The organism is Paraburkholderia sp. J7, assembly GCF_905220155.1.
Taxonomy (GTDB): Bacteria; Pseudomonadota; Gammaproteobacteria; order Burkholderiales; family Burkholderiaceae; genus Paraburkholderia.
The window spans coordinates 171,102-228,772 of the sequence record NZ_CAJMYZ010000014.1 but is presented as its reverse complement, the minus strand read 5'-3'; the positions used below and the strand labels follow the sequence as shown (position 1 = coordinate 228,772).

The following is a 57,671-nucleotide window of genomic DNA, read 5'->3' as shown; positions in this document are numbered from 1 at the left end:
CCTCTACGGCGATAAATATGGCCGCAAGGCGGGCATGACGCTCGGCATGGGAATCATGGCGCTGGCCGCCGCGATCATGACCTTCGCGCCGACCTACGCGACGGCCGGCCTCGCGGCGCCGCTGCTGATGCTGGTGGCCCGGCTCCTGCAAGGTTTTTCGATAGGCGGTGAATTCGGCACTTCCACGTCGTTCCTGATCGAACTGGCGCCGCCGAATCGCACCGGCTTTTACGGATCGTGGCAGATGAGCGGGCAACTCATGTCGACGATGCTGGGCGCCGCGCTCGGCATGGTGGTCACGCAGGTGTTCACGCCCGAGCAACAGCTCGCGGGCGCCTGGCGCATCCCGTTCGCGGTGGGCCTGCTCATTGCGCCGCTGACCATCTACTTGCGCCGCCATGCAAGCGAAACCTATGCGCGCATCCACGCCACGCCGCGCGCCCCGAGGACGGATGCGGCTGCCGTCAAGCGCGGGCTGCCAGACTATCTGATCGGTATGGGCATGGTGGTGGCGAGCACCGTTACCTTCTACGTCACGTTCGGCTATACCGTCACCTACGCGAAGCAGGTTCTCAAGCTGCCCGTTTCGGAAAGCTTCATGGTGCAAATGATCGCGGCCATCGTCATGCTGATCGTGACGCCGCTCGCGGGGGCGCTATCCGACCGCTACGACCGCAAGACGCTGCTGGTCGGGTCCCTGGGCGCCTACCTGGTTGCGATCTATCCGCTCTATGCGTGGGTCGTGGCGGCGCCGTCCGTGCCCCGGCTCCTCGTCACGCAAATCGTGATCGGCGTGCTCAGCGCGACCTTCCTCGGCGTCTATTGCACGACGCTTGCGGAGATGTTCCCCAAACGCACGCGCGCGACGTCGCTCGCCGTGGTCAATAACGTCGTTGTCCTGATCTTTGGTGGCTTTGCACAGACTTTCGTGACGTGGCTCATTGCGCTCACGGGTTCGCCGCTGGCGCCGGTGCTCTATGTGATGATCGGCATCGCGCTCAGTCTCGTAGCCGTCATGGCGCTGAAGCCGGGCCATTTCAGGCAGCGCAGCGCAAGCGCCGCTCAAACCATGGGATGATGCGGTGGCGACAGGAGCGTGGCGTGACGCGGGTCAGCCCTCACGTCACCTTCCTGTTGCGAGAATTCCGCCGCCATCCGGCTCCGTCTGTGCATTCTGCGTGTTCTCCACGCGTTCGATCTGCACTCGCATCGACCGTGCGTCAGTCAACCCCAGGGTCTTCGCCGCGGCATAAGAGAGATCGATGATTCGGCCTTTCACGTAGGGGCCGCGATCGTTGATGCGCACGACAACCGACTTTCCGGTTGCCATCGACCTCACGCGCACGTAGCTGCCAAGCGGCAATGTACGATGCGCAGCCGTCAATGAGCCGGCATCAAAGCGTTCTCCGTTGGCGGTCTGCCGCCCCTGGAATTTTTCCGCATACCACGACGCCTCGCCGGATTGCACAACCTCGTGCCGCGTGCGACAGGAATCCACGCTGCATGCAGTTTGTCTGGGCGCGATCTGACCACACGCCGTAAAGAAGGCGCAGATCGCACAAACTCCCACATAGCGCAGCGATGGCTTCATAGACCACATATTAGTCAATGAGCGGCGATTAAACGTTTTCAAGTTTCGGAGCATTCCGCGTGCCCGGGTAAGGCGGGCCGGGCCGAAATTCTGGCAACTTTTCAGGTTTCTTGCAATGGGCCTGTCAGTCCGGCCCTCATTTGGCTGCCGGTAACGAACCCAAACAAAGCCCCTCCATTCGGAGGAAGGGCTTCGTCAACGCAATGGTTTACTGACCGAAGTAAATCGGCTTCATGCTGTCGCCGGTTGCGGCAGCGGGCGCACCAGACGCCGACGTCCCGCCAACCATTCCGCCATAGCTGCTCCCGCCGTTCTGCGCGGCCACGCGCGCTTCGGCAGCCTGGATATCGGCTGGATAATTTGTGTTGTCGCCGTCACCTGGGTGGTAGCCAGCCTGTTCCAGTTGCACGAGTTCGGCGCGGACCTGCTCGGGAGTCACGGCGGCGTTCGATTGTGCGAACGAAGCCGCCGGAGCAGACAAAATGGTAAGGATAACGAATGTTTGACCTAGCGATTTCATGATGAGCTACCTCTAAGGATTGCCATGTGGGGTGCAACAGGCCTTTTTGTCTGCACAAAAAAGCCGCTTCACTTCGCTCATTTCCTCCTCTATCGAGGGCCTGCTCGAAGCGGGCACCTTCGCCTCGTTGCAAGACCGGGCCGAACCTACGCGCAGGCGCAATACGCTCTCGCTATGTTTTTCCCGCGCCCCCGATCGCCTCCATCAATCGATGGGGGCCAGAAATGGGTAGCTCATCGTTGATTACCCGTTCAATATTTCCGCCATGTTCCTGCTTGTACTGCCCTGCTCCCGGTACCCGAGCCGCCCGAAGTGCAGGCGGCACCGTGGTTTCGCTGCCACCATTCATGGTGATCGAAGTTGCGCAGAAGATCGGCCCGACGACGCTCACGAAGGTAGTGCGCCGTCACGCCGGCCAGCGCGATCACAATCACGATCGCGCCGGCAGCGGTACATAGCCACGTTTGGTCCACATCAGCCCCCCGCGGTTACACCGCGCGCTTTGTATGCCGCTGGCACTCAGCCGTGGTAGTAGCCGTCGCTAACGGAGTTTTGCAGCACGCCGTCGACATACACGGCGACCGGGTCGCCGTCGGCGGAGGTGAGGATCGAGCCGGGGTGCGAGCCGATGATCTTCATCCGGCCACCTTGAAACCTGGTCATTGCTTCGTGATCGAGCTCTTGCGACTTCTGAAGATCGCGGATGGTCAACGTAGTCATGATGGGTCTCCTTGAACAGGACGGTTGCAGGATGCGTCAAGCGGCCAGCCGCTCGCGCCACATCATGCAGATGTCGTGCCATCGGGCACCATCCGCGCAAAGCCCGACCCAGCGTGCATTGCGACGATGCGAGTTTGGGCGCGGCCATCACCTGGCCGAAAGATGTCGGGGAATCGCCGACAGGCGGGCCGCGCCGTGTGGCGGTCGTCTTGTTTCGGTCGTTCGTGGGCAGCCGAACCTGGGTCTGAACGGCTGAGTGATACGCTAGGCAGTCACAGCGGTGCTGTCTTGTGCAACGCACGATCGCCAATCGATTTCCGCCTGGGTCCGAGGTAACGATGTGGATCTTCCGTGTTCATGAGCCCCGCCTCGGAGGGCTGCGCATTCGGGAATGGCGCCGCGAGGTGCGCCTGACCATTGCGCTTCTCGCCCTGCTGCTCGTTGGCGCGGCCACTGGGTTGGCCCTGCTCGACCAGTCCGGTGCTCCGCTTTCCGGCAAAGTATTTACGGCCCTTTGGGACGGGTTCAATCTCGTCACGACACTCGGCGACTTTACGGAGTTCAATCCGAGTCAGAAGATCTTCATGCTGCTGGCCATGTCGGCGACGATGGTGATTGGCGGATTCGCGGTTTCCAGGCTCACTGGCATGTTATCGAGCGACGACGTGCTGGCTTATCGGGAGAACAGGCTTATGGAACGCAAGCTCGGACATCTAGCGAATCATGTCGTGCTGGTTGGATTCCATTCGCTTGGCGAACTGGTCGCCAACCGCTTGCGCGAAGCAGGAGAGACAGTGCTCGTCGTCGTGGGCGACCAGGAGCAGGCGCACCGGGCGGCGGATCGTGGACTGATGGTGGTTCTGGGTCCCCCGGACGTATTCGACGACGTGCTCAGGCGCGCGCGGCTCGATAGCGCCAAAGCACTGATCGTGACAACGCCCGACAGCAACAACAATCTGGCGATCACCTTGCTGGCGCATACGCTGAACGCTTCGCTTGCGATCGTCGTGCCCGGCGAAAATCCCTTGAGAAAGGGGCTATTCGAAAGCGCCGGAGCGTCCGACGTCGTCATCGGCGAGGAGATCGTGGCGAATGCGCTGGTCGGCAAGCTCACGGACCGTGTGGAGGCAGCGGCAGCGCGACCTCCTCGATCATAGTGGCTGGCGTGCTCACGCCCCCTCTTCGAGCACCAGCAGATTCTCGTGCGAAAAGCCGAGCGCGACAGGCTGACCGCGTTGCGGCAAGGCGTGGTTGGGGTCGTTGAAGATGTCCAGCGAAACGACGGCTTCCTTCACGCGCGCACGGATGCGCACCACCGCACCGAGAAAGTCGATGTCCTCGACCGTCGCGGCAAGCGAGTTGCGGCCCGCCGCCGGCGCTTCCAGACGGATCGCCTCCGGCCGCACTGCGAGCAGGCGCGCGCGGCCCGCGTCGTCGGCGGGCAGCGGCTGCGAGGTGGTGAGCACCTGGCCGTCGACCGCGATGCGCCCCGTCGCCGGATCGACGATCTTGCCCGGCAGCAGGTTCAGCGTGCCGACGAACGACGCCACGAAGCGCGTGCGCGGGAAGTTGTAGATCTCGGCAGGCGTACCCACCTGCTCCACGCGCCCTTCGTTCATTACGACAATGCGATCGGAAATAGACAGCGCTTCCTCCTGGTCGTGCGTGACGAAAATCGACGTGATGCCAAGCTCGCGCTGCAGCGCGCGAATATCCTGGCGCAGCGAGATGCGGATTTTCGCGTCGAGCGCAGATAGTGGCTCGTCGAGCAGCAAGACCTCTGGTTTTCCGGCAATGGCGCGCGCGAGCGCGACACGCTGCTGCTGGCCGCCGGAGAGCTGCCACGGGTAGCGCTCGCCGAAAAGCGGCAGCTTGATGAGCTCGAGCATCTCCTCCACGCGCTTGTTGATTTCGCTTTGCGGGCGGCCCGCGACTTTCAGGCTGAAACCGATGTTCCCGGCAACGGTCATGTTCGGGAACAGCGCGTACGACTGAAACACCATGCCGATCTTGCGCGCCCGCGTGCGCATCCGCGTGACGTCCTTGCCGGCGATACGGATCGCGCCGCGCGTCGGATCTTCGAAGCCGGCGATCATGCGCAGCACCGTCGTCTTGCCGCAGCCCGACGGCCCGAGAAACGTGATGAATTCGCCGCGCTCGATCTGCATGTCGAAGTGATGCAGCGCCGTATGCGCGCCGAACGACTTGTGCAGATTCTCTATCTCAAGGAATGCCATGAATGATGTCCTGGTTCATCAGGATTTGTGAGCCGCCGCCGCGCGCACGGAGCCGAAGACCTGGATCAGGCCCATTGACGCCCATGTGACGACGAACGCGATGATCGCGAGCGCGGACGGTTCGTAGGCGCGGTTCGCGCCGATCAGCTGCAGATAAGGGCCGAACGCCGGGCGGTCGAGCAGGCTCGCCATCGTGAACTCGCCGATCACGACGGCAAAGGTCAGGAACGCACCCGAGAGGATGCCCGAGCGGATATTCGGGAAGATCACCTTGAAGAGGATCGTGGGCCAGCCGGCGCCGAGCACCTCCGCCGCTTCGGTGAGCGTGCGCACGTCGACCGCGCGCAGGCCGGCATCGACCGAGCGGTACATGTAGGGCAGCGCGAGCGTGACGTAGCCGAATGCGAGCAGCAAGTCGGTTGCGCGCTCGTTGCCGGTCATCGGCAGCCACGAACTGCTGTTGTAGAGGCGCAGATAGCCGAACACGATGACGATTGCCGGAATCACGACCGGCAGCAGCGTGATGAACTCGACCACAGGGCGCAGCTTCGGCAGCCGCAGTTGCACCCAGTAGGCCGTCGGCACGACGAGCAGCACGCCAATCACGATCGTCACGAACGCCATCAGCACGGAATAGCCGAACGACGCCTGAAAGCTCGGGTCGCCCAGCACGACCTTGTACGCGTCGAAGCTGTATGTGCCGCGTCGCATGCGCAAGCTGAACTCGAAGGTCGCGAAGAGCGGGATCAGGAAATACAGTGCGCCGACGACAATCGCGATCCAGGCGCCCAGCCGGGATGGCTTTTTCATCGGCGTCCCCTTTCGGCGCGCGCACGCAGCCAGAGATAGCCGCCGTTCGAGAGCCCCGTGATCACCACCATGCCGAGCGCGAGCGCATAGCCGAGGTTCTGGTTGTGCAGCACGTCGCCGCGCACCTGGGCATACAGGAGGATCGTCACGATGTTCAGCGAACTGCCGGTCAACGCGTACGCGGTGGCGACTGCGCCGAACGCGTTGGCGAACAGCAGCAGCGCGCCGCCAAGCACGCTTGGCCACAGCACCGGCAGCGCAATGAGGCGCCAGTAGTGCCACGCGGTGCCGCCCAGGCAGTCGCATGCCTCGCGCCACTCGCGCTTCAGGCCATCCAGCGCGGGTGCAATGATCAGGACCATTAACGGAATTTCAAAGTACAGGTAGGTGATCGTCAGTCCCCAGAAACTGAGAATGCTGAAGCCTGTGGCGTAGAGGTTCACGTGCGCGTAGCGGTGCAGCAGCATCGTGACGAGACCGACGCGCCCGAGCGTGCAGATGAACGCGAACGCGAGCGGCACGCCGGCGAAATTCGACGCGACACCGGAGAAGGTCAATAGCGTTGGACGGATCCAGCCGGGCAAGCGGCCGAGCACCGCGGCCCACGCGAGCAGCAGGCCGATGACCGCCCCACCCGCCGCCGACGCCGTACTCACCTTGATGCTGATCCAGTACGCACTCAGCACCTCCGGCTCGAAGAGCTGCCGGAAGTTCTCGAGCGTGAACCGGCCTTGCGCATTCTGGAACGCACCGGCCATGAGGTACACGGTCGGCGCGATCAGGAACAGCAGCGTGAAAATGAAGAACGGCGCGACGCCTAGCAAGGACAGGTAGCGCGCGGCGCCCGAGGATCGCTTTGCGTGCGGAGCGTTTCCCGGCGGCACGGCGAGATCAGGCACGTTGGGCTCCACGTTGGATACAGTGCTCATAGGGCTTTCAGGAACGAGGAGTGAGCGATGCAATGCCAGCGAAAGTTGCGGCTGGCGCGCGAGCGCGGATCACCGCCTCGCGCATCACCATCCGCAATCGCGCTTACTTGACGTTCGCGCCTACGACGCTATCCCACTGCTTCGTCACAGCCGCTTTGGTCGCGTCCTGCTGCTGCAGCGTCGGGAATACGGCCGATTTGTAGGCCGTGGCGGGCGGCAGCTTCGCCAGCAGTGCGGCGGGCACCTTTTTCTGCGCGGCAAGCTCGTTGTAGCGGATCGGGTGGCAATAACCCGCGAGCCAGCCGAGCTGCCCTTCGTCCGAATAGAGGTACTCCATCCACAGCTTCGCGGCGTTCGGGTGCGGCGCGTAGGCGCTGATGGCCTGCACGTACACGCCCGCAACGACGCCCGTCTTCGGCACGACGACTTCCACCTTCGGATTGCCCTTGAGCGTGTCGCGGTCGGCAAGCGCGTTGTAGTCCCAGCGCACGAGAATCGGCGTCGTGCCCTGCGCAACGGAGGCGGCCTTGCCGATCACCGGCACGAAGTTGCTGTTCTTGTTCAGGTTGGCGAAGAACTGGAGACCGGCCGCTTCGGCCTTGCTCGCATCACCCTTGGCCGACGACAGGCCAGCCGCGTAGACGGCCTGGATCGCCTGGTTCGACGCGCGCGGGTCACCGGCCAGCGCCACCGCGTTCTTGTACTCCGGCTTCTGCAAATCGCTCCAGTCGGTCGGGGCCTTGTCGATCATGTCCGCGTTGACTTCGAAAGAAAGGACGCCGTAATAGTCGCCATACCAGTATCCGTCGGCGTCCTTCGAGTCGTTCGGGATCGACTTCCAGGTCGACACCTTGTACGGCTGCAACAGACCGTCTGCCTTTGCCGACGGACCGAACGAAAGACCGACATCGATCACGTCCGGTGCCTGCGGACCCTTGTTGCCTTTATTTGCCTTGATCGCCTCGATCTCATCGCCCGAGCCCGCATCCGGATTCAGCTCGTTGACCTTGATCCCGTACTTCGCCTTGAAGGCTTCGATCATCGGACCATAGCCGCACCAGTCGTGCGGGAGCGCAATGACCGTCAGCTGCCCTTCCTGCTTCGCGGCGGCGACGAGCGCGTCGGACGGCGCCGCATTCGCGCTGCCCACGCCCATGGAGGCCAGTACAGCGGCGCCTGCCGCCGACAGCAAACCAAAACGGCTTGTACTCATCCGATTCATAGAATTTCCCATCCTTTGCCGAAATTAACGTGTGGTGAAAAACAGCAAGCAAATTGGCGCACGCCTGCAGGCTGCCGCTAATGCCCTTTTCCGGTGCATAAGCCGGGGCGTAAGGCGCGCCAGATCGTAATGGCGCAATGAGTCAGATTCGTGTCAGCGATTCTGCCCGAAGGGAAAACGCATTGAAAATAGAGGCATTTGTCTATATTGTTTTATTGCGAAACCATTTTTGCTCTGCTTTCGATTGTTTATTACATCGAGTAAGAATATTTCGGAAAATGAAATATCTATTAAGTTTATTCGTGAGAAAAATTCTGTAAACGAAACTGCGGATAATAGAATGATTGATAAGAACATCTACTTAATAGATTAATAATCGGGAATTAGCCTGTCGTCGGCATGATCGACTCATGCCAGAAAAGCGCGGCGAAGGGCTCGCTCACGCCAGCCCATCGCCGCCTCTCAGACAACAAGGAAAATATTTCGATGAAGAAGTCCGCAATTTCTGTAGCTATCCTTAGTTTTTCCGGGTTCTCGACCCAGGTGTTCGCGCAAAACTCCGTGACCCTGTATGGCCTCATCGACGCGGGGATTCAGTACACGCACAATTCGGGCGGACAGAGCTCGCAAATCTCGATGACGAGCGGCAACCTCTCGGGTTCGCGCTGGGGCTTGAAGGGCAGCGAAGATCTCGGCGGCGGACTGACGACGGTGTTCACGCTCGAAAGCGGTTTCAACGTGGAGACCGGCAAGTCAGGGCAAGGAACCCGCCTGTTCGGACGTCAAGCGTTTGTCGGCCTGCAGGACAGCCGGTTCGGCACGCTGACCGCCGGGCGTCAGTACGACCCGCTCACCGACCTCGTGCAGCCCATCCAGGGCGATAACTTCCTCGGCGGCATGTTCTCGACGCCGGGCGACATCGACAACGCGGACAATACCGCGCGCTTTAGCAATGCCATCAAATGGGCAAGCCCGACGTTGGCCGGCCTGAAGGCGGAATGGATGTACACGTTCGGCGGCGTTGCCGGCTCGCAGGGATCGGGCCAGACGTGGAGCGGCGCGCTTTCGTACGGTCAGGGACCGCTTGGCCTCGCAGCGGGCTTCATGCATATCGACAACGGCAATGCGGTGCTGTCGACTCGCGGCACGACCACAGCTGACTCGCTTTTCACCACGTCGGTCAACGACGCCTACTCGTCGGCCCGTTCCATCAATATCGCGCGCCTGGGCGGCAACTACGCCATCGGTCCCGTCACGCTCGGCGGCTACTACAGCTTCGCGCAGTACGTGCCGGACGCAAGCTCGTCCTTCACGACGGCGCAAAAGTACAACACCGGCTCAGTGTATGCACTGTGGCAGATCTCCCCCGCGCTCACGACTGAAATCGGCTATACGTATATGAAGTCGAGCGGCGATTCGTCGGCGAAGTACAACCAGTTTGCGCTTGGCGCCGACTATGTGATCAGCAAGCGCACCGACTTCTACGCCGTGGGCGGTTACGGACACGCGAGCGGCGAAAATGGCGAAGGCACCGCGCAGGCCGTGATCGGTTCGACCGAAATCGACTCCGGCAAGAGCTCGCAGGCGATTGTGATGATCGGCATGCGCCACCGGTTCTAAGTGCGCTGGCAGTCCGCCGCTGGCGGACATGTTGGTCGGCACACGCCGGACCATCATGCTGCGTGCCTCGTTGTCGATCGCGCGGCGATTCGAGCATCGATCGCCGTGCGCAACGCTGCCACCACGTCGCCCCACTCGCCGCGGCGCGTTTGACGGAACAGACGCGCATCGGCGTACCACGGGCTGTCGTCGCGATTCAGTTGCCAGCGCCAGTCCGGCGTGAACGGCAGCGCGATCCACACGGGCTTGCCGAGTGCGCCCGCCAGATGCGCGACCGCCGTATCCACGGCGATCACCAGATCGAGCTGCGCGACAAGCGCCGCTGTCGCCGGGAACGTCGTCAAACGTGCGCCGGTGTCGATCAGCCGGCCGCGCTGTGCGAGTTCGTCCACGCATGCGCGGTCGCGCTCACGCGGTTCTTGTTGCAGCGAGATGAAACGCGCATCGGCGTCTAACAGCGGAAGGAGTTCCGCAAGCGGCATCGAGCGATTGCGATCGTTCACGTGCGTCGCGCTGCCTGACCAGACCACGCCCACGCGCAGGCTCCGATCGTCATTCTCGTCGCCGCCGATCACGTCGGACCACGACGCGCACGCTCCATCTTCAGCTTCGGTATCGACGCGCAGATACGCACCCGAGGTCGCGAAGTCCCCTTCGCGCAGCGCGAGCGCATGCGGCAGGCTCAACATCGGTACGTGGTAGTCGAACGCCGGCAGCGCCGACGATTCGCCTGTCACACTCGCCGCACCCGCCACGTTCTGCAGCAACGGCCGCAGCACCTCCTGCACGCGCACGATCACGCGTGCGCCCTTCGCGTGCAGGCGCTCGACGAAGCGAATGAACTGCAACGTGTCGCCGAAACCTTGTTCCGCGTGCACGAGCACGGTCTTGCCAGCGAGTGGCTGGCCCGTCCATTGCGTCGCCGCGGGGAAACCGTGTGCCATCTCGCCGTCGCGCCAGCGCCATTCGTATTCGCGCCAACCGTGCTCGAATTCGCCGAGCAGCAGATTGGTCTGTGCGCGATTCGTGCGTGCGCCGGCGTCGTTCGTGTCGATCGACAACGCTTTCCTGAACTGGCGCAGCGCCTCGTCGAAGCGATGCAGATCGCGTAGTGCGACGCCCAGATTCACATAGGCGGCGACGAAATCCGGCTTGAGTTCGATTGCCCTCCGGTACGCTTCGAGTTCCTCGTCGTAACGGCCTAGCAAACCGAGCAGCGTGCCGCGGTTGTAGTGCGCTTGCGCCGCTTGCGGATAGCGGCGCGTCAGTCGGGCGAGACAGGCGAGCGCGGCTTCGGCCTGAGCCAGTTGCATGAACGACATCGCTGCGCCGTGCAGCGCTTCGGCGTGATCGGGCGCGAGCGCGAGCAGGCGTTCGTAGAGCGCGACGGCGTCGGCGTGGCGTTGTGCGCACTGGCAAATGCGCGCCGCTTGCTCTAACTGCTGCGGAACCGTCGTGGCGGGCTGCGCTGCGCGCCATGCGAGTTCGGCGGCGCGTGTGTAATCCTCGCGCGCGGCGTAGACGAAAGACATCGCTTCCAGCGCGCCAGGGTGATCGGCATGGACTTGCAGGATCGATTGGAGATCGTGCTGCGCGGCGTCGATGCGGCCGGCGATGAAATGCTGCTTCGCCTTGGCGAGCAGCGCAACGATGGTGTCAGTCATGGGAACGCGGGGCGTTCGCGCCCGAATGTATGGAAGCAGTACTCAAGGCGGCGCTTTGCCACAGCCGCGCTCGTGACCGAAAATCATGATAAGGAACGGTGCAGCCAATTCGATTCGTTGAATAACATGCATTTCTTCGCGGTATTCATTCACTGTAATATTCGTGGATGCGGAATCTTCGAATATTTCTCTAAATTACGATAAAAATACGGAAAACCGTGCGTTCTATCCACCATGCTGGATTGCGAAAAACCCTTGATTTGGCTGATATTTTTATCATTTCTGGTGCGGAAGTAATAAGCCGGAACAAGTAAGAAACGGTTAGCCAGTAATCGTGGCATGTATGCCACAAATTCCGAAATGCACTCGCTATATCGCGTTATGCTCCGCGCTCGCTCTCTTTCGAGCGAAATACAAAGCAATGGAGTCACGATGAAAAAGAACACCCTATCCGCTCTCGCAGTCGCTGCAGCCTCTTTCGCCAGCGCGGCGCACGCGCAAAGCTCGGTTACGCTTTACGGCTTGATCGACGCCGGCGTCCTGTACACGAGCAACCAGTCGGGCAGCTCGAACGTGCAACAGACGAGCGGCGCGCTCAACGGCAGCCGTTGGGGCCTGCGCGGCAGCGAAGACCTGGGCGGCGGCCTCAAGACGATCTTCGTGCTCGAGAGCGGCTTCAGCATTTCGACCGGCGCGGCGAAGCAAAATAGCCGCATGTTTGGCCGTCAAGCGTTCGTCGGTCTTTCGAGCGAACAGGCCGGCGCGCTCACGCTGGGTCGTCAGTACGACAGCGTGGTCGACAACCTGGGCGCACTGTCGCTGAACGGCACGCAATACGGCGGCACGCTCGCTGCACACCCGTACGACAACGACAACCTCAACAACTCGTTCCGCGTGAGCAATTCGCTCAAGTACCAGAGCGTGAACTACGGCGGCCTCAAGTTCAACGCGCTGTACGGCTTCTCGAACGACGCAGGCGGCTTTGCGAGCAACCGCGCATACAGCCTCGGCGCCACCTACGCGTTTGGCGGCCTCACGGCAGGCGCGGGCTACCTGCAGCTCAACAACTCGGGTTCGACCATCAACAGCAGCGGCGCGGTCAGCGACGACGCCACCTTCACGGCTTCGCGTCAGCGCACGTACGGCGCGGGCCTGAACTACGCGTTCGGCGCGGCCAACGTGGGCTTCGTGTTCACGCAAACGCAGCTGAACAATCTCACGGCCATCAACTCCGCGAACGCGGGCACGACGACTTCGCTCGCGGGCGACAGCGCGCGCTTCGCCAACTACGAAATCAATGGCCGCTACGCGTTTACGCCTGCGTTCACGGTGTCGGGCGCCTATACGTACACGGACGCGAGCCTGGAAGGCGTGAATCCGAAGTTCCATCAGTTCACGCTGCAAGGCGATTACGCGCTCTCGAAGCGCACCGACCTGTACGCGGAAGCCGCGTATCAACGCGTGGTGGATGGCGAAGGGAAGATTCACGCGGACATCATGGGCGTTTCCGCGTCGGATTCGAACTCGCAAGCCGTGGCGACCGTGGGTATCCGCCATCGCTTCTAACACGGCCATGCGTGATCCGTCGCCTGTAGCGGGACGGCGATCGCGAGACCGGATCGCCGCGTAAGCGGCGAACCGGCATGGGCAGACTAACGCTTCGGCGTTGGCCTGCCCCTATGCTTTCCTGAGATACCGCGCCGCAGCGCCTGCGACGACCGCTTGGCGTTCTAGGCGAGCGTGTCGAGCCAGTGCCTGGCTGCTCGCAGGTCCGCCGTTTCGAACCCCTCTGTGAACGATGCATACACTGGGGCGAGTGTCTCGCGCGCCTCACGCGCGCGTGCCGCTTGCGCATGAAGCGCTGCCAGGCTCAATGCCGCGCGAAGTTCGAGCGATCTGGCGCCCCGGCGGCGAGCGATCGCCATGGCTTCGTTGAAGTTCGCCTGCGCCGCGTCGCGGTCCACGGGTGCGACGCTCGAAAGCCCTGCGCAGAGCAGCGACAACTCGCCTTTGAGCCGATGCAACTCGGGCTCGTGATAGCGTTCGTCCGACGTTTCGCAAACCGCCATTGCCTCGACCAGCGCATGTTTCCCGGCGTCGCACAAGCCCGCGTTTGCATAGGTTTGGGCCAGCAATGCCAGAAAGTACGAGCGGCCAAGGCGAGCACCGGTTGCTTCGTAGTCGGCGAGTCCGCGGCGAACTTGCGCAATCCCCTCCTCTTTTTCTCCGGCCTCCGATAGCGCCCAGCCGTGAAGCATGGTCGCCCACGCGAGAATCATGGGAAAGCCCTGCTCCGTCGCAAGGGCGATGGCGGCTTCGGCGCAGGCATGCGTTTGCGCAGTTTCGCGGCGTAATTGGTGAAGCTCGGCCTTGAAAATGAGCGTTTGGCCGAGACTGACCAGATCGTGCATCGAACGCGCGCGACTGATCGCTTGTTCAGCATGCCTTAGCGCTGCGTCCGGGTAGCCCCTATGCCAAAGGACGAGGCCCAGGCTGCCTTCGCCCACGCTGCGCGGATCCCGCCCGTGCGCAAAAATCTCTTCATCGAGCTGCCCTGAGTCCTGCAGTAACGATGATGTCGCCAGGCCGGCAAGGTGGGTATGCGCGCTGGAGAGCTCACCGAGCCTGAACAAGCTCATGCCGAGCAGATAATGCGCTTCCATGACTTGCGTGGGATTGTTCGCGCGCGCTGCCAGTTCGAGCAGCTGCTCGGCGATCTCTTTGGCCGTTTTATATTCCGCGCTCAACTGATAGAACATCCGCAGACCGGTTTGAACGCGGAACAAATGCGGTGTTCGCCCAGCCTGCCTGCACAAATCCAGCGCACGCGAATACGTCGCTTCCACATCGCGCGAAGCCCATCCTCTCGCGGCCATCAAGACCGGCCCGATAGCAAGCAGCAGCGCGAGTTCACGATCGGCGCGTTCGGGCGTTTCCGGCATGCCCGAGAGCAGATCCAGCGCCATGCCAAGCTGGCGAAGCGCCTCGGCGGTAGCCGAACGTTGCCACGCCTGTTGACCGGCGCTCTGCAAATACTCGACCGCCTTCGGTACGTTGGCGCTGAGGCTATAGTGATGCGCGAGCTCGTTCCAGTAGTCCTTGAGACGGTCATGGAAAAGCGTCTCCATCGCCTGGCCGATGCGTGCATGCAAAAGCCGGCGCCGCTCGGCAAGCAGGGAACTGCCCGCCACTTCCTGCGTCAAGGCATGCTTGAAGCCATATTCCACCTCCGGAAACGCCGGTTGCTCGTAAATGAACTCCCCCGCTTGCAGACGTGACAAGCTCGCATAGAGCTCGTCGTCCGGCAGGTCGACGACATACTGGACAAGATTTGCCGGGAACGTCTTGCCAATCACCGCGAGCGTTTGCAACAACGCTTTGTCTGCGGCCTGCAGGCGATCGATCCGCGCAGCCAGCACGCCCTGCACCGTAGTCGGAATATGTAGCGCGAGCGGCGCCGCTTCCATCCGGTAATGACCCGGTTCGCCCACCAGCACGTGTTCTTCGGCCAGGGTCTGGACGACTTCTTCGATAAAAAACGGATTGCCTTCCGTTTTGTCGAGCACGTGCTGCTTGACCCCGGCAAGCGTTCGATCGTCGCCGACGAGCGCGCTGATGAGCCCTTGTGCATCGGCACGACCCAGCGGCTCCAGCGCCAACTGCGTGTACCCGCTGCGCCCGCCCCACTCATGCTGATACTCCGGGCGATAGTTCAGCAGCAACAAAAGGTGCCCGCTCGATACGTGCTCGACCAGGTAAGCGAGAAAGGCTTGCGTCTCGCTGTCGAGCCATTGCAGGTCCTCGAACACCAGGACGACGGGTTCGTTCGCGCTTTCGCGCACGAAGAGTTGCGTGATGGCTTCGAACGTGCGCTCGCGCCGGATTTGCGAATCCATTTGCGCGAGGGCCGGACTGGTTTCGCCAACCGCCAGCAGATGGAGCAGATAAGGCACCCCGTCCTCCAGCTTGCGTTCGAGGGCAAGCACACGGCCTGTCACCTTTTCGCGGCTTCGCCGTTCGTCGTCTTCCGCTGTGATCTGAAAGTAGTTTTTCAGCAATTCGATGAGCGGCAAGTACGCGAACGACTTGCCGTGCGAAACCGAGAAGGTCTCCACCACGAGGCAGCGTTTTAGCGCCGAGCGTTTGAACTCGTGAAAGAGCCGCGATTTCCCCACACCCGCCTCGCCCACCACGCCGACGATGCGGCATTGCCCGGTTCGGGTCGCATCGAGCACCGCGCGCAATGTCTCGAGTTCGGGCGCGCGTCCGACGAATCGGGCCAGACCGCGCCGCTCCGCCACCTGAAGACGTGTGCGCAGCGCACCGGGCCCCTGCACCTCATACACGGCAAGCGGTTCGGCCACGCCTTTGACCTGTGTCTGCCCTAAGGCCTTGAACTCGAAATAGCCCTCGGTCAGCCGGTAAGTGGATTGACTCACCAATATCGACGCGGGCGTCGCAATGGCCTCCATGCGCGAGGCGATGTGGATCGCGTTGCCAACCGGGTCATAGTCCGCTTGCAAGTCGTTCTTGTGAATGGACCGCATGAGCACTTCGCCGGTGTGGACCCCCACGCGTATCTGCAGGGGAATGCCGCGCTCGAGGCGAATGCGGTCGCTATGACGGCGCATGGCTTGCTGCATTCTGAGCGCCGCATAGAGCGAGCGCTGCGCATGGTCCTCGTGGGCGATCGGCGCGCCAAACAAGGCCAGAATGCCGTCGCCGAGCAATTTCGCCACAAAACCCTCGTAATGGTGGACGGCCTCCATCATCAATTCGAGGACCGGCGCGATCAGCCCGTGAGCCTCTTCCGGGTCCAGCCCGTAGATCAGTGCGGTCGAGCCGGCCATGTCCGCAAACAAGGCGGTAATCGTCTTACGTTCACTGAGCGCTTTGCCACGCGCTTCGAGGGCCGCCTGCGCGGCGTGGATCTGCTCAGCCAGGTGCGAAGGCGTGTAATCGACCGGGAATGGGGGCGACGCAGTGTGAGCGACCTGGGTGCCGCACTGCTCGCAAAATCTCGCGCCCTCGCGGCATTCGAAGCCACAATTTGTGCAGCGCATATAGCCCCTGATCCCGAGAGACGCCCTCCATGGCAAATACCATTAAAGCTCAATCTATCGAGGCATCAAGCTGACTCGCAAGCTCGTTCAAATCGTCCACGACGAAGTCCCACGCTTGCTCCGCTTTCAGGTCCGTTTTCTGACCGGGTCCATGCTCGGTCGGCCGCACGACGAACGCGGTCGAAAGACCGAGCCGGCGCGCCGCGGCAAGGTCGCCGTTGTGCGCCGCGACGAGGCACAGTTCGGCTGGCGCAAGCCCCAGAATGTCCACCGTCTCGCTGTACACCTGCGGTGAAGGCTTGTAGGCGCGGACCACTTCGGCGCCGAGAATCGCGTCCCACGGCAAACCGGCGCGCTTCGCCATATCCACCATGAGCCGGATATTTCCGTTGGACAAAGGCGCGATGATGTAGCGGCGCTTCAGGCGGGTCAGCGCGCCGAGCGCATCCGGCCACGGATCGAGACGATGCCAGGCCAGGTTGAGTGCGTCGATCTCTGCGTTTGTTACTCCGGCGATGCCGCTGCGTTCCAGCACCCTCACGAGGTTCTCGCGGTGCAGAACGTCGAGGCGCACGTATGGCCGACGCCCGCTGCGGATTTCCTCCATCGAGGGCGAATACTCGCGACGCCAGGCATCGGCGAACTCGAAAGCGTCGAGTTGCGGCGCGTGGCGCTGCAGAAAAGCGGCGGCTTCTCTCGCCACACCGCTGCGCCAGTCCACGACGGTGCCGAACACGTCGAATACGAGGGCCTTGATTTCGGTGGGATTCGTCATAGGGGCCAGAATGGGCGGTTGATCGGAGGCCAATCGGCTAAGGCGGCGCAGCGCTCATTGAAGCACTAGCAGCGCAACCTTGCTGCGCGATGTGCCACTGCTCGCGCGTCAAGCCGCTTCGGCCTCCAGCTCGCGCCCCGGAATCGCGGCGAGCAACGTGCGCGTATATGCATGCCTTGGCGCGCGCCAGATGTCCTGATGGTCGCCGCTCTCGACGATCTTGCCCTGCTGCATGACGTGCACACGATCGGCGATATAGCGCACGACCGAAAGATCGTGCGAGATGAAGAGCATGGAAAGCCCCAGCTCGCGCTTGAGTTCGACGAGCAGATTGAGGATTTGCGCCTGGATCGAGACATCCAGCGCCGATACCGGCTCGTCGCAGATCAGCAAGGCGGGTTCGAGCACGAGCGCACGGGCAATGCCGATGCGTTGACGCTGGCCGCCCGAGAATTCATGTGGAAAGCGCGCGAGCGCTGCCGCGGGAAGACCCACGCGCTCAAGCGCCAACCGAACGCGCGCGCGGCGCGCCGCCGCGTCGCCCTCGCCATTCACGGCCAGCACGGTTTCGAGAATGTCGCCCACGGTACGGCGCGGGTTGAGCGATGCATAGGGATCCTGAAAAACCATCTGCACCTGGCGCCGCAGGGGCCGCAACGCACGCTCGCGCAGCGCGACGAGATCGGTGCCGTCGAGCGCGATCGAGCCGCTTGCAACCGGCACGAGGCGCATGATCGCGCGCGAAAGCGTGGACTTGCCGCAGCCCGATTCGCCCACGAGCCCGACCGACTCGCCCCGGCCAATCTCGAACGACACGCCGTCTACGGCGTGAAGCGGCGGCGCGCCACGGCGCTGAGGGTACGCCACGCGCAGATCGCGCACGGCGAGCAGCGGCGCCGCGCGCGCCGCCCGCACGCCCGGCGCTGCGTGCTCGGGCACCTTGCGCGGCACCACCACGAAGCCGCCCTCCTCGCCTTCTGCCGGTGCCGTATGCCGGATTTCCGGCAAAGTCCACGACCGGTAGTGCAGATCGTCGGCCAGATTGAGCGAAGCGCTCAGGAGCCCTTGCGTATACGCGTGACGCGGGTGCGCAAAGAGGTCCTGGGTAGGCGCTTCCTCGACCTTGCGCCCGGCCAGCATCACCGCTACGCGGTCAGCATGATCGGCCACGACGCCGAGGTCGTGCGTGATCAGCAGCAGCGACATCGACAGCTCGCGGCGCAGCGCGTCGAGCAATTCGAGAATGCGCGCCTGGATGGTCACGTCGAGCGCCGTGGTGGGTTCGTCGGCGATCAGCAGACGGGGGCGGCACGCCACGGCCATCGCGATCATCACGCGCTGGCGCTGCCCGCCCGATAGCTCGTGCGGGTAGTCGTCGAAGCGGCGCTGTGGCTCGGGAATGCGCACGAGATCGAGCAATTCGACGGCGCGCGCACGAGCGCTCCGGCGCGACAGTGCTTCGTGCTGGCGCAGCGTCTCCACGACCTGCTCGCCGACCGAAAGCACCGGATTGAGCGACGTCATCGGCTCCTGAAAGATCATAGAGATCTGCTTGCCGCGCAACTCGCGCACCGCCTTGGGCGGCAAGCCCAGCAGCTCGCGCCCTTCGAAGCGCACGCTGCCCGTCACGCGCCCGGGCTCGGGAACGAGCTGCATGAGCGAAAGCGCCGTAGCGGACTTGCCGCTGCCCGACTCGCCCACGAGCGCGAGCGTCTCGCCCGCCGCGATGTCGAAGCTCACGCCGCGCACCGCTTCGTGCGCCCCAAAATTTACGCGCAAATCGCGTACTTCAAGCAGTTGGCTCACGAGACACCTTTACGGTCGTTGCCGTTGCCGCGGATTGAGGGCCTCGGTCAGGCCGTCGCCGAGCAGATTGAGGGCGAGCACGGCGAGGACGATGGCCGCGCCGGGAATCGCCGTGAGATACCACGCCGTGCGCAGCGAATCGCGTCCGGCGCCGATCATCGCCCCCCAGCTCATGACATTCGGGTCGCCCATGCCGAGGAACGACAACGACGACTCGATCAGAATGGCGCTCGCCACCATGACCGAAGCCGTGACGATGACCGGCGGCAACGCATTGGGCAGGATCTCGCCAAAAATGATGCGCGTATTGCTGAACCCCTGGCTGCGCGCCGCGAGCACGAAGTCCGAGCGCCGCAGCGTGCGAAACTCCGCGCGCACGATACGCGCGACCGTGGGCCACGAGGCAATGCCGATGGCGAGCGCGATGACCACCACGTTGGGCCGCCCGATCGCCACGAGCACGATCACCAGCAAAAAGGACGGCACGGTCTGGAAGAGTTCGGTGAGGCGCACCAGCGCGTCATCGATCAGACCTCCGAAATAACCGCCGATCGCCCCCACCAGCGTGCCGATCACAAGCCCGATGCCAGCGGACGCCGCGCCGATCAGCAGCGACACGCGCGCCCCATGCGCGATGCCGGCCGCCACGTCGCGCCCGAGCGAATCGGTGCCGAGCCAGAACTGCGGGTCGCTGCCCGGCCATTCGAACGGCCCGCCCACCATGTCGAGCGGGTCGCCTGGGTAGAGCCGCGGCGCGAGCACGGCAAGCACCACGAATGCGGCGAGCAGCGCGAGGCCTGCGCACGCCGATGGGTTGCGCGCCAGCGCGCGCCAGAAAGCAAGCCCGGCGCGCCGCGCGGGTGCGCCTGCACGATCAGTGCCACGGCGGCCAAGCAGCGCAAACGCCAACTGGCGCCGCCATGGCGAACCCTGGCTTGCGGCGGCGCTTCCGGCTTCAACCGGCAGATCCGGCGATTCGAAACTCATTGCGGTTCCTCCGTTAACTGACGCGCGGATCGAGCCACGCCTGCAGCAGATCGACCACGACGTTCGCGACGATCACGAGCAGCGACGACAGGAGCAGCACGCCCAGCAGCACGCTGAAGTCGCGCGCGAGCACCGCATCGAGTGCGAGGCGGCCGAGCCCCGGCCAACTGAACACGGTTTCCGTCACGGCCGCGCCGCCAAGCAGCGTGCCGAAATGCAGCCCCACGAGCGTGGTGAGCGGCATCAGCGCGTTGCGCAGCACGTGCCGCAACGTTACGCGCCACGGATGCAGACCCTTGGCCTGCGCCGTGCGCACGAAGTCCTGCCGCTGGACTTCGATCATCGCGGCACGCGTAATGCGCGCGTAGATCGCCACGAAGAAGGTGGCGAGCGTGGCGGCGGGCAGCAACACGTGACGCGCGACATCGGCGACATAGGCAAAGCCGTGCAGGTTCGCCCCGATCGTGACGTTGCCGCCGCTCGGCAGCCACCCAAGCCGGACCGCGAACAGAATGATGGCGAGCAGGCCGATCCAGAAGCCCGGCGTGGAATAGAACAGCAGCGCGCACACCGACAACACGCGATCGGGCCACTTGCCAGCCCAATGCGCCATCACCGCGCCGAGCGCCACGCCGACGACGAGTGCGAGCGAAAGCGCCACGCCCATCAGCAGCAAGGTGTTGGGCAGCCGCGAGAGGATCAGCTGCATGACGGGCATGTCGTAGCGCGGCGAATAGCCCAGGCTGAAATGCGCGAGATGCTTCAGATAGGTCCAGAGCTGCACGAGCAAGGGCTGGTCGAGCCCGAACTTCGCGCGCAGCAGGGTCATCGTTTCCGTTGTCGCGGAGCCGGCTTCGCCCGCGATCACGTCGGCGGCGTCGCCCGGCATCAGCTTGAGCAGGAAGAAGTTGAGAATCACGATGCCGAGCACCGTGGGCAGCGCCTGCCAGGCGGTGCGGCGCAGGATCGTTTGCCAGCGAACGCTTCGGCTCATCGTTGGACTCCGTCGGGTGTTGCGGTGCGCAGTCAGGCACTGAGCCAGACATCGGCGAGATTGCCTTCCAGGCCCTGTGCGCTCACCGTGTGATCGTGCACCCGGCGGTTGGCGAGCGTGACCATGCGCGGCGCGACGAGATTGAGAATCGGCAGGTCGCGGTAAACGGTCTGCTGAAACTGCTTGTAGAGGCTCACGCGCCGGCTTTCGTCGATTTCAACCGATGCCGCTTCGAGCAGACGGTCCGCTTCCGGGCTGCTGTAATGCGGCGCATTCGAGAACGGCACACCGGGCCGGATATTTTTCGACCAGTAAAGACGCTGCACGCCCACAGCTGGATCGAACAGCGTGTTCACGCCGATGCTCGTGAAGTCGAACTGGCGGTCGGCGTAGACACGCTTGAGGAACGAAGGAAGATCCTGCGAGCGCACCGTAACATCGATCCCCACGCGTGCGAGCGCCGATTTCACATAGCCGGCCTGGCGCTGGTACATGTCGCCGTATGGCAGGTAATCATGAGTGAGCTTGAAGCGCACGCCATCCGCGCCGCGCGGCTTGCCTGCCGCGTCGAGCAGCGCCTCGGCCGCGTGCGGGTCGAAGGCGTAGGGCGTGATCTGCGCGTCGTGATACGGCGAAGCGGGCGTGATGGGCGTGGGCGAGACATCCGCATAGCCGTAGGCCACGGTTTTTTGCACGACCTGCGGGTTGATCGCGTGCGCGATGGCCTGGCGCACGCGCGGGTCCTTCAACACCGGATGATCGAGATTGAAATCGATCTCGGCCAGCGGCTCGAGAAAGCGATAGCCGCGCGTTTCGGTCACGAGCTGCGGCAATTGCGTGAGGCGCGGCAAGTCGGTGAGCGGCACGGGGTTCTCGCCGCCCAGGTCGAGCGCGCCGGTTTCGAACGCCGCCGAGCGCGCGGCCGGATCGGGAATGACCTTGTACACGAGCGCATCGATATAAGGTTTGCCCGCGTCCCAGTAGTCGGGATTGCGCTCGTAGACGATGCTCGCGCCCCGCGTCCACGACTTGAAGCGAAACGGCCCCGTGCCAATGGGCGCGTTGTTGTGCGGGTTCGTGAGCGGATCGCCCGAGGCGTACAGGTGCTTCGGCACAATGGGCGACTCGCCCGCCGAAAGCGCCTTCAGCAGAAATGGCGCGGGCTTCGACAATTCGATGATGGCCGTGCTGGCGTCGGGCGTCTGCACTTTCGTCACGTTCGCAAAGGTACTGCGCCCGCGCGGGTGAATCGCCTTGAGCAGATCGACCGAGAACGCCACGTCCTCGGATGTAAATGGCTGGCCATCGTGCCAGCGCACGTTTTGCCGCAGCTTGAACGTGTAGCGCAGACCATCGGGGCTCACGGTCCATGCGGTCGCCAGTTGCGGTTGGGGGTGCAGGTCGAAGTCGTAGGAAAGCAGACCTTCCAGCACCTTGGAGCTTGCAGCGAGCGCGGGACCGGTAGTCTGGAAGATCGAGACCAGCACCGGCGGCTCGGGATTGATCAGCACGTTCAGCGTGCCGCCGCGTTTGCGCGTAACAGCGCCCTGGGCGCGGGCAAGCGCGGGAAGCCCCGCCGTGGCGGCGGCTGCGCCGCTTGCAATGAGAAATTCTCGACGGGTCAAACGTGACATGCTGATGCGTTCCGATATGAATGGGGCAAAGCGGGGCTCTGCGAAAGCCGGTCAATTCGCGCCGTGGCGACAGTTCTGCAATCGTAGCAACGGCCTTCTCGCGCGCTAACCAAGCGATGCTGCTATCCATATGAACTCACGCACCGAACCGCAAATGCAGCAGTGCGGCCACTCAATTGGAAAGCAGAAAAGCTTCTTTGTTATTCGCGCGCGGCGCGTGTTTAATCAATCGATTGAATGAACAACCAATTGATCAGCAAAGGCGCCCGGCGCCGCAACGAACTTCCAAGGTGTCTGTCTTGAGCGAAATTCCCGTGGCCGAGCCGCGCACATCTACCGCCGCCACCCCCTTCGTGCCTGTGGCCTCCCCCGCTGCCTTTGCCGATAGCCCGGTGGCGCGCGCGTTCGCGCAGCCGCTCATGCTGGGCCTGTTCCTGCCGATCCAGGCTGGCGGATGGAGCGCGTCCACGCTGCCGCGCAGCACGGACTGGTCGTTCGACTACAACGCCGCGCTCGTGCAAAAGTGCGAGGCGCTCGGCTTCGATCTCGTCTTCGCCCTGTCGCAATGGCTGCCAAAAGGCGGCTATGGCGGCGTGTTCGACGGTCATGCGCTCGACTCGTTCATGACGCTGGCCGCGCTGACCGCGCGCACCGAGCGCATCATCCTGGCGGCGACGACCCACGTGCTCTACGGGCCGTGGCACCCGCTGCACTTCGCCAAGTTCACGGCCACGCTCGATCACATCTCGCGCGGACGTTGGGGCATCAACGTGGTCACGGGACATCGTGCGGTCGAGCACGAAATGTTCGGCTGGAACCGCATCGAGCACGACCGGCGCTACGAGATGGCCGCCGAATTTCTCGACGCCGTGCAGCAGTTGTGGGCGCAACCGGATAACTTCAGTTTCGAGCCGGAACTCTCGGGATGGCGGCTGCAAGGCGCGTTCGTGACGCCCAAGCCGCGCTACGGACGCCCGCTGCTCATCAACGCGACGGGCTCCGATGCGGGCATCGATTTCGCCGCGCGTTACTCCGATGTGGTGTTCATCACGAGCCCGGCAGGCCCGCAGATCGATCGCGCGCTGGAGGCGCTGCCCGCGCACGTCGTACGCGTCAAGACTGCGGCGCGCGCGTATGGACGCGAGGTGCGCACGCTGATCAATCCGATGGTGATTTGCCGCGAGACTTCGGCCGAGGCGCGCGACTATCACGACGCCATCGTCGCGCACGCCGACGAAGGGAGCTTTCACCGTTTCGACAGCGACGCGCACGCATGGCGAGGCGGTTTCGAAGATCGCGCAAAGGCGGCCTCGCGCGCCGTGGGCGGCAACATTGCGATCGTGGGCTCGCCCGAAGAGGTGGCCGACAAGATCATCAAACTTCACGCGGCTGGCATCGACGGCGTGCAGTTGAGCTTCTACGATTTTCAGCCCGACCTGGACTTCTTCGGCGAACGCGTGCTGCCGTTGCTGCACGAGGCGGGGTTGCGCCGCTGAACAGTGGGTACGCGGCACCCGAAGCACCGCGTACTCACTGCTTCAGGCGTGCTGCAGCGCCGCGCCCGCCTCCGCCTCGCGACCGCCCGGCCGTTCGAGCCCGAGATGCGAGCGCAAGGTGTTGCCCTCGTATTCGGTTCGAAAGAGTCCACGGAGTTGCAGGATCGGGACCACGCCATTCACGAATGCTTCGAGCCCGTCCGGCAGTGCGTCGGGCATGAGGTTGAAGCCGTCGGCGGCCCCGCCCTTGAACCAGTGCTCGATATCGTCGGCAATCTGCTCTGGAGTGCCAACGATCACGCGATGGCCGCCGCCGCCCGCGAGCGAGCGGATCAGCTCGCGTACCGTGTGGCCGCCTCGCCGCGCCTCGGCAATCGTCGCGTGAAAGAACGTGTGATTGCCGTTGCCGCCGCCCGGCAGCACGAGGTTATCCGGCAGGCGCGCGTCGAGTTCGAGCTGATCGGGCGAAAGGCCCAGCGTGCCGGCGAGGCGCGTGAGGCTGTAGCGCCACGGAATCTGCTCGACGAGTTCGTCGCGACGCCGCAATGCCTCGGCCTCGGTCGCGCCGATAATGGTGGTGAGGCCCGCCAACACCTGCACGCCCTGGGTTCGCCCGTATGCAGCGGCGCGCGCGTTGAGATCGCGCCGGTACGCGGCCGATTCCTCGAACGATTGCGACGCGGAGAAGACGGCCTCCGCGTGACGCGCGGCGAGATCGCGGCCGTCGCCCGACCCGCCCGCCTGCACGAGCACAGGATGACCTTGCGGCGCACGCGGAAGGTTCAGCGGCCCCTGTACCTTGAAAAAGCGCCCCTCGTGCGCAACAGGCCGCACCTTCGTCACGTCGATGAAGCGCCCGCTTGCCTTGTCGCCAACGAAGGCGTCGTCCTCCCAGCTGTCCCAGAGCGCCTTGACGAGTTCCGTGAACTCGGCGGCCCGCGCATAGCGTTGCGCGTGATCGGGCACCGCGTCGTGGCCAAAGTTGCGCGCCGAGGGCAAATCGGCCGTTGTCACGACATTCCAGCCCGCACGGCCACGGCTCACATGATCGAGCGTGGCGAAGCGGCGCGCGATATTGTACGGCTCGTTGTAGCTCGTCGAAGCCGTGCCGATCACGCCGATATGCGTAGTCGCCGCGGCGATGCTGGCGAGCAGCACGGTGGGCTCGAGCGCCGTAATCGGACGGAAGTCGATCTGGTCGATGATCGCGGCATTGTCGGCAAGAAACACCGCATCGAACTTCGCGCTTTCGGCAAGTTGCGCGACACGCACATAGTGCCCCACGTCCACGAATGCGCGAGGATCGGCATCGGCCAGACGCCAGGCGGATGGCACAAAGCCCGAATGCAGGATATTGACGTTCAGATGCAACTGGCGCGACGTTTCGGTTCGGCTCATCTCGTGGCCACTCCTCGAATCATGGATTTCAGAAAACGCGGCCTTCGGTGAGGTGCGTCGTCACGCCGTTCAAGGCGTAGTCGCCCACCACGCGCGCCTTGTGCAGCAGCGGGTTGTGACTGAAGATCGTGCGCAGGTTGCGCCAGTGCCGGTCGAAATTGTGCGCACGCGAAGTGGCCGAAGCGCCACCCGCTTCGAACAGGCGCTCGCCCGCTTCCAGCGCGAGCTTGCTGACCACGAGCTGCGTGCGCGCCGTGGCCAGTGCCCCTTCCAGCACGAGCGCATCGGCGTCTGGCGCACCCGCGCGGATCGCTTGTGCGGATCGATCGAGCGTGCGGGCGTTCTCGCGCACGAGCGCATCGATCGCATGGCTATGCGCGGAGAGTGTGCCGACGATCTGCTGGATGAACGCGTCTTCGCGCGCAGAGGGCGCCGTGCTGTGCAGCACGGGCCGCCCGTGCTCCAGCACGTAGCGCTTCGCGTCGGCAACCACGTTGCGAACGATGCCCGCCGCCACCGCCACCAGATGGAGTTGCCGCAGCGCGCCGCCATGACGGCCGGCGAGCGTGGCGAGGCCCCGTTCCGTGATCTCGTCCGCATGGACCAGCAGATTCTCGAACACCAGACTGCCGCTCGCCGTCATGCGCTGCCCCATGCCGTCCCAGTCGTCGAGCACCGTGAGCCCATCACGCCGAACCGGCACGATCGCCACGACCGGCTGGCCCTCGTCGTTGAGCACGCTCAGGCGCGCATAGTCGGAAAAGGCCGTGCCGGTCGAATAGTACTTGCGGCCGTCGAGCCGATAATCCTTGCCATCGCGCCTGAGCGCCGTGGTGTATTCGCCCGGACGCGACGTACCCAGCTCGGTCGAGGCGCCGCCGAAAATCGCACCGTCGATTACACGCCGAATCTGCAAAGCGTTGAACGGCGTGCGCGCCGAAAGCAGCAGCGCTTCGGTCTGATCGTAGTGAATGCGCAGCGCGTGCGCGAGATTGCTGTCGGCGGCGGCCAGCGTGGCGATCACGTCGAATTCGTCCACGAGCGAGCCGCCCAGACCGCCCCATTCCACCGGCAACCTGAGGCGCCCCAACCCCGAGCGGCGAAACGCGTCGAAGCCTTCGAATGGCAGTTCGCGGCGCCCTTCGCGCGCCGCTGCGTCTTTGCCGATTTCGTTCGCAAGCGATGGCAAGTTGGCGAGCGCGTCCTGCAACGACAAATTCGGCGAAAGTTCAGTGGGAAGTGCGGACATTGAGTTTTCCTTTTCGTCAGGCCTCGAGGCGTTTGGCCAAAGGGAAAAGTATAGGGAGCGCATTGCCCGCGACTAACCACGGAATTCGCATTTTGTTATTCGTTTGTCTGCGTTGGCCTGCATTGTGTGCATTCAAGCAGCATGACGTTGTGGCCAAAGCAAATCACGCTGGCGCGGGGACCTATTTCACGAATCGTTCTTTGACCACGCAGCAAGCGCTTGCCGATAATCGTTCGCTCCAGTCTGCCCGCGCAGACGCTATGCGCCGAGCGCCCATTCGCGACCGAGGAATCTCCATGACGCTTCTCTGGTACACCCGTTGCCCTGCGCCGACGCCATTTGGCATTGCCGCGCAGCAAGGACTGCTGCAGGAGGAATTCGCCGCCGATGGCATCGAGGTGAAGGCGTTGCAGGACGCCGCCGATCCGTCGATTCGCCGCTCGCACTTCACGCATACGCAGCCGTGGTCGTTTCGCCAGGGCGGCAACATTCCAGCGCTGTGGGCACGAGCGCAAGGCAGCGACACGCGGCTCATCGGCGTGAGCTGGGTCGACGAGTTTCAGGCGCTCATTACACTCGATCCGCGCCTCACGCCATCACGCGCCTCGCTCGCCGGCCGTCGATTCGGATTGCCGATCAATCACGCCGCCGAAGTGGTCGATTTTCATCGCGCAACTGCGCTACGCGGCTTTCACACGCTGCTCGAAGCCATCAGCGTCTCACCTGGCGATGTCGAACTGGTGGATCTGCCGCATGCGCCTCGTGGTCTTGCGCACGCGAAACCGGACGAATCGGCACCGCTTGCCGAATGGCTCGATGCGCAGCGCGCTCACGAATTTTCACGCGAGGCCGCGGCGCTCTTGCGCGGCGAAGCCGACGTGGTGTTCGTCAAGGGCGCGACGGGTCTCGACATCGCCAACGTAATTGGCGCGCGCGTGCTGGTCGAAATCGGCGCGCATCCCGATCGCCGCGCGCATGCGAACAACGGGACGCCGCGCCCGCTTACTGTTGACGCCCAACTCCTGCGAGAGCGTCCCGACCTCGTCGAACGCGTGCTCGCACGCACGCTCGACGTCGCCGCGTGGGCCAATGCGCACCCCGGCGAGGTCACGCGTTATGTGGCGCGCGAAGTGCGCAGCGCCGAGCACTGGGTGACGCGCGCGTATGGCGCTGGCTTGCACCGACAACTGGCAATCGGGCTGGATGCCGGGGCGCTCGGTGCGCTCGAGCACTTCAAGCGCTTTCTCTTCGAGCACGGTTTTATCGCAGCCGATTTCGACTTCGCACAATGGGTCGATCCGGCGCCGCTCGAGGCCGCGCTGGCGCGTCGTGCGGCGTTCGCCCGCTAACTCGTGAAGCGTGGCCCTTTGCGCTCCCAACTTTCTGATCGCCTTTTTGCCTAATCGATGATTCCTCTCCTCCTGCGCACGTCGGCACGTCGTATCGTTCTGCTGGTTCTGGTCATGGCGAGCGTCATCGCGCACGTCGCCGCGCACGCTCAAACACGCGGCGGCACGCTCAATTTCGTGGTGATGCCGGAGCCAACGGCGCTCGTGGACGTCGCCACGACGGCCGTGAATGTCCTCAAGGTCAGCCCGAAAGTGGTTGAAGGGTTGCTCGACTACGACTTCGATTTGAAGCCGAAGCCGCTGCTCGCCACTTCATGGGAGATCGAGGATGGCGGCCGCCGCTATGTGTTTCATCTGCGGCACGGCGTGAAATGGCACGACGGTGCGCCATTCACTTCGGCAGACGTTGCGTGGTCGATCGACACGCTGCGCAAGGTGCATCCGCGCGCGCGCACCACCTTCGCGAACGTCACCGCGATCGCCACACCCGACCCCTATACGGTCGTGCTGACGCTCAGCGAACCCACACCGTGGCTGATTCGCGCGTTCTCGGCCTCGGAAACGCCGATCCTGCCGAAGCACATTTACGAGGGCAAGGACGTGCTCGCCAATCCGGCCAATAATGCGCCCATTGGCACCGGTCCGTTTCGCTTCGTCAAATGGGTGCGCGGCAGCTACATCGAATATGCGCGCAACGACGATTACTGGAACGCAGGCAAGCCGTATCTGGACCGCATCATCGTGAAGATCATCGCCGATCCGGCCGCGCGTGCAGTGGCGTTCGAGGACGGCTCGGTCGATCTCGCCGGCGATACGCCCGTGCCGCTCGCCGACCTCGATCGCCTCAAGGCCAACCCGAAGCTCGGTATCGAAACACGCGGCTACGAATTTCAGGCGGGCGTGGCGCGTATCGAGTTCAATCTCGACAATCCCGTGCTCGGGCAATTGAAAGTGCGTCAGGCGATTGCCTCGGCGATCGATCGCGAAGTCATCCGCAAGGTCATCTACTACGGCTACGCCACGCCCACCGCGAGCCCGCTGATGCCGTCGAACCCTTACTATGACGCTGCGCCCACGCCCTACCCGTTCGACGTGGCGCGCGCGAACCGTCTGCTCGACGAGGCCGGTTATCCGCGCAAGGCGGACGGCACGCGCTTCGCGCTCACGCTCGACCCGCTGCCGATTGGCGACCTGCCCGCGCGCACAGGCGAGTACATCAAGTCGGCGCTCGCGCGGGTGGGAATCGCCGTGACGATCCGCAATCAGGATCTTGCCGCCTATTTGAAGCGCGTTTATACCGACCGGCAGTTCGATTTCACCGTGAACGGCATGAGCAATCTGTTCGATCCGGTGGTCGGCGTGGCGCGCTTGTATACGACCGACAATTTCCGCCCCGGCGTGCCGTTCACGAACGGCTCGCACTACAGCAACCCGCAAATCGACAGCCTCTTTGCACAAGCCGCGCGAGAAAGCGATGAAACAAAGCGCAAGCAGCAGTTCGCGCAAATCCAGCGTATTCTGGAGCGCGATCTGCCGGATCTGAATCTCGTCTCGCCGCAGTGGGTGACGCTCGCCTCGAAGCGCGTGCACGACCACTCCATTTCACCCGACGGCACGGCCGCGAGTTTCGCCGATGTCTGGCTTTCGCGGTAAGCGCGCTCACGTCGCACTGATTGCATGAACAAAGGAAAATCCATGGAATACCGGCAACTTGGCCATAGCGGCCTGAAAATCTCCACGCTCACGCTGGGCACGATGATGTTCGGCGGACAGACCGACGACGCCACGGCCGAACGTATCATCGGCGCCGCGCAGGAACAAGGCGTGAATTCGATCGATACTGCCGACGTCTATCACCAGGGTGAATCGGAGCGCGTGGTTGGCCGCCATATTGCACGGCAGCGCGACCGCTGGGTGCTCGCCACGAAGTTCGGCAACCCGTTCGACTTCTCGCCCGGCAGCGGCAGCCGCGATATCAACGCAGCCGGCGCGTCGCGCAAGCACGTGATCCGCGCGGTCGAAGCGAGCCTGGCCCGCCTCGGTACCGATTACCTGGACCTCGTGTATCTGCATCGCGAGGACCACCACACCCCTGTCGAGGAGACGGTGCGCGCGCTGGGCGACCTGATCGCGGCCGGCAAGCTGCGTCACTACGGTCTGTCGAATCATCGCGCATGGCGTATTGCCGAGTTCAGCCGTGTAGCCGATTTGCTGGGCGTGCCGCGGCCCGTCGCGAGCCAGCCCCTCTACAACCTCGCCAATCGCCAGGTGGAGGCGGAGCAGTTGAGCGCCGCGTGGCACTATGGACTAGGCGTGATCTCGTACAGCCCGCTCGCGCGCGGCGTGCTGACCGGCAAGTACGAACCCGGCGCCCAGCCCGGCGCCGACACGCGCGCGGGACGCCAAGACCGCCGCCTGAACGAGACCGAATGGCGAGCGGAAACGATCGAACTCGCGCGGCGTGTCGAGGCGCATGCGCACGCGCGCAAGCTCAGCGCTGCGCAATTCGCGCTGGCGTGGGTGCTCAACAGCCGCTATATCACTTCGGCGATTGCGGGGCCGCGCACGGAGGCGCAATGGCGCGATTATCTGCCCGCGTTGCAGTACCGTCTCGATGAGGATGACGAAGCATTCGTCGACTCGCTCGTGGCGAGCGGCCATCCGTCGACACCGGGATTCAATGACCCGGGCCACCCGTTCTTCGGCCGCATTGTGCGCCATGGCGCTGCATCCGACCCGCGTGCGCCGGGCGGCGAACGTTAAACGCAGGGAGTGCACCGTGAACGCATTCACGCCAGACGCCACGCTCGCGCGCGACGACGATCAGGCGGCCGCGTTGATCGAGCGCGCGGCGCTGCTGGGCCGCGCGTTTGCCGCCGTGGCCGACGAGCATGACCGCGACGCCACCCCGCCGCTCGAGCAGTTCCGCGCGTTGCGCGAAGCGGGCCTGCTTCGCGCGAATATCGCGCGCCGCGACGGTGGCTTCGGCGCCGGGCTTACACTCGCGCGCGCCATTGTCGCCGAGGTGGCCTACGGCGATCCGTCGGTGGCGCTCATCCTCTCGATGCACTACAGCCAGCACGCCATGATCGTGCACGACGCGCGCGAGAACACGGGCCACTGGCCCGCAGCGCTTGCGCGACGCCTCACGCGGGCGAGCGTGGAAGGCCGTGCGCTCGTCAACGCGGCCCAGGTCGAGCCGGCGCTCGGTTCGCCCTCGCATGGCGGCCTGCCCGAGACGCTCGCGCGCCGAGAAGGCGACACGTGGCGCATCACGGGCCATAAGCTCTATGTGACGGGCGCACCCTTGCTCGCGTGGATCAACGTGCTCGCACGCACGGACGAGCCCGAGCCGCGCCTCGGCCATTTCCTCGTGCCCCGCGAGGCGGCGGGCGTGCGCATCGTGGAGACCTGGGACCCGCTCGGCATGCGGGCGAGCGCGAGTCACGACGTGGTGTTCACGGACGTGGCGATTCCCGTTGACGATGTTGTCGGCTTGCGGCCGGCCCATCTCGGCGTGCAGCGCGATCCGCATGCCACGGCGTGGTACTTCAGCCTCGTCGGCACCGTCTATGACGGCGCAGCGCGCGCGGCCCGCGACTGGCTGCTCGCCTTCCTCAGTGAGCGCAAACCGGCAGCGCTCGGGGGCGCGGCGCTGGCCACCGTTCCCATCGTGCAGGAAAACGTGGGGCGCATCGAGATGCGGCTGGCTAGCAACGACTGGCTGCTGCGCACGCATGCCGAGGCGATCGACGCAGGCACCGCGCCCGCCGAGCTGTCCGCCCTCGTCAAGCACGAGGTGGTCGACAACGCCATTCAGGCCGTTGAGATCGCGCTCGAACTCGCGGGCAATCATGGGATTGCGCGGCACAATCCGCTTGAACGCCATCACCGCAATGTGCAGTGCGCGCGTATTCACGCGCCGTCCAATAGTTTGCTGCGGAGCATGGCCGCGCGCCGCGCGCTGGGCGTGTGAGAAAACCCCGGCGCGCGCGTTGCGGCCGGGGTGGATACGTTGTGGCGAGCGCTAGACGATGCCCGGCGCAGCCGCTTCCAGCACGTTCACGCGTTTTGGAATCAGCTTCAGGTCAAAGAACGTATCGGCGATCTGCTGCTGCTCCGCAAGAATGGCTTTCGTGATAGGGCCCGTGCCGAACTGCACGCGTGCGATTGCCTCGCTAGCCGCATCGTTCGGCAGACCCCACAACTGCGCGAGCTGGGTGGCGAGCGCGGCCCGGTTAGCCTGCCCCCATTGGTCGATCTGGCTCAATTCGTCAATGAGAATTTTAATGACATCGGGGTTCTGCTTCGCGTAGCTGAGCGACGAGAAATAGTAGGCGCGGTTGCCGACCACGCCGCTCGCGTCGGCGAGAATCCGCGCGTCGAGGGTTTTTTGCGCGGCGGCGAGGAACGGGTCCCAGATCACCCACGCATCGATGGAACCGCGCTCGAACGCCGCGCGCGCGTCGGCGGGTGCGAGGAACACGACTTTCACGTCGCCATACTGGATGCTGTGCGCTTGCAGGAGCTTCACGAGAAAATAGTGGACGTTGCTGCCGCGATTGAGCGCAATCGTCTTTCCCCTGAGATCCGCCACACTGCGTAGGGCTGAAGCGTGAGGCACCAGCACCGCTTCCGACTGCGGGCGCGGCACCGTGGCCGCGACGTAGGCGAGCGGCGCACCCGCTGCCTGCGCGAAGATGGGGGGCGCCTCGCCGACGTCGCCAAAGTCGATCGAACCCACGTTGAGCGCTTCGAGTTGCACCGGGCCTGCGTCGAACTCTGTCCACGTGACGGAGACACCAAGCGGAGCGAGCCGCTTCTCGAGGGTTCCACGTCCTTTCAAAAGACTCAGATAACCTTTCTGATTGCCTACGCGCAACGTACGCGCTGCGCTGGCCGCGCGCGCGGGACCCGCGCTGAGCATGGGCAACGCGGCGAGCGCAGCGGCTCCCGCTGAGATGCGAATGAAGTGACGGCGTGCGTTCATGCTCGGTTGTCTCGACGTGAGGGCGACAGTGAATAAGGAAGAAGCCGATGTTATAAGCCGCGCGGCGCAGCGAAAACCATCAAATCCTGCGTTTCTAATTCTCGCCGCAGATAACCGTATTGCTTTGCGTTCCATGTCACCAGCCGATATGTAAATCTCGATTTAATATTGGCCGCCCCAAAGGCTCACAACCATAATCGGCCTTCCCAGACCGCGAAGGCCTCCATCGTGATAAATAAATTAGTTATCCAAATAGTATTTTCCACTATCGCACTGTTTGCGCTGCAATTGCCGGTTGTGCACGCTGCCGACAATGCCGCTCACGTGTTGCGCGTAGGCTTCGTGCCCGGCCCATACGCCGACGAATTCCGCGAAGGCGTCGAGCCGCAGCTAAAACGCAAGGGTTACACCGTTCAGTACGTCAATTTCAGCACCGGGCTCGAAGCGAACCAGGCGGTGTGGCACGACGAGATCGCGGCGGACGTGATGCAGCACACCGTCTATCTGAAGGCATACAACGACCGGAACGGCACCGATCTCGTCGGCGTCGTACAAGTGCCGACACCGCCTATGGGCCTCTACTCGACTCGCCATCGTTCGCTCTCCGAGGTGAAAGCCGGCGCAACGGTCGCCGTGCCGAACGACCCCGTCAACCTCGAACGCGCGCTCAAGATTCTCCAGTCGATCGGCTGGATCCGCATTCGCGAGAATCCCAATCCTGTCGATGTCTCCGAGCGCGACGTGGTCGCCAATCCTGCTGGCATCCGTATCGTCCCGCTCGAAACCGCACAGGCGCCGCGCGCCCTCGAAGACGTCGATTTCGCGGCGATCCAGGGCAACTTCGCCATTTCCAGCGGGCACCGTTTGACCGAAGCGCTGGCGCTCGAGCAAATGCGCTCGCCTTACGTGAATCAAGTGGTCGTCAAATCGGCGAACCGCAACTCACCGGAGACCGCCGATATCGTCGCGGCCTATCGGTCGGAGGAGTTCCGTGCCGCGATCCTGCGCAATGAGACCTACAAAGGCTATCGCCTGCCCGATTACTTCCCGCACTAACGCATTCCAGATTGCCGCTGTCTAGTCTCGACCACGTTTTAAAACAAGACCCCAACCATGAAAAAAACACTTCTCGCGCTCACTACCATCGCACTATCACCCGCCGCAGCCTACGCTCAGAGCAGCGTGACGCTGTACGGTATCGTCACGGGCAACGTGACCTACACGAACAACGTGCAAACAGCGGCAACGGCCGCCGGTGGCAAACCCACCGGGGGCGGCCAGGTCGCCCAGTTCGACAGCGGCACCTCGGGCCCGAGTTCGAGCCGCTGGGGCCTGAAAGGCACCGAAGATCTGGGTGGCAGCGTGAAAACGCTGTTCGTGCTCGAAAGCGGCTTTAGCGTGAGCAATGGCACGCTCGGCCAGGGCGGCACCCTGTTTGGCCGTCAGGCATGGGTCGGGCTCACCGCACCGAACTACGGCACCGCGTCGCTTGGGCGTCAGTCCGACGCCGCGGTGGATTACGTGTCGCCGCTGCTCTATGCGTGGTACTTCGGCAATCTCGCGATCCATCCGGCCGACTACGACAACCTCAACTTCACACACCGCATCAATAACGCGATCAAATACAGTTCGGACTCCTTTGGTGGATTCCGGTTTGGCGCGCTATACAGCCTGGGCGGGATTGCCGGCAACTTCACGCAGAACCAGTACTGGTCCACGGGCTTCAGCTATACCGGACCGAGCGTTGCGATCGCCGCGTCGATCATCAATGCGCGCAATCCGAACAACTCGCTCTATGGCACGAATGCGAACGCGAGCGCCACGGGCAACAATCTCGGCTCGGCCGGTTCCGCCACGAGCCCGGCATCGAATCCGTCCATCTCGGGATTCGCCTCCGCGCGCACGCAGCAAACGGTCGCCGTGGCCTCGACCTGGACCATCGGCTCGGCCATCCTGGGCCTCGCCTGGTCCAACACGCAATACCGCGATCTCGGCGCTACGGCCTCGCTCAACACGCAGAACTACCACGGCACGGCCTCGTTCAGTACGGTGGGCGCGAGCGTGCGTTATCAGGTCACGCCGTTCCTGCGCGTGGGCACGTCGTTCGATTACACGAATGGCGGCAACCTGAACGGCAGTGGTGGCGCGCGCTATGAGCAGTGGAACCTGGGCGCCGGCTACTCGCTCTCGAAGGCCACCGAACTGTACGCAACGGCCGCGTACCAGCACGCAAGCGGCGTGGACTCGTGGGGCCGCCAAGCGGTCGCGGACATCGGCTACCTGTCGCCCTCGACAACGTCGAATCAGGTTGCGGTGTCTGCGGGTATCAAGCACCTGTTCTAACGCGCAACGCGAGCCGCCGTTCAGCCGATTCGAGGGCGCCGGCTCGCTCGTCCATCCTGTTGGATAATGAGGCGTTCGTTTGGACGCGCACGCTCATCCGCCCTACGATGCGTGTCGCCACTCTCACTCCGGAACGCCTGCCATGTCCTCAACATCCGCTTATCTTCCGCACGATCTCGACAACGCGCTGCTCGTCGGCCGCGTCTGGCGGCCCACACCAGAGGGCGACGGCCCCTGCGTCGTCGTCGTGCGCGGCGGCATGGTCTTCGACATTTCGCAGATTGCCCCCACCACGGCCGACTTGTTCGAGTACGACGATCTGCTCGATGTCGTGCGGCATACGCCCGGCGAGCCGCTCGGCACGGTTGATGCGCTGCTCGAACACAGCCTCGCGGGCGATCGCCCCGACGACCGCCCTTCGCTGCTCGCGCCGTGTGACCTGCAGGCCATCAAGGCTTGCGGTGTGACGTTCGCCGTGAGTCTTCTGGAGCGCGTTATCGAGGAACAGGCCGGTGGCGATCCTGCCAAAGCGCAGGACGTGCGCGCGGAAATCACGAAGCTGATCGGCGCCGATCTTTCGAAGATCAAGCCCGGCTCCGCGGCCGCGATCAAACTGAAGGAAGAGCTTCAGCGCCGGGGCGCGTGGTCGCAATACATGGAAGTGGGTATCGGCCCGGATGCCGAGGTGTTCTCGAAGTCCCAGCCGATGTCTGCCGTAGGCTTTGGCGCCGATATTGGCCTGCATCCCGCCTCTGCGTGGAATAACCCCGAACCCGAAATTGTGCTCGCGGTGAACAGCCGCGGCGAGGTGGTCGGGGCGACGCTCGGCAACGACGTCAATCTGCGCGATATCGAAGGCCGCTCCGCTCTGCTGCTCGGCAAATGCAAGGACAACAACGGCTCGTGCGCCATTGGACCGTTCATTCGTCTATTCGACGAAACGTTCACGCCCGACTCGGTTCGCGCCACCAGCGTTTCGCTGCGCGTGGAAGGTGCAGACGACGGCTTCCTGCTCGAAGGCGTGAGTCATATGCAGGAGATCAGCCGCGATCCGCTCGATCTCGTTTCGCAGGCGTGGGGACGGCACCATCAGTATCCGGACGGTTTCATGCTGTTCCTCGGCACGATGTTCTCGCCGATCAAGGACCGAGACGCGCCCGGCAACGGCTTCACCCATCACCTTGGCGACCGCGTCACGATCAGTGCGCCGCCGCTTGGCGGCATCGTCAACACCGTGCGGCTTTGCACTGAAATCGAACCGTGGACGTTCGGTGTGCGGGCGCTTTACGCCAATCTCGCCGAGCGCGGTCTTTTTTAGGGTTCTTCGTGGATTTGCGGGGAGATCGGTTGCGGGCAGGCGGTAGTCGGCCCTAATCGGCCAGTTGGAAAAGATTGGGCAATGTCGTGTTCAACGACGTGAGACACCGAAGCTCATCGGGGCGCCATGATGCGCAGCACAGGATGCCCGTCGACGTCCTTCAGCGGATACCAGGACCGATGCGTCTGCGCATCGACAGTCACAACATGCGCGTTCGGCCCGACCCTGCCGTCGCCGATCCTCGTCACGCGGGTCGCGCCCACACTGAACATTGACACGATGCCCGCCTCGCCGGCCACGTAAGCCACGCGCAATACGGGATCGAACGCCAGCACATCCGGATCGCCGCCGACGTCGTACGCCTCGACAACCTTCATCTTGCGCATGTCGAGCACAAGCAGGCGATCGTTGTCCTCACAAGCAATCAGTGCGAGGCGTGATTCCGGAATGAGCAGCAGTCCGTGATTGCCTTTCGCGCCCGGGAGCTCAATACGCGCAACAACCGTGTTGCTGGCCGGGTCTATCTCCACCAGTTGGCGACGTGTCTGTACGTTGACGAAGATGTGTCGCGAGACCGGGTCGTATTGCGAATTGCCCACTTCACCGTCGAGTGGAATCGTCGCAATACGGCGGTTGCCCGGGACATCGATCACCGTCTCCGTTTCTCCTGTCTCATCGGATACGAAGAGTCTGCGCGTATCGGGCGCGTACGCCATGCCGTCCGGATAGACGCCACCGGGCGCCCGTGCGGTGATCTTCAGTGTGCGCTCGTCGATCGCGACAATCTCGTTCGTGCCGGTCGCCGAAGCGAACACGCGGGACAGTTCGGGAACCGCCAACACGCCGTGCACGGCGGAGATGCCGGGAATACGCGCGACGACGCGCGATGCGAGTGTGTCAAATACGACGACTTCGCTGTCTCCCAGATGCGCGATGAACAGCAGATGCCTGCCGGGGTCGTAGCTTTCATAATCGAATCGTGACGCGCGTCCTGGCAACGGCACATCCTCGATGTGCTTCAGTGGCAGGTTGCCGCTCACCGCGTCATCCGCGCCATGCGCAATACAGCCGGCGCAGCTTCCGGCTGCAATCGCGGCCGCGAACAACATGCTGATGAGCGGCGCAGCGAAGCGATGACCCGCGTGCCCGTTGTTCACGATGATCCTCCGTCCGGCCTGATACGACGGAAAACTGCGAGCACCGCGAGATCGTAGGCGATCTTGAGCGTGCCGCACGCTATGAGTGGTGCGCCGAGCCAGCCGGCGCCGAGCAGCCCGCCGGCGATCGTCGGCGCGATAGCTGCCGCGAGGCTGCGCGGCACTGCCGTGAAGCTTGCAGCGGCCGGTCGTTCGGCTGGCGTCACCACGGCCATCACGTAAGCACTGCGGGTCGGCACATCGAGCTGCGACAGCGCACTGCGTACCAGCAGCAACACGAGGGTCAGCGGCAGCGAATACGTAAAGGCGGCAGCGATCAGGCACACGCTCGATGGAATGTGGGTGAACACCATCGTGTTGAGCAGGCCGATCCGGCGGGCAATCGGCGCAGCCGCCAGTTGCGAGCCCGCACTGAGCAGCCCCGACCAGAAAAAGAACTGCCCAGCGGCGGCGAGAGACAGACCGAAGCGCTGGATAAGCCACAGCGTCAGCAGTGAGTTCACGAGCAGCCCACCTGCAAACGCGTCGACGCTGAACAGCAGCGCGAGGCGTGTGACGATCCCGCGTGACGGGCCGAGCGGCGCCCGGACCGCCGCCGTGCATGCCTGACGCTTCGGCAGGCGGAGGTATAGCAGGAATACAGCGATGCCCGTTATCGCGTAGAGGATGAACATCCCGCGCATGGCGAGGAATGCGGAAACCCTGGAATGCGCCGCCATCCACTCCGGGAGCCCGGAAAGCAGCGCGCCCAACGCAGCCGACAGCCCACCCACCAGGCTGTAGCGGGCGAAGAGCGAGGTCCGGGCGTCGCCAGTCGCGGACTCGGCGAGCCGTGCGTGCTCAAGCGGCAGGAACAGGCTGACGTCACCCGAACTCGGATTGAGCGTGCCGACGAACGCGACCACGAGCAACGGCCATAGTGACGACAGGAATCCAAACGCAAGACCGGTTGCTGCCATCAGGGCGGCAGCGAAAAGCAGCAGCGCGCGTTGCGGATAACGGGTACCTAGCAGCCCGACCACAATCGTCGCAACGGCCGAGCCCAGAAGCGTGGAAGTGCCGATCAGGCCCACGGTGAGCTTCCCGAAGCCAAGCGACAGAAGATACGCTGGCAGCAGCACGGCGACGAAACCGTCACAGATCCCGCGCAAGCTCCTTGCTGCAAGCAGCAGCCATGCACCCCGGTCCACGCCCGCAGGCCGGAGCCGGATCGAAAGTGGCGCCCTGGCTGGAGTCATGGCAGTACCCGGGTTTTCGTCTCGACGTTACACCACGCGCGTACATCCTGCCCGCGTGCTTCAGGCCTGCGCGCGCGACAGCATTGCCGCCCGAAGTCTCATTGCAGCGTTATCCCAGTTGATGACGCTGCACAGCCGGTTGACACACGCGTTGCGGCGAAGGTACGTCGCGATTGCATGTGCATGCCTCGCCGTTTCCTGCACGCGGTTTTTCAGGCGTGCAGAGGGAGAAGCGGATAGAGCACGAGGCCGATCAGGGCGGCTGCGACGACGATCACGGGCTCCGGAAGTTTCCTGAAGCGCCACAGCAGCAGCACGGCTGCGAGCGCGATCAGCGCGGTTGGCCAGTCGATGACCGACCGCCTTGCAATGACGATCACCGAACCGGTAATCGCCCCAACAGCCGCAGCGGTGATGCCGTCGACAAACGCCTTCACGGCAGGCAGCCGCCCATATTTCTTGAAGTACGGTGCAGGCAGCACGGTGAACAGGTAGCACGGCAAAAACGTGCCGAGCGCGGCAACGCAGGCGCCTGCCAGCCCCGCAACCAGATAGCCGATAAACCCGACGGTGATCACGACCGGCCCCGGCGTGATCATCGCGACGGCCACCGCGTCGACGAACTGCTTGTCGTTGAGCCAGTGGTGTTCGGTCACGACGCCGCCGTAGAGGAACGGCACGATCGCGAGACCCGAGCCGAACACGAACGCGCCCGCCTTCGTGAAGAAAAGTGCAATCTGGCCGAGCAGTGGCAGATCCAGACTGCTGAACACACCTGCAAGTGCCGGCGCCTGCGTGGCGGCTAGCGCGTTGAGCCCACCTTTGCCCAGCCATCGGGGCGGCGCCCGGCGCAGCCAGTTGACGACGCCACCGGCGATGAAAAGCCACGCGATTTCTGATTCTGTAGCAACAGTCACCGCCGCGAGGGCTAGGTAGATAGCCCAGAGCAGCCGGTCTGCGCCGAGCGTCTTTGTTGTTAGCTTGTACGCGCTCATTGCAATGATGCCGACCACGGCAGCCCCGACGCCGTAGAAGACCGCCTGCATCCACGACAGTCCGCCGAAATGCGCGTAGGCCCAGCCCAGCGCGACGACCATGAGGAACGAAGGCAGCACGAAGGCAAGACCGGCGATGGTCGCGCCCAGCAGGCGGTAGTGGACATAGCCAAGATAGATGCCAAGCTGTGCGGCAAGCGGGCCGGGCATCATCTGCGCCAGTGCCAGCCCTTCGCGGTAGTCCGCTTCGGCGATCCAGCCGCGCCTCTCGACGAGATCGCGGCGCATGTAGCCGACGAGCGCAACCGGCCCGCCGAACCCGACCGTGCCGAGCTTCAGCATGTAAAGCGCCATCTGGCCACGCGTGTATCCGGGCACGTGCGCTGTCGTCGCACTCATGGGCGCCCCCCCGTATCGCTGCCTTTTTCACTGCCTGCGAAGTGGAGGTACATCGCATCGAGCACCGGGCTCATGCTGTCGAGCAACTGGTCGTCGTCGGCCGCGCGCTCACGGGTACCGGCCATGATCGCTTCGAACCCAACGGCTTCCGGTACGCTCGCGCCGCCTACGTCGAGCGAATGAACCATTACGCCGAGACGCAGGAGCGCCGGATCGCTGTCAAGACCGAAGCTCGCCAGCAGCACCTCGAACGTGACACGCTCGCCGACATGAGTGAAGGCGGCGCCGTCGAAATCGAAGCCGAGCACGTTGGCCGGGCAGGCGTCGGGCGACGTCAACCATATAAAGCTCGCGTCGCGGTCGATAAACCGGCGGATCAGCCATGCGCTTGCCACCCGGTCGACCCACAGCCTCCGACGGGTAGCCCAGGTCCGCCCCTGATAGTCGCTTGCGGACAGTGAACGGATCGCGCGATCGGCTGCATGCGGCTCGCCTGGCGAGAGCACGGTATCGACGTGCGCCACAAAATCCTGCCAGGCCACCTCGGCGCGTGTGGTCGCTTCGCCCGGAAAATAGTCGATCGCGACGATGGTTTCGTAGTCCTTGCGCAGGCGGCGCAGCAGCTTCGTCAGATCGGCGGCGGACTGACCGGAAACCGTCTTGCGCGCTTCGGCGAGCGCCCGGATGAAACCGTCGAACTCGTCTGTTCGATCGAACAGCGCGCGAAATTCGGCCTCCTGCGACGCGTCCAGACTGGGCGCACGCAACAGGTGCGCGGTACCGCCGCTTTCGCCAATGGCGACCGAAAGCTCGCGCAGCACGTTCTCGCGCTCTTCCGAGTACGGCAGCAGGTAGATCCCGTCGCGCAAAACGGCGCAGCCCCGCGCCTTGAGTGCGCGCCAGAAGCGCATGCGCGCCGTCGCGTTCTCGGTGGGCAGCGTCAAAACAAGCAGTGACCAGGTTTGCAGAGATTTCATGTAGATGATGCTACTGGCATGTAGCATCATCTACAAGTTAACTTTGCGCGCGAGCGTCAGATCGTTTAGTCAGGGGACGTGCCACGCGATCCCGGCATCACACCCGCTAAAGCGGTTCACCGTGGGTCCGAACGCCTGACGTTCGAATGCCACGACTCTGAGCGCTTTTCGCGGTAAAGCGGTGAGGCCGATCGACTTTGGGAAAGACCGCTGTGGGTCGATTTCGGGCGTTCGCGTAAGGCAGTAGTCGGCCAGGTGCGAACGCCTGGAAGCGGTTCACTTCACCTCGGGATTCTTTGTTCCATCTTCGGCCATGCCGCCATGGTCTATCGCATCTTCTTTCATCCCGTCTTTGGCCATGCTGTCGGCACTCATCGCGTCTGATTCCGTCGCACTGTTTGCGGTGGTTTCCTGACTCGTCGCGTCTGTGGAATTCGCGTCTGTTGACACACTATCCGCAGCGAAGGCGCCCGCAGCGGCGAACGACACGCAGCTGGCAAGAATGGTGGCAGTGAGCTTGTTCATGATGTGATCCCTCGGCGAACTGACGACGAAGCTGAAAATCCAAAGGCAAGTCGCTCGACGAGGGGAACCAGGTCTTGCCGCGAACCCGTGACGGGCGTGGCACCTGCCGGTACTCTCGCTCGGCGACTGCCATGTGATTCTTTGTCTGGACGCGTATGAAAGGGAGTCGGCATGCACTCCAAACGGCCTGGGTAAAGTCCCGACATGCATCAAGCGAGTCACCGGGAAGTGGCGGCAAGTAGGGACTGAATGGTGCCTGGGTGGTCCAACGACTGCGGCGATAGGGCAATGGCCGCCATACCCTTGAGAGGGGTCATCGCGGCAGCGGATGATCGAACGACGGCAGTGGGTCTGACGTGCGCCGCAGACTCCCAAAACAAAGAGGAAGAGCCGCAGCTCTTCCTCTCGTATTGCGCTCGACCCAAACCAATCAGTCGTAAAGCACTGCAGCGATCTTCGGGTCGCTCATATTGGTCTTGTCATACCAGTAAAAGCCCGTGTCGATTTTCTTCGGCAGCGTTTCGCCCTTCAACGCCTTCGCCGCAGAATCGACCACACACTTGCCGATACCGACCGGGTTCTGCGTGATCGCGCCCGCCATCAGGCCGGACATGATCGCTTCCTTTTGCTCCTTGCCCGAGTCGAAGCCGATCAGCACCAGTTTCTTGCCCGACTCCTTCACGCCAATCGCCGCGCCTTCCGCCGAGCCCTCATTGGCGCCGAAAATGCCCTTGAGGTTCGGGTTCGCCTGAATCATGGCCTTGGCGATTTCCGCCGACTTCAGGTGGTCCCCCGCGCCGTACTGCACGGAAACGATCTTGATGCCCGGGTGCTTCGTCTTCATCTCGTTGAGGAAGCCGTCGCGCCGGTCGATACCCGTGCGGCTCGTCTGGTCATGCACGATCACGCCGACTTCGCCTGCGTTGCCGATCATTTCCGCCATTTTGTCGGCGGCGAGCGCGGCGGCGGCGAGGTTGTCCGTGGCGCAGGTCGTGAGCGGAATATCGCTGTCCACGCCGGAGTCGAACGCGATCACGGGGATCTTGCTGGACTGCGCGCGTTTGAGCAGCGGAACGGCGGCCTTGCTGTCGAGCGCGGCTATGCCGAGCGCCTGCGGTTTCTTGGCGAGCGCGGCAGAGAGCATGTCGATCTGCTTGTCGACCATGGCCTCGGTTTCAGGGCCTTCGAACGTGATGCGAACGTTGTTCGCCTTCGCCGATTGTTCCGCGCCGGACTTCACGGCTTGCCAGAATTGATGCTGGAAGCCTTTCGAAATAATCGGAATGTAGGGTTCCTCAGCATAGGTCAGGCTCGACGCGCCCACGAGCGCGCCCACTCCGATTACGGCACTGATGAGTTTTCTTTTCAACATGACAGTTCTCCTCCTAAGGTGGGCCATAGACCTCCAGCCGTTGAGGGAGTCTTGTTTTACTCCCCGTTCTTTCCGTGCTTCTTCCATCTCCTCTTTCAACGCTTCTTGCGCCGCAAGATATCCGCATACACCGCGAGAATGATGATGAGCCCCGTTACCACGATCTGCCATTCCTGCGCGACCGACATGATGCGCAGGCCGTTCGTCAGCACGCTCATGATGAACGCGCCGATGATGGTGCCGAGTATCGTGCCCGACCCGCCGCTCAGCGACGTACCGCCGATCACGACCGCCGCGATAGCCTCCAGCTCGTAACCCTGGCCGAGCGCCGGCTGTGCAGAATTCAGACGCGAGGCGATCAACAGTCCTGCAATGCCGCAAATCGCGCCGCCAAGGCCATAGATCGCGATCTTCCAGCGATCGACATTCACGCCCGAAAGTCGCACGGCCTCTTCATTGCTGCCGAGCGCGAACGTATAGCGGCCAAGCGCCGTGCGGTTCAGCGTGATCGAACTCGCAATCGCGAGCACGAACAGAATCAGCACCGCGTTCGGCACGGGCACGCTGGGCAGGAAATAGCCGATCAGCGAGTCCTGCGAAATCATGTAGAAGTTTTCAGTGTCGGTGAAATAGATGGGCTTGTCCGACGAGACCACGAGCGAGAGCCCCTTGAGCAGCAGCATCATACCCAGCGTGGCGATGAACGGCGGGATTTTCATCTTCGCCGTGAGCGTGCCCGAAACGGTTCCGCACAGCGCGCCCGTTACGATTGCGGCGAGCACGCCGATCCACATCGGAAAATGCCAATAGGTCAGGAATACGCCGCAAATCACGGCCGTAAACGTCATCAACGTGCCAACGGACAAGTCGATGCCGCCCGTGATGATGACGAACGTGCTGGCAATGGCGAGCACGCCGTTCACAGCCGTTGCCTGCAGAATGCCGAGGATATTGTCCATCTGCATGAATGCAGGCGAAGCGAAGCTGAAAAAGATCAGCAGCAGGATCAAGCTGGCGAACGCGAGCATTTTCTGCAGCGCGGTAGGCGAGAAAATGCGCGCCTTTAAACCGGCCGACCGTTTCTGATCCGCCAGTGCTGCAGTATCCGATTGCATAGTCATGGATTCGACCTCTTGAGGCTCATGCCGCTTGCAAGGTTTCGCGCTGGGTCGCGAGATGCATGATGCGCTCCTGGCTCGCCTCGCTGGCGGAGAGTTCGCCAGTGATACGGCCTTCGCACATCACTACGATCCGGTCGCTCATGCGCAGGATTTCCGGGAGTTCCGACGAGATCATCACGATCGCCTTGCCTTGTTCCGCGAGCGCGCGCAACAGTTTGTAGATCTCGCTTTTCGCGCCAACGTCGATACCGCGCGTGGGCTCGTCGAAGAACAGCACATCGCAGTTGCGCTCCAGCCACTTCGCAATGACGATCTTCTGCTGGTTGCCGCCCGAGAGCAGGCGCACCGGCTGTGTGGGCGAAGGCGTGCGAATGGCGAGGAGGCTGATGAAATGCGCCGCCGTCTTGCGGATCTGCATGCGGCGCAAAAACAGATTCAGCGAGAGGAATTTGCCGAGATTGGACATCACGATGTTCGATTCGACGTCCATGCCGGTCGCAAGGCCAAAGCGCTTGCGGTCCTCGGAGAGATACCCGATGCTGTGCGCGACCGCGTCGCTCGGCGTTTTGATCGACGCCTTTGCGCCTTTCACGAAGATCTCGCCGGATTCGACCGGGTCCGCACCGAACACCGCCCGCGCGACTTCGGTTCGGCCCGCGCCCATGAGTCCTGCAAACCCGAGTATTTCGCCTTTGCGCAACGTGAAACTCACGTCCTTCACGAGCGGGCCCGCGTTCAAATGCTTCACTTCGAGCGCGACTTCGCCCTGCTGCGCCGGCCCCTGATACGGCGCGACGTCGGCGAGCGTTCTGCCGACCATCATGCCGATGATGGCCTGCACGCTCGTATCGGCGGCGCCGACGGTGGCCACGTATTCGCCGTCGCGCAGCACGGTGACGCGATCGGCAATCTGCTTGAGCTCATCCATCTTGTGCGAGATGTAGACGACCCCCACACCCCGCTCTTTCAACTGGCGAATGATGCGGAAAAGCTCGGCGATTTCCGCGTCGTTGAGCGCAGAAGTCGGCTCGTCCATGATGAGCACGCGCGAATCGTACGACAGCGCCTTGGCGATCTCGACCATCTGCTGGCTCGCGACGGTGAGCGAGCCGACCACGGTGCGCGGGTCGAGCTGCACGTGCATGCGCGCGAGAATCGCGCGCGCCTGCGCATTGAGTTTGTCTTCGTCGAGAAAGAGCCCAAGACGGCCGCGCGGCTCGCGGCCAATGAACATGTTCTGCGCGACGGTCAAATGATTCATCAGCTGGAGTTCCTGATGAATGATGCCGACGCCCACAGCCTGCGCCTCGCGCGGGCTTGCAAACGCGACATGCTGGCCATCGTAGAGAATGTCGCCCGAGTCGCGCGTATAGACGCCCGCGAGAATCTTCATCAAGGTCGACTTGCCCGCGCCGTTCTCGCCCATCAGCGCGTGCACTTCGCCCGCCATGAGCTCGAATTGCACTTCGTGCAGCGCTCTCACGCCGGGAAAGCTCTTGCTCAGCTTGCTAACGGAAATGAGCGGCGTCATGGCGCAAATCCGCAAAGAAAAGCCAGACACATTACCGGGGCCCCTTGATTCCGTGCGCGGCGAAGCTTCCGGCGCTGCACGAAGGTGGTTGAAGTACGGTCGTTGCTTGACGTAAGGCCAGGCTGCTTAGGGTACGTAGGTACTTAAGGTGCTTATGGCGCAAAGAGATCCGGCCGTGCTTTCGCCGACCGGCGCAACTCCTCGATCACCTGATCGAGATGGTCGTGCATGGCTTTCGCCGCTGCGTCGGCACGGCCGGCGCGAATGGCCTCGAAAATCCGTTCGTGTTCGTCGAGCGTATGAGCGAGACGCTCCGGGCTCGCCAACAATTGCCTTGCGCGATCGAGCGCATTGCGCGACACCGCGACGATCTCCTTCACGCGCGGCAGGTTCACCGCGTCGAGCAGGATTTCATGAAACGCGAGATCGAGCTCATGAAACACGAGGCGCTGACCGTTTCCCGCGACCTTGCGCTGCTCGTCGAGATTGGCGGCCAGTGCGTCGATCGTGGCGCTATTCTTCATGCGCGCGACACCGCGCACCGTTTCGACTTCGAGCGCGCTGCGAATGAACAGATGCTGCCGAATATCGTCGAGCGCGATCGGCTTCACGCGCGTGCCGCGCTGCGGCAAAACTTCGACGAGCCCCGCGTGCGCGAGCTTCGCCAGCGCGGCGGAAACCGGAAAGCGCGACACGCCCATGCGTTCGCAGACCGCCATCTTGTCGATCATCATTCCAGGTTCCAGCGCGAGCGTCACAATCGCTTCTCTGAGCGCCTGCTCGACCGCGTCAGTCAGACTGACGCGCTCGCCGCCCCTGATCTTTTGCAGTGCGACATAAGGATTGCCGGCGACACTCGCCACTTCGGATGAAGAGTTCACGGCGCGCTTGATTTTGAGAAGACATGCTAGCATGCTAGGTAGCAGATTCAGCGTTGTCAACGCGTGCAAACGCCTGGTTTTCCCCTACCCGAAAGCCGTCCCTTCCATAGGGAGTTCGAATGACCACGATCAGCAAGCTTTCCGTTCGCGACATCCGCTTTCCCACTTCGCGTTCGCTCGACGGTTCCGACGCCATGAACGCCGCGCCGGACTACTCCGCCACGTACGTCACGCTCGAAACCGATTCTCCTGACAAATTCACCGGGCACGGCCTCACGTTCACCATCGGCCGCGGCAATGAAATTTGCGTGACAGCCGTGAACGCGCTCGCGCCTCTGATCGTCGGCAAGCGGCTCGAAGACATCACCGCGAATATGGGCGCATTCTGGCGTGCATTTACTTCGGACAGCCAATTACGCTGGATCGGCCCGGACAAGGGCGCGATCCATCTGGCTACGGCGGCGGTCGTCAATGCGGTATGGGATCTGTGGGCCAAATCGGTTGGCAAGCCCGTCTGGAAACTGCTCGCCGACATGAGCCCCGAGGAACTCGTGCGGTGCCTCGATTTTCGCTATGTGACCGATGCGATCACGCCTTACGAAGCGTTAGCCATTTTGCACCGTCACGCGAAGACGAAGGGCGCGCGCGAAGCGGAAATGCTCGCGCAGGGCTACCCCGCCTATACGACCTCGGCGGGCTGGCTAGGCTACGACGACGACAAGATTCGCCGCCTCGCGCGCGAAGGCGTCGCGCTGGGCTGGACGCATTTCAAGCAGAAAGTGGGTGGCAATCTCGACGAAGACGTCCGGCGCGCACGCATCCTGCGCGAGGAAATCGGCGAGAACCTGAAGCTGATGATGGACGCCAACCAGGTGTGGGACGTGGACGAAGCGGTGGCGAACATGCGGCGTCTCGCGGAATTCGACCCGTGGTGGATCGAGGAGCCGACGAGCCCCGACGATATTCTCGGCCACGCGGAAATTCGCCGGCGCTTGGGGTCGATTGGCGTTGCCACCGGCGAGCATTGTCACAATCGCGTGATGTTCAAGCAACTGCTGCAGGCGCAGGCGATCGATTTTTGCCAGGTGGATGCCTGCCGCTTAGGTGGGCTGAACGAAGTGATCGTCGTGCTTTTGATGGCGGCGAAGTTCGGTATTCCAGTGTGCCCGCATGCGGGCGGAGTGGGATTGTGCGAGTACGTGCAGCATATTTCGCTGTTCGACTATCTGTGCGTTTCGGCTTCGCTGGAGAACCGGGTGCTCGAGTATGTCGATCATTTGCATGAGCATTTTGTCGATCCGGTCGTGATCCGCAACGGGCGGTATATGCCGCCGCAGCGGCCTGGCTACAGCATCGAAATGAAGCCGGATTCGCTCGAGAAATATACGTTCCCTGATGGTGAGGGGTGGCGGCCTTAAAGACCTTTACTCGCTCTCTGGCAGCAACCCAAGCGCCGCCCCCAGCGCTCTGCCCCGCTCACCTGCCATCAACTCGGCCAGAAGCTCCGGCAGCGGCTTGCCGCCCCAATCGAGCGCTCGCTTGAGCATATAGGGCACCGGGCTGTGGGGCTCGTAGCGCATGAGGTAGTCCGCAACAACGGCCAGCAGCCTGTACGCCTCGTCGCGCGACTGAGGCGCATCGAGCCTTTTCGGCCCCGTCGGCTCCTGCGCCGCGCCAGCCGAAGCAACCTGAACCGCTGCGGGCTCGAGCGCCGCCGGTTCCTGAATCGATGCGGCCTCAACCATCGGTACGTCCTCCCATGCGGGATGCTTCGTGAGCCAGTCGCGCAACACGCCCTCCATGCGCTCCAGCGTGTCCACCAGCGCCCCGAACGACGGCGCTTCCGCGCCGAGCCGCTGCGTGCACCACGCATCCAGCTTCGCAATTGGCGCGCGGGCCGAGCGCAGCGCCTGCAACTGGTCGCGCAGCGCGGCGGGCGCCGCTTCGTGCGCGGCCTGCGCCAGCGCCTGCGCCAACCGCGCGGCTTCCTCGCGCTTCGCCGCAGGCACGTCCTTGCGGTCTTTCACCGCAACGGCCTCGCGCTGCGCGCCCTGCCAGCGCGCAAGCGTCAGTGCCGTGCCATCGGGCCCCGCGCACAGAGCAATACGCCCGGCGAGCAAGGTCGGGAACTGCTGGGCAACCCACGCAAGCGGCGCGGCACGAAAACCCATGTCGCCGTCGCGCGGCAGCGGATGGATGTCGTCCGAATATCGCGCACACAATTCGCTCAGCAATGCGAAGCAAGCCGGCAACGCAACACTGCCATAGCGTTGCAGCCAGCTTTCGCCGAGCCATGCGGCAAGCGTCAGGTCCTTGCTCCGCCGTGCCAGGAGGTCCTCGCAGCCCGCTTCGACCGCAGCCCAGTCCGCGACCTTGAGCGTGGTTTGCCAGATACCCGCGGGCAGTGCCGGATCGTCCTCGCGGCGCGCCGCCTTGATCGCGTCGAACGCGGCATCGTGCAGCAGCGAGACGCCGGCGGGCGCATCGCCCGGTATGGGTTGAACGAGTGCTTCGATGTCGAATGCCGGGTTCATCCGTGCCCCGCCTGGGTGGTCGAGTTGCTCGACGGATACGGTCCATAAGTGACCGCAGGCGTGCCGTACACGCTGTAGCCCGGCGCCGCGTATGGCAGGTCGGGCCACGTGAGCGCCGTTTTCGCTGCGCCCGTCATGCCCACGCGCATGAACATGCGCGCGGTTTGCGTACCGCCGTTGCGGTCGCGCACCGGCACGCTCAGCACCATGCGCGCGCTTCCCGCTCCGGCTCCCGTGCCGCCATCCGGGCCATCGTCCGGCACCCCGTGCAGGCGCACAAGGCGCAACAGCGCCCATGTGTCGTTTGCCGCCCAGGTGGCGGCTTCGCCATCGACGGAAAGCGTCGGCTGCGAAGCGTCCTGCATCGGCCGCCACGGGCCGTCCTTCGCCCAGCGCAGGCTCAGCGCGGCGGGCTGGCCCGGCGCCCAGCGCAGCGGCGTGCCGGCTACAGCGGGCCAGGCGAGCGTCTGGCTGCCGCTTGCGAGCGACCACTGGATCACCTGGTCCGCGCCGGCTTCGTCCGCGCGGTCGATGCGCCAGTCCACCGCCACGTCCACGCCCACGAGCGCGCCGTCCGCGCCGCGCGCCACCAGCGCGTCGAGCCAGGGCTTCGCGCGCGCGAGCTTCGCGAGAAACTGCTGCGCGCCCGCTTGCTGGCCGCCGCTCGCCGCCGCGGCGCTCATGCCGCGTTGCGCGTCCGCGAGTTTCGCGTCGAGCAGCGCCACGAACGCCGCCGTCTGGCGCAGGTCGGCGGCCTGCGCATTCGCGTCGGCGGAGAACGGGAAGCGCCCGGCCAGATACCGCGCGAAATAGCCGCGCAACTGTTCATAGGCCTCACCGCCGGTGCCGATCTGCAGCCGGTAGCAGCGCTCGCGCGCGGATGAGACGAGCCGCATGCCCGCGCTCGAGACAATGTCGCCCGCGCCCGGCACATCGACCTGCGCTAGCGAGGCGCTGCACGTGTCGAGGTCCATCTTGTCGAGCTGGTTCGAGATGATCGACGGCACCGCCACCAGCGCGCTGGCCGGGCTGCGCGCGCGGTATTGCGCGAGGTCCGCGAAGAGCGCCTTCCAGCGCGCAACGAGCCGCGCATCCGCGGTGGAGAGCGGCGGGTTCTGCGCCGTGAGCCAGTCGAGCGCGCTCGACGCGAGCGTGGCCGTGTCGGCCACCGCGCCCGCCTGGGCGGAGAGATAGGTTTGCAGCGCTTCGGGCGTCGCGGCCCCAAACGCGCGCATCGACCCGCCCGCGTTGCCGTTCCAGGCCGAGAAGTCGCCGCGCACGGGCCGGAACGGTTCGAGCGATTGCAACTGCGCATCGGTCGCGCGCAGCACGTCCAGCGCGGCGTCGCTCACGCGCAGGGCGACCGCCTGTGCGAGATCGGGGCGGCCGAGCGAGTCGAACGCTTCCACGAGATCGGTCGCGTTCTTGCGCAGCGTGTCGAACGGAGCACCTTGCGTTTGCGGCGCATACGCGACGTTGCGCGCCCCATTCGGCGCCGCGGGCGCCGACAGCGCGGCGACCATGCTGTGCACGGTCGCGTTGCCGGCCGCAGCGAGGAGCGGCCCGCGCCACGCTTCGGGTGCCTGCGCCAGAAGTCCCGCTGAATATTGCTTGTAGGCCGGCAGGACTGCCAGCGCGCGCTGCGCCGAGTCCGCATCCACGCCGCGAATTTCGGCCATCGCATTGCCCTCGCCCGCAACGAACGACTGGCCGAGCAACGTGCGCAGCGCATCGCGCAGCGGCAGCAGGTCCGCCGCCAGTTGCAGCCCCGTGGCGGGATTGGAGACCAGCACGCCGGGCAGGTTGCCGCTTGCGAGCCAGCGTGCCGCGAATGCGCTTTGTTCGCTTTGCTCGTGCTCCAGCACGCTCGCCACCGGTGTCGCGCCGATCAGGCGCAGGCCTTTTGCCGTATCGAAGGTCGCCGTGAGTCCCGGCACGAGTTCCTGGCCGTGGGTGCCCGCCCAGCCGTGGTCGGCGGTATCGACCTGGGTGGCGAGCGTGTCGATGCGCGTGGCCAGTTCGGAGAGCGAAGCGGTGCTGGGAACCGCGCCGGGCGCCTTGAGATCGGCGAGCATGGTCTGGATATGCGCAGCGTTCGTCGTGAGCGAGGAGTCCTGATAAATGTCGTCGAACCAGCGGTCGAAGGTCTCCTCGAAGCACACGCTCGCGCGCGCTTGCGCGGCGCGCGCCTCGGTGCCGTCGAACGGCAGTTGGCCGCCGTCCACGGCGCTCGCACGCACCGCGTCGTCGAGCCCCGCGCGGTCGGCCACATGATCGGGCGAAAAGCTCACGCCTACCGCCCCGCGCATGAGCTGCGCAAGCATGACGGTGTTGCCCGAGTCGCGCTCCACCAGCTCGTTGTAGTTTGTGATGAGCCGCTCGGTCTGCGCCGCGTTCGTGACGAGCCGCGTGCCCTGCGTATATTCGGGCAGGTCCTGGGGACGCCGCGCGGCGGCCGCGAGGCTCGCGTTGACGTCCGACCCAACGGGGGCGCCTGCGCAGTTCAGATCGGCGAGACGGCTGATGAGCCGCGCGCGCAGCGGTGTAAATACGAGCCCGCTCAGCACGTGGTATTGCGCTTCGTCGAGCCGCCGCCGCAGGCCGAAATACGACAGCGGCATGAACGGCGTGGCGAGTTGCCAGCGCGGCACCTTGACGAAGGCGTTCGCGGCGCTGCCCAGTGCGCCTGCCGCCGCCGCTTCGCCACCGCTCGCGCCCGTTTCGTGCCAGGCGGCGCTCGCGAGCGCCAGCGCGTCGTAGCTGCTGGCGAGCGCACGCGCGTCGCTGCGCACATGCCACGTGGTCACGCCAAGCCCCACGCACCAGCACACGCCCAGCGCAATCGCGGCGAACGTGGCAATGCGGTAGCGGCGCATGCGCAGCGCGAGCACGCGCGGGATGGCGAGCGCGAGTCCCTGCCCCGGCATCAGCACGTCGTGCCACAGGCGCGACGCGAAGGCCGGTGCATCCTTGCGCGCCGCATTCGTGATGGCGGGCTCTTCGCGCTCCTGTGCCTGCGGCATCGCGCCCACGCACCAGATGCCGCGCATGAGCGGCGCGGTGCCGTCGGCGGCGCCGCGCAAGGTCGGTTCGATGTGCTCGCGCAATGGCTCGCGCAGTGTGTCGATGCGCTGCGGCAGCAGGAACACGTCGCCGTCCAACGCGCCGTCGAGCGTACCCATTTCGGTGACCGTCGCCGCGAGCGCGCGGCTCATGTCCGCGAACGCTTCGTCTACCCAGGCGGGCTCGAAGGCGCGCCGCGGCGCATAGGGCGAGGCCCAGCCCAGCGGCGTTTCGATGCGCTCGCGACGCAGGCGTGCCGCGAGCGCGTCGAAGCCCGGCAGCGCGTCGCAGCCCGTGACCACCACGTAGAGCGGCAGCATCTGCCCGAGCTGGCGTTGCAGCGCGAGCACCGTGCGCGACGCTTCGAGCGCGGCATCGGTATCCGCGCGCGCCGTGCCGTTTTCGTCGATGAGCGTATCGAGCGCGATCACCCAGACGAGCGCGTCGAGCGGCCGCCCCGGCCGGTTGCGCAACAAGCCGCGCAGCAAACGCCCGCCGGTCGCACCGCGCCGGCGCTCGGCGGCCGCGCGCGCGCCGAGCGAGTCGCCCGGCTCGGCAATCAGAATGCCTTCCGCGTCATGCCAGAGCCTGCCGAACCAGGCCGGCTCGCCCACGCTCGCGAGGCGCCAGCCGCGCGCCAACGCGTCGAGCGCCGCCGGTGTGCCCGTGGCCAGCACGCGCGGCACCGAGTACGGGTCGCGCACGCCCATCGCGTTGTGCGCCGCGCGCATCATGGCGGTGAAATTGCGCAGCGGCCTGCGTTCGTCGCGCGCGCGCACCCAGCGCACGACGAGCGCAGCCACGAGCCCCACGATCAACAGCGCGATCAGGACGATCAGGATGACGATGAGTGTGCTCGTCATGGACGGGCTCCCCGTGGCGCGCCGTCCGTGCTTTCTTCACTGGCTTCGTCGGCGTTTTGCACGCTCACCGGGACGATGCGGCGCGCCGCGAGCGTCGAGGGCGTCGAGAGCGGCGTAGTGGAAACCGTCTGCGCCGCGGGGGTGTCCTGCGTTTGCGGCGCGGGTTGCTGGTCGGCGGGCGGAGCCGGCGGCCGCAGTCTGCGGATCGTCCTCGCGCGCGGCAGCACCATGCCCGTGGTGCTCGTATGGTTGATCTGCGACGGACGCCCTTGCATCATCGACACGGTTTCGAACTGTTCGAGCGATGGACGCACAGGCGCCGTCGCGTAGAGCCACAGCAGTTGCGACACGCCGAGCAGCACCGCGAATCCGCCGCCCACGAACAGCGCGAGGCGTGCGCGGTCTGGAAACATCTGCGTGAGCGGCCGGGTTTCGCGCGGCGCCAGCGCGGCGCGTTCGAGCGGCGCGCCAAGCCGGTTGGGCTCCGGGTCGCGCTGCATGGCGAAGGCGAACAGTGCATGGCGCAACTGGTCGTGGCGCAACGCGCCCGCTTCGCCGCGCAGGCGGCCTCGAAAGCCTAACGTGAGGCAGGCGAGATAGACATTGGCAAGATCGCGCTGCGCCGGATCGCGTTGCGCGAGCAGCGTTTCAATGGCGGCCGGAATGCGCTCGCCCGCCGCGCGCGTGCCGAAAATGCGCGCTTCGAGCGGCCATGCCTCCCATGCGCTCGCGCCATTCCACGCGGAAAACAGCAGCAATTCGTCGAGCAGCGCGACATAGGCGTATTGCGCGGCGGCAATGTCCGCTTCGCCGGCCGCGCCGGTCCACGCCATGGCGTCGCGCGCGAGCTTGCGCGTGGCGGACTGCAACTGCGTGGCAAGCGTGTCGGCTTCGCGCTGGGGATCGGCCGGTGGTTCGGCGTTGGCGGCGTTTGCTGCATTCGCCGTGCTCGCGGCCTGGGCCACCGCGCGCAGGCGCGCGTTCTCCGCGAAAGCGAACGCCACGACGAATGCGCGCATGAGCGGCAGGCGCTCGTCGTTCGGGTCGCTGGTGTCAAGCATTGTCGGCTCCCGTGGGGCGCGCGTCGTCGTCGGCGTCGCCCGTGGGCGTGAAAAGCTGCACGGCCCAGGGCGCGCGGCCTGGCACGCTCGTGCGGACCTCGATGCACAACGGCTGCGCGCGGTCGAACCACGCGTCCTCCACGCCCACCGCGAAGAGCGTGGTGTCGTCTCCGGTCGCGTAGGCGGCGCGCTCCTCGCGCGCGAGGCGGCGGCGCGCGAGGCCCCGCATGCGCTGCCGCGCGAGCGTGGGCACGTAGGGCCGCGACGCGACAACGGCATGATCGAGCCACACGCTCGCGTCGTGCTCGCCGGCGTCAGGCGGCATGCGCAAACCGATCACGAGTTCGCGCGCAACGTTGCCGCCGCTTTCGAACGGCGGCGCGATCCAGAAGCTGCCACCCTCCTCGGTGAACGCGCGTACGCGATAACCCTGGCGGATCGTTGCGAGCGCTTCGTCCGCCCATTCGAGCAGCGGATCGAACGACGCGAGCAGCGCCATGTAATCGAACGTCGCGAAGGCGGGCACCCCGCGCTCCGGGCGCAACGCCGCGAGCGCGCCGGTCATGCCGGCAACGGCGCGATACAGCTCGGCCGGATGCGCGATGCCGGTGACGAGCGTCGCCTCCACTTCGGGCAGGCGGCTCCAGAGTGCGCAGAGCTGGCGCTCGATCTGCGCGGTGTCGTCGCGCTCCTCGGCACGCTGCGCCGCCTGCAGCCGCCCGGCCAGGAACACGCATTTCTCGCGCACGCGCAGCAGCAGCCGCATCACGCGTTGACCGAGCACCGAGTCGGCGCGCACGAACGGACACGGCGGCGCGTAGTCCGCAATCGCCACGCCGCCGCCCTGCTGCCTCACACACATGAGCGGCAAGCGGTCGAATTCGTGACGGCCGAGATCGGTCATGAGGTGCAGGCGCGGCGACCATGTCGTGATCGAAGCGGGCTCGCCGCCCGAGACAAGATCGGGAACATCCGGACTCTCGCGCTGGGTGTAGCGCCCGGTCTGCGGATCGAGCTGCCCGCCGCGGTATAGCGGCGGCACCGCGAGATAGATCGTGACCGCTTCATCCGGCGCGCTGAACGCGTGGCTCACGTCGATCTCCAGCACCGGGTCGTGCGGCGTGTGCCGAATGGCGAGACCGTCGGCCATGATCGCCTCCAGCGCACTGATGCGCACGAGCCCCTGGGCAAGCCCCGCGGCGTCGTGCTCGAGTGAAAGCACGCCCCAGTAGTGCGCGCGCGCGGCGCTGGCGAGCAGCGCGGCGTGCCCCGCCGCGTGCAGCGCCTGAGTCTGGAAATGCTGCGGCAGCAAGGGCATGCCGTCGAACCAGCAGACCGGATCGGGAAACGAAGTTCGCATGATGTGTTTGCTTTCTATTGCTAAACGTTCCGTCGTTCAGTGTTGCCGCACCATTGCGCGACACCTTCACATGACACATGGGCGTCACATCAATGCGAGGCCTGCACGCTCAGATCCTGGTCGCCGAGCAGCAGCAGCGCGTGAGCGGGCCCCGTGTCGAGCCTCACGCGGTGCGCGCCCGGTGTCTGGTAGTCCGCGAACACCACGACGCCAGCGCCACGCTTGCCGCCAAACGGAAACGGCGCCGCCGCGATCTGCTGACCCGGCACCACTTCGAACGACACGACCGTAATGTCCTCGGGGTGGTCGCGGCGCCATTGATCGCGCTGCGCGAACCACTTCGCCGAAGGCAAACCGAGCAACGCGTCGAGCAACTGGGGATTGCGCACGAGCACGGCGTCCACGGCAATGGGCGTGTCCTGATTCGCTTGAATGGAAACGGCAATGGCCAGGGTATCCACCTGTACCTTGGGCAGCGACGAGCACGCCGCGAGCAACTGCGCGAGCGCAAGCAGCACGAGCGTGGCGGCGCGCCAGCCGTGCGGCTGCGCGGCGCGCGACGCGCCCGCGAATAACGTGGTGATCACTGCGCAATCCCCATTGTTTGCGTCGCCTCTTGTCTGCGATGCCTCCTGCCCGCGCGCAGGAGAATTCATGCTAGTTCGTATTTCTAATCAAGACGCATGTTCTGCTGCGCAAGCTGTTTTGCGCGTAGTCTACAAGCGCCCCACTTGTCATTGCAATAACGATTTTCTAATCGACCAATTCAAAAAGAATAAGTCAATAAACTTGAAAGGAATCCTGTATATGCGCCGTAAATATACTTTGAATTTCCCCGTTTACTGTTCTAAAGTCCTGACCGTCTATCTTCACGTCTCGCGCGACGAAGGACAAGCTGAGAACCAGGCAGCGCGACGCTTAACGCCGTGAATGCTCTCGTCTGACGAATCCGGGGGCATGCTTTAGCTGTGCTTTTTTCTGAAGGACCGGGAGTGGATCGCGCAATCGTTTAATTACGTTTTGCGGCCCATTGTCGTCTTAAAGAAAATGCATCATGAAAAAGGCAGATTGACGACAAACGCGCATCTCCTCCCGTTGCACAACGCATTAGAAGAACGACCGCCACCGAGGTGACCATGGCCGACAGTACCCAGCACTGGTTCGAACGGAACCGACCGCCGCGTGTCCAGATCACGTACGACGTCGAAACGGGCAACGCCATCGAAAAGCGCGAGCTGCCGCTCGTCGTGGGCATTCTTGCCGACCTGTCCGGCAAGCCCGTCGAGCCGTTGCCGAAAATGACGGAGCGCCGCTTCGTCGACATCGACCGCGACAACTTCAACGACGTGATGAAGTCGATCGGGCCGCGCGTGACGCTGCAGGTCGACAACACGCTCGCCGCCGACGGCAGCAAGATCAATGTCGAGCTGAAGTTCGAGCATATCGACGACTTCGATCCCGTGAGCATCGTTCAGCAGATCGGCCCGCTCAAACAGCTTTACGACGCGCGGCTGCGCCTGCGCGACCTCCTCACCAAGCTCGACGGCAACGACGAACTGGACAAGCTCCTCCAGGAAGTGGTGCACGACCCGAAGGGGTTGAGCGAAATCCGCTCGGCGCACCCGCAGGACACGCCCACCGCGCAGTTGCCGCCGCCGGAGTCAGGCGACGCCCCTGCCCCTGCCAGCGACACGCCGGCGAGCTAAGCCCAACACGAGGAGACGATCATGTCCGACATTCAGGCCGCCGCGACCGCGCAGGCGGGTACGGTCACGCTGCTCGACCGCATCGTGCACGAAGGGCGCATGGCGCAATACGAGGAGCAGCAGCAGCACGCACGCGAGTTGCTCGCCGAGTTCGCCCTGCAGGTGCTCGACAA

General features: G+C 64.2%; 47 protein-coding genes (2 of these 47 cut by a window edge). 16 read left to right on the top strand and 31 right to left on the bottom strand.

Annotated features, from left to right (window positions below; translation table 11 throughout):
• Window positions 1–1,078 carry the 3' portion of an MFS transporter gene (locus U5A58_RS23400; protein WP_321963202.1) on the top strand. 227 nt of this gene lie to the left of the window's left edge, so 1,078 of the gene's 1,305 nt are visible here — the last part of the coding sequence; the start codon falls outside the window, past its left edge; it ends in the stop codon at window positions 1,076–1,078.
• Window positions 1,079–1,123: 45 nt separating this feature from the next.
• Here the strand turns inward: U5A58_RS23400 and U5A58_RS23395 are convergent, their stop codons facing one another.
• The 3 genes from U5A58_RS23395 to U5A58_RS23385 form a co-directional block, all read right to left on the bottom strand.
• Window positions 1,124–1,633: a septal ring lytic transglycosylase RlpA family protein gene (locus U5A58_RS23395; RefSeq protein ID WP_321963201.1), complete on the bottom strand. Its 510-nt coding sequence runs from the start codon at window positions 1,631–1,633 to the stop codon at window positions 1,124–1,126.
• 166 nt (window positions 1,634–1,799) lie between these two features.
• The gene (locus tag U5A58_RS23390; protein WP_321963200.1) at window positions 1,800–2,111 is read right to left on the bottom strand and encodes a DUF4148 domain-containing protein; all 312 of its coding nucleotides are present in this window, start codon (window positions 2,109–2,111) and stop codon (window positions 1,800–1,802) included.
• 519 nt (window positions 2,112–2,630) lie between these two features.
• Window positions 2,631–2,831 carry a hypothetical protein gene (locus U5A58_RS23385; RefSeq protein ID WP_321963199.1) on the bottom strand — a complete coding sequence of 67 codons (201 nt, stop codon included), beginning with the start codon at window positions 2,829–2,831 and terminating at the stop codon, window positions 2,631–2,633.
• 290 nt (window positions 2,832–3,121) lie between these two features.
• Between U5A58_RS23385 and U5A58_RS23380 the strand changes: the two genes are divergently transcribed.
• Window positions 3,122–3,988 (top strand): NAD(P)-binding protein, encoded by an 867-nt coding sequence (locus U5A58_RS23380; RefSeq protein ID WP_321963198.1) that lies wholly within the window; start codon window positions 3,122–3,124, stop codon window positions 3,986–3,988.
• A gap of 12 nt (window positions 3,989–4,000) precedes the next feature.
• Here U5A58_RS23380 and U5A58_RS23375 read toward each other — a convergent pair whose 3' ends face one another.
• From U5A58_RS23375 to U5A58_RS23360, 4 genes are all read right to left on the bottom strand, one after another.
• Window positions 4,001–5,068: an ABC transporter ATP-binding protein gene (locus U5A58_RS23375; protein ID WP_321963197.1), complete on the bottom strand. Its 1,068-nt coding sequence runs from the start codon at window positions 5,066–5,068 to the stop codon at window positions 4,001–4,003.
• Between the two features lie 18 nt (window positions 5,069–5,086).
• A complete protein-coding gene (locus tag U5A58_RS23370) occupies window positions 5,087–5,878 on the bottom strand; it encodes an ABC transporter permease (protein WP_321963196.1) in 792 nt (263 codons plus the stop codon).
• Window positions 5,875–6,807, bottom strand: a complete 933-nt coding sequence (locus U5A58_RS23365; RefSeq protein ID WP_321963195.1) for an ABC transporter permease subunit — start codon at window positions 6,805–6,807, stop codon at window positions 5,875–5,877. The genes U5A58_RS23370 and U5A58_RS23365 overlap by 4 nt, the downstream gene beginning before the upstream one ends.
• Window positions 6,808–6,910: 103 nt before the next feature.
• A complete protein-coding gene (locus U5A58_RS23360; RefSeq protein ID WP_415774280.1) occupies window positions 6,911–8,020 on the bottom strand; it encodes an ABC transporter substrate-binding protein in 1,110 nt (369 codons plus the stop codon).
• Window positions 8,021–8,515: 495 nt separating this feature from the next.
• On the opposite strand from U5A58_RS23360, the gene U5A58_RS23355 reads away from it, so the two are divergent.
• Window positions 8,516–9,649 (top strand): porin, encoded by a 1,134-nt coding sequence (locus tag U5A58_RS23355; RefSeq protein WP_321963193.1) that lies wholly within the window; start codon window positions 8,516–8,518, stop codon window positions 9,647–9,649.
• Between the two features lie 53 nt (window positions 9,650–9,702).
• On the opposite strand, the gene U5A58_RS23350 is transcribed toward U5A58_RS23355, so the two are convergent.
• Window positions 9,703–11,313 (bottom strand): tetratricopeptide repeat-containing glycosyltransferase family protein, encoded by a 1,611-nt coding sequence (locus U5A58_RS23350; RefSeq protein WP_321963192.1) that lies wholly within the window; start codon window positions 11,311–11,313, stop codon window positions 9,703–9,705.
• Between the two features lie 432 nt (window positions 11,314–11,745).
• Here U5A58_RS23350 and U5A58_RS23345 point away from each other — a divergent pair, with 432 nt between their 5' ends.
• The gene (locus tag U5A58_RS23345; protein ID WP_321939304.1) at window positions 11,746–12,879 is read left to right on the top strand and encodes a porin; all 1,134 of its coding nucleotides are present in this window, start codon (window positions 11,746–11,748) and stop codon (window positions 12,877–12,879) included.
• Between the two features lie 164 nt (window positions 12,880–13,043).
• Here the strand turns inward: U5A58_RS23345 and U5A58_RS23340 are convergent, their stop codons facing one another.
• From U5A58_RS23340 to U5A58_RS23315, 6 genes are all read right to left on the bottom strand, one after another.
• A complete protein-coding gene (locus U5A58_RS23340; RefSeq protein ID WP_321963191.1) occupies window positions 13,044–16,376 on the bottom strand; it encodes an AAA family ATPase in 3,333 nt (1,110 codons plus the stop codon).
• 49 nt (window positions 16,377–16,425) lie between these two features.
• The gene (locus U5A58_RS23335; protein WP_321963190.1) at window positions 16,426–17,151 is read right to left on the bottom strand and encodes a haloacid dehalogenase type II; all 726 of its coding nucleotides are present in this window, start codon (window positions 17,149–17,151) and stop codon (window positions 16,426–16,428) included.
• A 108-nt stretch (window positions 17,152–17,259) separates the two neighbouring features.
• Entirely contained in the window at window positions 17,260–18,957 is a 1,698-nt protein-coding gene (locus U5A58_RS23330) for an ABC transporter ATP-binding protein (RefSeq protein ID WP_321963189.1), read from the bottom strand.
• A 9-nt stretch (window positions 18,958–18,966) separates the two neighbouring features.
• Window positions 18,967–19,944 carry an ABC transporter permease gene (locus U5A58_RS23325; protein WP_321963188.1) on the bottom strand — a complete coding sequence of 326 codons (978 nt, stop codon included), beginning with the start codon at window positions 19,942–19,944 and terminating at the stop codon, window positions 18,967–18,969.
• Between the two features lie 13 nt (window positions 19,945–19,957).
• A complete protein-coding gene (locus U5A58_RS23320; protein ID WP_321963187.1) occupies window positions 19,958–20,938 on the bottom strand; it encodes an ABC transporter permease in 981 nt (326 codons plus the stop codon).
• 32 nt (window positions 20,939–20,970) lie between these two features.
• The gene (locus U5A58_RS23315) at window positions 20,971–22,572 is read right to left on the bottom strand and encodes an ABC transporter substrate-binding protein (protein WP_321963186.1); all 1,602 of its coding nucleotides are present in this window, start codon (window positions 22,570–22,572) and stop codon (window positions 20,971–20,973) included.
• A 299-nt stretch (window positions 22,573–22,871) separates the two neighbouring features.
• Between U5A58_RS23315 and U5A58_RS23310 the strand changes: the two genes are divergently transcribed.
• On the top strand, window positions 22,872–24,068 hold the full coding sequence (locus U5A58_RS23310) for an LLM class flavin-dependent oxidoreductase (protein WP_415774279.1): 1,197 nt from the start codon (window positions 22,872–22,874) through the stop codon (window positions 24,066–24,068).
• Between the two features lie 42 nt (window positions 24,069–24,110).
• On the opposite strand, the gene U5A58_RS23305 is transcribed toward U5A58_RS23310, so the two are convergent.
• Together U5A58_RS23305 and U5A58_RS23300 are read right to left on the bottom strand one after the other, a co-directional pair.
• On the bottom strand, window positions 24,111–25,466 hold the full coding sequence (locus tag U5A58_RS23305) for an LLM class flavin-dependent oxidoreductase (protein ID WP_321963185.1): 1,356 nt from the start codon (window positions 25,464–25,466) through the stop codon (window positions 24,111–24,113).
• A gap of 28 nt (window positions 25,467–25,494) precedes the next feature.
• The gene (locus U5A58_RS23300) at window positions 25,495–26,715 is read right to left on the bottom strand and encodes an acyl-CoA dehydrogenase family protein (RefSeq protein ID WP_321963184.1); all 1,221 of its coding nucleotides are present in this window, start codon (window positions 26,713–26,715) and stop codon (window positions 25,495–25,497) included.
• Between the two features lie 296 nt (window positions 26,716–27,011).
• Here U5A58_RS23300 and U5A58_RS23295 point away from each other — a divergent pair, with 296 nt between their 5' ends.
• The 4 genes from U5A58_RS23295 to U5A58_RS23280 all read left to right on the top strand — a co-directional run bounded on the left by U5A58_RS23295 (window position 27,012) and on the right by U5A58_RS23280 (window position 32,040).
• Complete coding sequence (locus U5A58_RS23295; RefSeq protein WP_321963183.1) at window positions 27,012–28,064, top strand: ABC transporter substrate-binding protein; 1,053 nt, start codon at window positions 27,012–27,014, stop codon at window positions 28,062–28,064.
• Window positions 28,065–28,178: 114 nt separating this feature from the next.
• The gene (locus U5A58_RS23290) at window positions 28,179–29,717 is read left to right on the top strand and encodes an ABC transporter substrate-binding protein (protein WP_415774282.1); all 1,539 of its coding nucleotides are present in this window, start codon (window positions 28,179–28,181) and stop codon (window positions 29,715–29,717) included.
• A 42-nt stretch (window positions 29,718–29,759) separates the two neighbouring features.
• On the top strand, window positions 29,760–30,827 hold the full coding sequence (locus U5A58_RS23285) for an aldo/keto reductase (protein WP_321963181.1): 1,068 nt from the start codon (window positions 29,760–29,762) through the stop codon (window positions 30,825–30,827).
• Window positions 30,828–30,843: 16 nt separating this feature from the next.
• Complete coding sequence (locus U5A58_RS23280) at window positions 30,844–32,040, top strand: acyl-CoA dehydrogenase family protein (RefSeq protein ID WP_321963180.1); 1,197 nt, start codon at window positions 30,844–30,846, stop codon at window positions 32,038–32,040.
• A 51-nt stretch (window positions 32,041–32,091) separates the two neighbouring features.
• Here the strand turns inward: U5A58_RS23280 and U5A58_RS23275 are convergent, their stop codons facing one another.
• Window positions 32,092–33,054, bottom strand: a complete 963-nt coding sequence (locus tag U5A58_RS23275) for a sulfonate ABC transporter substrate-binding protein (protein ID WP_321963179.1) — start codon at window positions 33,052–33,054, stop codon at window positions 32,092–32,094.
• 246 nt (window positions 33,055–33,300) lie between these two features.
• Here U5A58_RS23275 and U5A58_RS23270 point away from each other — a divergent pair, with 246 nt between their 5' ends.
• The 3 genes from U5A58_RS23270 (at window position 33,301) to U5A58_RS23260 (ending at window position 36,715) form a co-directional block, all read left to right on the top strand.
• The gene (locus tag U5A58_RS23270; protein ID WP_415774281.1) at window positions 33,301–34,110 is read left to right on the top strand and encodes a MetQ/NlpA family ABC transporter substrate-binding protein; all 810 of its coding nucleotides are present in this window, start codon (window positions 33,301–33,303) and stop codon (window positions 34,108–34,110) included.
• Window positions 34,111–34,167: 57 nt separating this feature from the next.
• Window positions 34,168–35,397 carry a porin gene (locus U5A58_RS23265; RefSeq protein WP_321915781.1) on the top strand — a complete coding sequence of 410 codons (1,230 nt, stop codon included), beginning with the start codon at window positions 34,168–34,170 and terminating at the stop codon, window positions 35,395–35,397.
• A 142-nt stretch (window positions 35,398–35,539) separates the two neighbouring features.
• The gene (locus U5A58_RS23260; RefSeq protein ID WP_321963177.1) at window positions 35,540–36,715 is read left to right on the top strand and encodes a fumarylacetoacetate hydrolase family protein; all 1,176 of its coding nucleotides are present in this window, start codon (window positions 35,540–35,542) and stop codon (window positions 36,713–36,715) included.
• A gap of 113 nt (window positions 36,716–36,828) precedes the next feature.
• Here U5A58_RS23260 and U5A58_RS23255 read toward each other — a convergent pair whose 3' ends face one another.
• From U5A58_RS23255 to U5A58_RS23215, 9 genes are all read right to left on the bottom strand, one after another.
• Window positions 36,829–37,872, bottom strand: a complete 1,044-nt coding sequence (locus U5A58_RS23255) for a YncE family protein (RefSeq protein WP_321963176.1) — start codon at window positions 37,870–37,872, stop codon at window positions 36,829–36,831.
• Window positions 37,869–39,110 carry an MFS transporter gene (locus U5A58_RS23250; protein ID WP_321963175.1) on the bottom strand — a complete coding sequence of 414 codons (1,242 nt, stop codon included), beginning with the start codon at window positions 39,108–39,110 and terminating at the stop codon, window positions 37,869–37,871. The genes U5A58_RS23255 and U5A58_RS23250 overlap by 4 nt, the downstream gene beginning before the upstream one ends.
• A 212-nt stretch (window positions 39,111–39,322) precedes the next feature.
• Window positions 39,323–40,504: a chromate transporter gene (locus U5A58_RS23245; protein ID WP_321963174.1), complete on the bottom strand. Its 1,182-nt coding sequence runs from the start codon at window positions 40,502–40,504 to the stop codon at window positions 39,323–39,325.
• Window positions 40,501–41,481, bottom strand: a complete 981-nt coding sequence (locus U5A58_RS23240; RefSeq protein ID WP_321963173.1) for a chromate resistance protein ChrB domain-containing protein — start codon at window positions 41,479–41,481, stop codon at window positions 40,501–40,503. The genes U5A58_RS23245 and U5A58_RS23240 overlap by 4 nt, the downstream gene beginning before the upstream one ends.
• 276 nt (window positions 41,482–41,757) lie before the next feature.
• Window positions 41,758–42,006: a pentapeptide MXKDX repeat protein gene (locus U5A58_RS23235; RefSeq protein WP_321963172.1), complete on the bottom strand. Its 249-nt coding sequence runs from the start codon at window positions 42,004–42,006 to the stop codon at window positions 41,758–41,760.
• A gap of 430 nt (window positions 42,007–42,436) precedes the next feature.
• Window positions 42,437–43,378 carry an ABC transporter substrate-binding protein gene (locus U5A58_RS23230; RefSeq protein ID WP_233885521.1) on the bottom strand — a complete coding sequence of 314 codons (942 nt, stop codon included), beginning with the start codon at window positions 43,376–43,378 and terminating at the stop codon, window positions 42,437–42,439.
• Between the two features lie 95 nt (window positions 43,379–43,473).
• Window positions 43,474–44,499, bottom strand: a complete 1,026-nt coding sequence (locus U5A58_RS23225; protein WP_321963171.1) for an ABC transporter permease — start codon at window positions 44,497–44,499, stop codon at window positions 43,474–43,476.
• A gap of 19 nt (window positions 44,500–44,518) precedes the next feature.
• Entirely contained in the window at window positions 44,519–46,030 is a 1,512-nt protein-coding gene (locus tag U5A58_RS23220) for a sugar ABC transporter ATP-binding protein (protein WP_321939562.1), read from the bottom strand.
• Between the two features lie 152 nt (window positions 46,031–46,182).
• Window positions 46,183–46,944, bottom strand: coding sequence for a GntR family transcriptional regulator (locus tag U5A58_RS23215; protein WP_321963235.1), 762 nt, complete (start codon window positions 46,942–46,944; stop codon window positions 46,183–46,185).
• A gap of 86 nt (window positions 46,945–47,030) precedes the next feature.
• Here U5A58_RS23215 and U5A58_RS23210 point away from each other — a divergent pair, with 86 nt between their 5' ends.
• On the top strand, window positions 47,031–48,329 hold the full coding sequence (locus tag U5A58_RS23210) for an L-fuconate dehydratase (RefSeq protein WP_321963170.1): 1,299 nt from the start codon (window positions 47,031–47,033) through the stop codon (window positions 48,327–48,329).
• Between the two features lie 6 nt (window positions 48,330–48,335).
• On the opposite strand, the gene tssA is transcribed toward U5A58_RS23210, so the two are convergent.
• The 5 genes from tssA to U5A58_RS23185 form a co-directional block, all read right to left on the bottom strand.
• Window positions 48,336–49,445, bottom strand: a complete 1,110-nt coding sequence (gene tssA, locus U5A58_RS23205) for a type VI secretion system protein TssA (protein WP_321963169.1) — start codon at window positions 49,443–49,445, stop codon at window positions 48,336–48,338.
• Window positions 49,442–53,371, bottom strand: coding sequence for a type VI secretion system protein (locus U5A58_RS23200; RefSeq protein ID WP_321963168.1), 3,930 nt, complete (start codon window positions 53,369–53,371; stop codon window positions 49,442–49,444). Before U5A58_RS23200 ends, tssA begins: the two co-directional genes overlap by 4 nt.
• Window positions 53,368–54,432 (bottom strand): DotU family type IV/VI secretion system protein, encoded by a 1,065-nt coding sequence (locus U5A58_RS23195; protein WP_321963167.1) that lies wholly within the window; start codon window positions 54,430–54,432, stop codon window positions 53,368–53,370. Before U5A58_RS23195 ends, U5A58_RS23200 begins: the two co-directional genes overlap by 4 nt.
• On the bottom strand, window positions 54,425–55,792 hold the full coding sequence (tssK, locus tag U5A58_RS23190; protein ID WP_321915765.1) for a type VI secretion system baseplate subunit TssK: 1,368 nt from the start codon (window positions 55,790–55,792) through the stop codon (window positions 54,425–54,427). The genes U5A58_RS23195 and tssK overlap by 8 nt, the downstream gene beginning before the upstream one ends.
• An 89-nt stretch (window positions 55,793–55,881) precedes the next feature.
• Window positions 55,882–56,379, bottom strand: a complete 498-nt coding sequence (locus U5A58_RS23185) for a hypothetical protein (protein WP_321963166.1) — start codon at window positions 56,377–56,379, stop codon at window positions 55,882–55,884.
• Window positions 56,380–56,446: 67 nt separating this feature from the next.
• Here U5A58_RS23185 and U5A58_RS23180 point away from each other — a divergent pair, with 67 nt between their 5' ends.
• From U5A58_RS23180 to tssC, 3 genes are all read left to right on the top strand, one after another.
• Entirely contained in the window at window positions 56,447–56,722 is a 276-nt protein-coding gene (locus tag U5A58_RS23180) for a hypothetical protein (protein WP_321963165.1), read from the top strand.
• Window positions 56,723–56,928: 206 nt separating this feature from the next.
• Window positions 56,929–57,498, top strand: coding sequence for a type VI secretion system contractile sheath small subunit (gene tssB, locus U5A58_RS23175; RefSeq protein ID WP_321963164.1), 570 nt, complete (start codon window positions 56,929–56,931; stop codon window positions 57,496–57,498).
• A gap of 21 nt (window positions 57,499–57,519) precedes the next feature.
• Window positions 57,520–57,671, top strand: the beginning of a protein-coding gene (tssC, locus tag U5A58_RS23170) for a type VI secretion system contractile sheath large subunit (protein ID WP_321915762.1). It continues 1,324 nt past the right edge of the window; only the first 152 of its 1,476 coding nucleotides appear in the window; the start codon lies at window positions 57,520–57,522; its stop codon lies off the right edge, out of view.

What these genes read in the sequence shown, in the direction of transcription:
- U5A58_RS23235 (WP_321963172.1), bottom strand. Translation starts at nt 42,006, where the DNA reads ATGAACAAGCTCACTGCCACCATTCTTGCCAGCTGCGTGTCGTTCGCC.
- U5A58_RS23275 (WP_321963179.1), bottom strand. Translation starts at nt 33,054, where the DNA reads ATGAACGCACGCCGTCACTTCATTCGCATCTCAGCGGGAGCCGCTGCG.
- U5A58_RS23220 (WP_321939562.1), bottom strand. Translation starts at nt 46,030, where the DNA reads ATGACGCCGCTCATTTCCGTTAGCAAGCTGAGCAAGAGCTTTCCCGGC.
- U5A58_RS23325 (WP_321963188.1), bottom strand. Translation starts at nt 19,944, where the DNA reads ATGAGTTTCGAATCGCCGGATCTGCCGGTTGAAGCCGGAAGCGCCGCC.
- U5A58_RS23290 (WP_415774282.1), top strand. Translation starts at nt 28,179, where the DNA reads ATGGCGAGCGTCATCGCGCACGTCGCCGCGCACGCTCAAACACGCGGC.
- U5A58_RS23180 (WP_321963165.1), top strand. Translation starts at nt 56,447, where the DNA reads ATGCTAGTTCGTATTTCTAATCAAGACGCATGTTCTGCTGCGCAAGCT.
- U5A58_RS23345 (WP_321939304.1), top strand. Translation starts at nt 11,746, where the DNA reads ATGAAAAAGAACACCCTATCCGCTCTCGCAGTCGCTGCAGCCTCTTTC.
- U5A58_RS23260 (WP_321963177.1), top strand. Translation starts at nt 35,540, where the DNA reads ATGTCCTCAACATCCGCTTATCTTCCGCACGATCTCGACAACGCGCTG.
- tssK (WP_321915765.1), bottom strand. Translation starts at nt 55,792, where the DNA reads ATGCGAACTTCGTTTCCCGATCCGGTCTGCTGGTTCGACGGCATGCCC.
- U5A58_RS23200 (WP_321963168.1), bottom strand. Translation starts at nt 53,371, where the DNA reads ATGACGAGCACACTCATCGTCATCCTGATCGTCCTGATCGCGCTGTTG.
- U5A58_RS23385 (WP_321963199.1), bottom strand. Translation starts at nt 2,831, where the DNA reads ATGACTACGTTGACCATCCGCGATCTTCAGAAGTCGCAAGAGCTCGAT.
- U5A58_RS23360 (WP_415774280.1), bottom strand. Translation starts at nt 8,020, where the DNA reads ATGAGTACAAGCCGTTTTGGTTTGCTGTCGGCGGCAGGCGCCGCTGTA.
- U5A58_RS23295 (WP_321963183.1), top strand. Translation starts at nt 27,012, where the DNA reads ATGACGCTTCTCTGGTACACCCGTTGCCCTGCGCCGACGCCATTTGGC.
- U5A58_RS23375 (WP_321963197.1), bottom strand. Translation starts at nt 5,068, where the DNA reads ATGGCATTCCTTGAGATAGAGAATCTGCACAAGTCGTTCGGCGCGCAT.
- tssA (WP_321963169.1), bottom strand. Translation starts at nt 49,445, where the DNA reads ATGAACCCGGCATTCGACATCGAAGCACTCGTTCAACCCATACCGGGC.
- U5A58_RS23340 (WP_321963191.1), bottom strand. Translation starts at nt 16,376, where the DNA reads ATGCGCTGCACAAATTGTGGCTTCGAATGCCGCGAGGGCGCGAGATTT.
- U5A58_RS23315 (WP_321963186.1), bottom strand. Translation starts at nt 22,572, where the DNA reads ATGTCACGTTTGACCCGTCGAGAATTTCTCATTGCAAGCGGCGCAGCC.
- U5A58_RS23320 (WP_321963187.1), bottom strand. Translation starts at nt 20,938, where the DNA reads ATGAGCCGAAGCGTTCGCTGGCAAACGATCCTGCGCCGCACCGCCTGG.
- U5A58_RS23285 (WP_321963181.1), top strand. Translation starts at nt 29,760, where the DNA reads ATGGAATACCGGCAACTTGGCCATAGCGGCCTGAAAATCTCCACGCTC.
- U5A58_RS23195 (WP_321963167.1), bottom strand. Translation starts at nt 54,432, where the DNA reads ATGCTTGACACCAGCGACCCGAACGACGAGCGCCTGCCGCTCATGCGC.
- U5A58_RS23225 (WP_321963171.1), bottom strand. Translation starts at nt 44,499, where the DNA reads ATGACTATGCAATCGGATACTGCAGCACTGGCGGATCAGAAACGGTCG.
- U5A58_RS23215 (WP_321963235.1), bottom strand. Translation starts at nt 46,944, where the DNA reads ATGCTAGCATGTCTTCTCAAAATCAAGCGCGCCGTGAACTCTTCATCC.
- U5A58_RS23300 (WP_321963184.1), bottom strand. Translation starts at nt 26,715, where the DNA reads ATGTCCGCACTTCCCACTGAACTTTCGCCGAATTTGTCGTTGCAGGAC.
- U5A58_RS23240 (WP_321963173.1), bottom strand. Translation starts at nt 41,481, where the DNA reads ATGAAATCTCTGCAAACCTGGTCACTGCTTGTTTTGACGCTGCCCACC.
- U5A58_RS23305 (WP_321963185.1), bottom strand. Translation starts at nt 25,466, where the DNA reads ATGAGCCGAACCGAAACGTCGCGCCAGTTGCATCTGAACGTCAATATC.
- U5A58_RS23230 (WP_233885521.1), bottom strand. Translation starts at nt 43,378, where the DNA reads ATGTTGAAAAGAAAACTCATCAGTGCCGTAATCGGAGTGGGCGCGCTC.
- U5A58_RS23365 (WP_321963195.1), bottom strand. Translation starts at nt 6,807, where the DNA reads ATGAGCACTGTATCCAACGTGGAGCCCAACGTGCCTGATCTCGCCGTG.
- U5A58_RS23350 (WP_321963192.1), bottom strand. Translation starts at nt 11,313, where the DNA reads ATGACTGACACCATCGTTGCGCTGCTCGCCAAGGCGAAGCAGCATTTC.
- U5A58_RS23370 (WP_321963196.1), bottom strand. Translation starts at nt 5,878, where the DNA reads ATGAAAAAGCCATCCCGGCTGGGCGCCTGGATCGCGATTGTCGTCGGC.
- U5A58_RS23210 (WP_321963170.1), top strand. Translation starts at nt 47,031, where the DNA reads ATGACCACGATCAGCAAGCTTTCCGTTCGCGACATCCGCTTTCCCACT.
- U5A58_RS23390 (WP_321963200.1), bottom strand. Translation starts at nt 2,111, where the DNA reads ATGAAATCGCTAGGTCAAACATTCGTTATCCTTACCATTTTGTCTGCT.
- U5A58_RS23250 (WP_321963175.1), bottom strand. Translation starts at nt 39,110, where the DNA reads ATGACTCCAGCCAGGGCGCCACTTTCGATCCGGCTCCGGCCTGCGGGC.
- U5A58_RS23355 (WP_321963193.1), top strand. Translation starts at nt 8,516, where the DNA reads ATGAAGAAGTCCGCAATTTCTGTAGCTATCCTTAGTTTTTCCGGGTTC.
- U5A58_RS23265 (WP_321915781.1), top strand. Translation starts at nt 34,168, where the DNA reads ATGAAAAAAACACTTCTCGCGCTCACTACCATCGCACTATCACCCGCC.
- U5A58_RS23335 (WP_321963190.1), bottom strand. Translation starts at nt 17,151, where the DNA reads ATGACGAATCCCACCGAAATCAAGGCCCTCGTATTCGACGTGTTCGGC.
- U5A58_RS23245 (WP_321963174.1), bottom strand. Translation starts at nt 40,504, where the DNA reads ATGAGTGCGACGACAGCGCACGTGCCCGGATACACGCGTGGCCAGATG.
- tssB (WP_321963164.1), top strand. Translation starts at nt 56,929, where the DNA reads ATGGCCGACAGTACCCAGCACTGGTTCGAACGGAACCGACCGCCGCGT.